Here is a 54,167-nt window from a genome sequence, read left to right on the forward strand (position 1 = left end):
CCCAAGATCACCGTGCTGATCGGCGGCAGCTTCGGCGCGGGCAATTACGGTATGGCGGGGCGCGCATACGGCCCGCGCTTCCTCTTCACCTGGCCCAACAGCCGGATTTCGGTCATGGGCGGCGAACAGGCGGCCAGCGTGCTGGCGACCGTCCACCGCGATGCCGACCAATGGACCGAAGACGAAGTCGAAGCCTTCAAGGCCCCGATCCGGCAAAAATACGAAGACGAAGGCAATCCCTGGCATGCGACGGCGCGCCTCTGGGATGATGGCATCATCGATCCGGCGCAGACGCGCGATGTGTTGGGCCTGGCGTTCGCCGCGACGCTGGAAGCCGAGATACCCGAGCGGCCGGCGTTCGGCGTGTTCAGGATGTGATGTAGATGACTCTAGTACCGGACCAGATGACAGTCGACACCATAATAAACTGGTGGGACTTAGTGCCTGCTGCGATCGGCGCAATCGTCGGAGCATTTGCCGGTGGCGTACCAGCATATCTTATCGCTAAGCGCCAATCGAATGAGACCCTCAAACGCGATGCTGAAGAGAGATTGCGGCACGACAAGATCAACGCGAACAGAGTTTTTTCGAAGCTTTTGCAGATGAGCAATGAGCTTTTGGACCTTCGTCGAATGATTGAGGACATGCTTGAGCGCCCAGTGGATCCGGAGGATCGTTTTCCAAATCAACGACGGGTGTCGGTCATCGTCGGGACAGAAATAACTCCTGTCGAATTTGATGCTGCCGAACTACAAATATTTGTGTCAGAACGACATGTCGAACTTATAAACGAGATCGACCTTCTCCGGCGACGCAGAAACGCACTTTTCGTGCAGCTCAATGAATTTCGAGAGCGAAAAATCGCGCATTCGCAGCTTATTGCGACGTCCCAAGAATTGGTCGTCGACGATAGCGGTAGTACGGTCGCGAGAGTTACTAAGGCGGATCATGCGAGGATGCAGTTTGAGGAGGCTCAGATCGAAGCGCTGATCACGCCGCTAATCGCGATGGTTAGAGAGGAATCTAAGAACTGCGTTATTGTGAGCGAAGCGTTCAATCGCGCCGTGAGCGAGATATTCGACCAGGGAGTTCAGGCAATCGCTACTGAAGAAGCTCGCGAATATCTGAAAACAATCGGCGAGGAACTGCCCGATCTTTCTGATTCAGCAGAAAAGCCATGATCACCTCCCTCCTCATAGCAAATCGCGGCGAAATCGCCTGCCGGATCATTCGCACCGCGCGCAAGCTCGGCATCCACACGGTCGCCGTCTATTCGGACGCCGACGCCAAGGCGCTCCATGTGCGCGAGGCGGATGAGGCGGTGCATATCGGGCCGTCGCCGGCGGCCGAAAGCTATCTGGTCGGCGAGAAGATTATCGCGGCGGCGAAAGAGACCGGAGCTGAGGCGATCCACCCGGGGTACGGCTTTCTTTCCGAAAATGCGGATTTCGCGCAGGCGGTGATCGACGCCGGTCTGATCTGGGTCGGGCCGAAGCCTGAGAGCATCCGCGCCATGGGCCTCAAGGATGCGGCGAAGACGCTGATGGACGAGGCGGGCGTGCCGACCACGCCCGGCTATCTCGGCGAGAACCAGGACGTCGATTTCCTTGCCGAACAGGCGGAAGCGATCGGCTATCCGGTGCTGATCAAGGCCGTCGCGGGCGGGGGCGGCAAGGGGATGCGCAAAGTCGAGGCCGCCGAGGATTTCTCCGACGCGCTGCAATCCTGCCGCCGCGAGGCCAAGGCCGCGTTCGGCAACGATATCGTGCTGCTCGAAAAATGGATCGAGAGCCCGCGCCATATCGAGGTACAGGTGTTCGGCGATAGCCATGGCAATGTCGTCCACCTGTTCGAGCGCGATTGCTCGCTCCAGCGCCGCCACCAGAAGGTGATCGAGGAAGCCCCAGCGCCGGGCATGGACGAAGCGACGCGCGAGGAAGTCTGCGCTGCCGCTGTCCGTGCGGCCAAGGCGGTCGATTATGAGGGCGCGGGTACGATCGAATTCATCGCCGACGCCTCGGACGGCCTGCGCGCCGACCGCATCTGGTTCATGGAAATGAACACGCGGCTGCAGGTCGAGCATCCGGTGACTGAAATGATCACGGGGCAGGATCTGGTCGAATGGCAGCTGCACGTCGCAAGCGGTGAGGAGCTGCCTTGCAAACAGGAAGAGTTATCGATCAGCGGTCATGCGATCGAAGCGCGGCTCTACGCCGAGAATCCCGCGACTGGCTTCCTGCCGTCAACCGGGCGTCTGGAGACTTTCGACCTGGGCTATGCGAACGAAATGTACCGCGTCGACAGTGGCGTGATGGCCGGGGATATCGTGTCGCCGCACTATGATCCGATGCTCGCCAAGCTGATCTACCAAGGTGACACGCGCGCGGAAGCGATCGAAGGGCTGGCGCACAATCTCGCCGGAATCATGATCTGGCCCGTGACAACCAATGCCGGCTTTATTCATGCCTGCCTTAAGAGCGACACGTTCCGTGACGCGGATCTCGATACCGGTTTCATCGGCAGGAACGAGGAAGCCCTGACTCAGCCGCCCGAACTCGATGACAAAACATTGGGCGAAGTTGCCGACCGCTTGCTGCTCCGTCAGGCGCATGAGCTGCCGATCGACGGCGACTGGCCGTTCTGCGATATGCGCGGCTTCAGACTCAATCGCGAGCCGGCGGACAGCGTAACCGTCTATGTCGACAAAGAGGCTCGCAAGGCGCCTCTGTCTGCCTTTTCGGTCGAGCGCGGCTATACGACCCGTGCGCACGAACAGGCGGACGGCAGTTTCCTTTTCTCCCAAGCCGGCCATATCCGCCGTCTGGCAACTGCGCCCGTCGCCGGTTTCGGCACCGGCGGCTTGGCGTCCGACGGTGCGATCCTGTCGCCCATGCCGGGCAAGATCATTGCGGTCGGCGTTGCAGAGGGCGACACCGTCACCAAAGGCGACAAGCTCGTCACGCTTGAGGCGATGAAGATGGAGCACAGCCTGACCGCGCCGTTCGACGGGACGGTGGCGGAGCTCAATGCCGAAACCGGCGGGCAGGTTTCCGAAGGCACGCTGCTCGTGCAGATCGCGGCCAACGACGGTTGACCTTTGCGTCAACCCGGCGGAAGCTGGGCGGGACGAGAGGAGACCCCATGGCCGACTACCAGACAATCCTGACCGATCTTTCGGACGGCATTTTCACGATCACGCTCAACCGTCCCGACCGGATGAACGCCTTTACCGAGCGGATGATGCACGAGATGATCGCCGCGTTCGACGAGGCCGATGCGGACGACGATGTCCGCGCGGTGATCGTGACGGGCGAGGGCGACCGGGCCTTTTGCGCGGGCGCGGACCTGCAGGCCGGCGCCGATACCTTCAATTACGATAAACGCCTCGACCGCGATACGCCGATGCAGGAAGACGGGACGGTCGATTGGAACCATCGCGGCGCGCGCGATGGCGGCGGGCAGCTGACCTTGCGCATCTTCAACTGCAAGAAGCCGGTGATCGGCGCGATCAACGGCGCGGCGGTCGGCGTCGGTTCGACGATGACGCTGCCGATGGATGTGCGGCTGGCGGCCGATACGGCGCGGTTCGGCTTCGTCTTTGCGCGGCGCGGAATCGTGCCCGAAGCGGCGTCGAGCTGGTTCCTGCCGCGCCTGGTCGGGATCAGCCAGGCGCTCGAATGGTGCTATTCGGGCAAGGTGTTCGGCGCGGAGGAAGCGCATCAGGGCGGGCTCGTCCGCGGCGTCTATTCGCCCGGCGCGCTGATCCCGGCGGCCCGCGCGCTCGCGAAAGAAATGACGGACGAGAGCGCGCCCGTGTCGATCGCGATGACGCGTCAGATGCTGTGGCGGATGCTGGGCGCGGATCACCCCATCGAAGCGCACCGGATGGACAGCCGCGCGATCTGGTATCGCGGACGGCAGGAGGACGCGAAGGAAGGCGTGGTGTCGTTCCTCGAAAAACGCCCGGCCAACTATCCGAACAAGGTGAGTTCGGACATGCCGGATCTCCACCAATGGTTCGACGACCCGGAGTTTTAATCCGGCTCCATATTTTCAAGTCATCGGAAATAGATCCGTTAGCCCTGAGCTTGTCGAAGGGCGTTTCTCCGCCGATAGTCGTGCTTCGACAGGCTCAGCACTAACGGTATTTGGAACAGGAGACTCTTAGCATGAGCGCACCCCAATTCGATTTCACGGCCAAGAATGTCATGGTGTTCGGCGGCACCAGCGGGATCAATCTCGGCATTGCCAAAGGCTTCGCCGCTGCCGGCGCGCGGCTCGGCGTCGCCAGTCGGTCGCAGGACAAGGTGGACGCGGCGGTCGCCCAGCTCGGCAACGATCATGGGTCGGCGCTCGGCTTCTCGCTCGACGTGCGCGATGCCGAGGCGGTGCAGAAGGCGGTTCACGATTTCGTCGCCGAGCGCGGCAAGATCGATGTGCTGGTCTCCGGCGCGGCCGGGAATTTCCTCGCGCCGGCGGCCGGGCTCAGCCCGAACGGCTTCAAATCCGTCATCGATATCGACCTGCTCGGCACCTTCAACGTTATGCGCGCGGGCTATGAGAGTCTCAGAAAACCCGGCGCATCGGTGATCAACATCTCCGCGCCACAGGCCTGGATCGCGATGCCGTTTCAGGTCCACGCTTGCGCGGCGAAAGCCGGGATCGATCAGGTCACCCGGACACTCGCGATGGAATGGGGGCCAGAGGGCGTGCGCGTCAATTCGATCGCGCCGGGACCGATTGGCGGGACGGAAGGGATGGAGCGGCTCGCGCCGACCGAAGAAGCCGCCGAGCATTCCAAGAAAGCCGTGCCGCTCGGGCGCTGGGGCGAGATCGAGGAGATCGCGAATATGGCGATGTTCCTATCGTCGGACATGGCCGGCTATGTGTCGGGCGCGGTGATCCCCGTCGACGGCGCATCCTCCTGCGGCCGCTCGATTGGCGGGTGAACCTACTCCGTCGACTTGGCGCGGTATACACGCATTAGCCTGACGCGCTTGCCGGGCAGCCCACGGTGGGACCAACCTTCTGCCTAGATCGTTTCGCCCGCCGCCTTGGCGCGTTCGACGACCGTGCGCTCGGCCTCGGGCACCGTGCGGATGGCGATGAGCAATAGCAGCGCCCCAATGGGCACGGCGACCAGCAGGCTCAGCACGCCGGTGGTCAGGCTACCGGTGGCCGTCGAGACTTGGCCGGCCAGGTAGGGGCCGAGCGCGAGGCCGATCAACGTTGTCGACAGGAAGAAGGTAGCCGTGGCGGTGCCGCGCATCCGGGGCAGAACGAGATCCTGCGTCGTCGCGGCGGCCGCGCCGAGCGCGGTGCTGGCGAACAGGCTAATGACGAAGCTCAGCACGTAGAAGACGATCAGGCTCGACGTCGTAAACGCGATGATCAGCGGGATGACGGGTGCCAGCAACCCGAACAGCACGACATAGATGCGGCCTGCCGCGCTACGCTGCCGCAGCCAGTCGGCCATCCGGCCGCCCAATATCACACCGAGAAAGCCCGCGGCTGCGGCCGGGCCGCCGACCAGCAGGCCGACCATGCTGGGCGATTCGCCAAGTTCGCGCATCGCATAGGGCGCGGTCCAGAATCCGACGGCATAGGCGACGAAAGCGACCGTGCCATAGCCGAGGATCGTCGTCATGAACGCCGGGCTGCCCCAGATCAGCGCGAAGGCCGGCGGATCGTTCCGGCGCAGGCTCACCGCCCAAGAGAAGATTGCATAATAGCCGACGCCGATGGCGATCCACTGCGGCAAGTTGCCGGTGATGGCTACCATGAAATAAGCGATAATCGCGGCGACCAGCGCAGCGCCGATATTGATCATCAGTGCGCGCGGGCCACGCTGGGCGGCGGCGATCAGCGTGAATGGCGGGATGATGGCATAGAGCTCGCGGAAGAAACCGCGGAACGGGTTCGGCGGCGGTGGAGTAGGCAGGCCCTCTGCCTCGCCCCGCAGGGGTTCGCGCAGCGTGTAGACCAGTATCGCGAGCAGCAGGCCCGGCAGGCCAACGATGAGGAACGCGGCCTGCCAGCCGGCAAGGCCGAGCGGTGCATCGACCGGATAGGCGGCGTTCCAGCGCTCGACGATCAGGCCGCCGATCAGCAGCGACACGCCGCCGCCGAGATACAGCCCCGACGAATAAATGGCGAGCGCGGTCGCGCGCATCTTTTTCGGGAAATAGTCGGAGATCAACGAATAGGCGGATGGGCTGGCGCTGGCTTCGCCGACGCCGACGCCGATCCGGGCGATCGACAGCACCGTGAAACTCTTCGCAAAGCCTGACAGGGCGGTCATCGCCGACCAGAGCGCGAGCCCGGCCGTCATCAGTTTCACCCGGTGCCAGCTATCGGCAAGTTTGCCGAGCGGGATGCCAAACAGACCGTAAAATACGGCAAAGGCTGTCCCGTAGAGAAAACCCAATGCGGCGTCGTCGATCCCCAGATCGGCTTTGATGTCCTCGGCAAGGATCGCGAGGATCTGCCGGTCGATGAAATTCAGGATGTAGATCACGACAAGGACGGAGAGCACATACCAGGCATAGGGCGAGGCTTTTTCGGGGTCCTGCTGCGGGGTCGCGTCGGGCGCAGGACCTTCCGTGTCGGCGCCCTCGCGCCCGTCAACCGTATCCGTCATGAAGCAATCCCACTCTCAGATTTTTCTTTTTGGTGTAACAGCGTGAGCGGTGTTGGCAAAAGCTTTATGAGGATTTCTGCGCGATGACCGGTTCCGTCCTGTTCGTCTGTCTCGGCAATATATGCCGCTCGCCCATGGCCGAGGGGGCAATGCGCGCAGTTGCGGCGGACCGCGGTCTTACGCTCGAAATCGATTCCGCCGGAACGGGCGGCTGGCATGTCGGCAATCCGCCGGACGGCCGGGCGCGGGCGGTCGCGCTCGCCAACGGCGTCGATATCTCGGCGCAGCGCGCCCGCCAGATCGCTGCGGCGGATTTCGAGCGCTTCGCCCATATCGTTGCGATGGATCGCTCGGTTCTGCGCGATTTGAAAGCATTGCGACCAGACGGCGCTTCGGCACGCCTGTCGCTGTTCCTCGATCATGTCGAAGGCCGAGAGGGGGAGGATGTCGCCGATCCCTATTATGGCGAGGATGAAGACTTCGCCATCGCATGGGCGGATGTACATCGCGGAGCGACGGCTGTTCTTCGCGTGGTCGCGGTCGGTTAACTGCCCGTGCGGAGTAGATAGCGGGCAATGCTTTCATAATGCGCGCCGGCCCGGCCGAGGCTGCTCTCGAACAGATCGAAATGCTCGACCGCGAAGGGCGGGCTGGTCAGCCCGGCATGATGTTCCAGAAACCCGTCGATCGGTCCTGTCGAGGCGTTTAAACGGGCGATCGTTATGTGCGGCAGGAAGGTGCGATGTTCGGGCTCTAGGCCAATTTGCCGAAATCGGCTCTCGACACTGTCCCGCAGCTTCTTGAGCGGCTCGGATGCGGCGATACCGGCCCATAGCGCGGAAGGACGGCCTTTGCGCTCGAAAAAGCCGATGCCGTCGAGCCGTATCTCGAACGCTGGGGATTCGACCGCATCGAGCGCCATCGCGATATCCTCGGCCCGGTGCCGGTCGACTTCGCCGATAAAGCGCAAGGTGAGGTGGAGTTGCCCGTCATCCTGCCAGCGGGCACCCCGGATGCCCTGCATCATTGCCAATAGCTGTTCGCGGATCGGGCGGGGCGGGCGGATGGCGACGAACAGCCTGTGCATCGCCGCCGATGATAGAGGTTTTCTATCCAGACGATAGGGGCGAATTGCCTTGAAAAAACGCCGGCGATCACCGATATTGTCGAGAAATCGGCGATTTTCCGCCGATCTCATTGGGAGAAGAATTCAAATGGCTAATTGGTCCGACCAGAATGCCGGCCTTCAGGGCCAAGCCCGTGGCCGGCTCGATAGCGGAGCCCGGGATGTCGCATTCGACGCCGGTCTCCGGTCCTACATGCTCAAAGTCTATAATTACATGGCTTCGGGCATCCTGCTTACCGGTATTGTGGCGATGGCGTTTGCGATGGGAGGCGATCAATCGCCTGCCTACCAGATTCTCATGCAAGGTGGCTTGCTGAGCTGGGTCATCATGCTTTCGCCGCTGGCTTTCATCCTCGTGATGAGCTTCGGTCTCAACCGCCTGTCGACGGGCGCGCTCCAGGCCTGTTTCTGGGCCTTCGCGGTCGTGATGGGTCTCTCGCTGTCGACGATCTTCCTGCGCTACACGGGAACGTCGATCGCACAGACCTTCTTCGCCACGTCGGCGGCTTTCGTCAGCCTCAGCCTCTGGGGTTACACGACCAAGAAGGATCTGAGCGGCTGGGGAACGTTCCTCATCATGGGCGTTGTCGGCCTGCTCGTGGCGATGATCATCAACATCTTCCTGCAGTCGACGGCGATGGCCTATGTCATCAGCGGTATCGGCGTGCTCGTGTTCGCCGGCCTCACCGCCTATGACACGCAGAAGATCAAGTCGATGTACGCGCATGTCGCGGGCACGGACATGATGGGCAAGACGGTCATCATGGGCGCGCTTAACCTCTATCTCGACTTCATCAACATGTTCCTGTTCCTGCTGCAGTTCATGGGCAGCCGCGAATAGGCGCAGAGAATTCGAAACGAGAAAGGCCCGGCGGGGGAACCTGCCGGGCCTTTTTTGTGAGCCTCTGCCGGTTCTAAAATTCGAACGTCAGTCCGATCGAACCCGACGTCGCCTCTCCGAACCGCAATCCGGCCGTCCGGGAAACGAAGAGATCGAGGAAGACCGCCTGCGACAGGCTAAAACTCGCGCTGGCTCCATATTCGAACCAGCCGTCTCCGTCATCTCCTCCGGCGACCGGCCGCGCGGCATTGGCCGCCGATCCGGCCGCGCCGATCCGTGTCGTGGACGCGGCGTTCGATGTGGCGACAAAGGCCGCATACAGCCCCAGGCTGTGCTGGAATTCTTCGCCGAGCGCATATTGCAGCGTACCGCCGCCCGATCCCGTTACGCCCGATTCCTCGACCCGCCGCGCGGCGATCTCGCCGGACGGGCCGGCGAGTGCCTGGACCGTATCGATTTCGCTGTAATCAAGCGCGGCGAACGGCGCGAGGAACCATGGGCCGCCAAGCGGAATCTGATAGGTGACTGCCGCGCCGGTCGCCCAGCTGCTGCCGTCGGCCTCGAATTGGAGGAGAGTACCGTTCGGGCCCCGGACGTCCACGGTATCGAAATCCCGGTCGCCAAGAGCAACATAGGCGTCGATGGCCAACGCATCGGTTTCGTAGCCGATGCCGACGATCGCCTGACGGGTCGTTGCGGGTATCGTGTCGCCGATGGCCGGCGCCGGGCCGTCATATCCGACCAGCACGCCGCCAAGGCTGACATAGACGTCGCCGAAACTGTGGCGCAGCGTTGCGGAAACATAAGGCTGCTCCTGATCCCCGGCGAATGCCGTAATGCCGCCGGTGATATCGAAGCGCCAATCCGGTTCGTGATCGGTTTGCGCATGGGCGGCGTGAGAAATCGTTGCGAGCATCAGCGCTGCACACGGCGTTACAAAGCGCATGGTTCTCCCCTTTTTCGGCGTCGACATGCTCCATTAACGTCGCGTCGGATAAAAACCTTCGGTTCCGGCGAAGGAAAAGAGCCGCTCGTGCGTTGAAAGGGGGACGACGAGGCGCAGTGTTGAAATATGACCCGAGCCGAATGACGCCGGATTCGGAACCGGCGACTGCAGCTCCCGACGGAGCCGAGCCGACCGATCATGCGCTCATGGCGCGCGTGCGGGATGGCGACGCTGTGGCGTTCGGCGCGCTGGTCGAGCGGCATACGCCTCTCATTTATCGTGTCGCCTGTCGCCTGCTGGGCGATGGCCACGAAGCGGAGGATGTCGTGCAGGAAACCTTCACGCGGCTTTGGAAGAATGCGCCGCAATGGCATCCGAGCGGCGGCGGGCTTGGCGCCTGGTTGCGCCGGGTCGGCATGAACCTGTGCTTCGACCGGCTGCGTAAGACCAAGCGGATCGCGCCCGAAGCGCTGCCCGAAGCGCCGGACGATGGTCCGGCGGCCGACGAAACTATGGTATCGGACGAGATCGGGAAGACAGTGGACAAGTGCCTCCGCGAACTGCCCGAACGCCAGGCGGCGGCGCTCGTGCTGAGCTATTATGAAGGCCTGTCCAATATCGAGTCGGCCGAAACACTGGAAATGAACGTGAAAGCGCTGGAATCGCTGCTCGTGCGGGCGCGCAGAAAGATGCGCGAGCTGCTCGAACGCGAGGGCGTTCTCGCCGCCGATGTGGAGCAGTTGACATGACCGCAGAACCACAGCCGATCGATCGCGCGCTTGATGCGGCGCTGGCGAAATCACGCAATCCGGCGGTGCCGGCCGATCTCGCGAGCCGCGTGACCGCGCAGGCGACCGCGCAGCCGCAGCGGCGCATCGGCGGCTTGTTCCAGGCCCGGCGGACGCGTCGTCCCGCGCGCAAGCGCCGGGTGCGGCGGCCGATAGTTTTCGGAACGATCGGCGGCGGCCTGCTCGCGGCGAGCGCGGTTGCAGCGGCGCTGGTCAGCGATGGCACGTTCGAACTTGCCCGGATCACAAAGCCCGTCGTCGAGCTTTTCGTGCCCGAAGCGCCGCGAGAGACGGTACAGGCGCCGGTTGCGCCTGCCGCGCCCGAACGCACCGCGGCCGCTACCGAGCGCGATGCGCCCGTGGCCGAACGCGTCGGTGCAGGGCAACGCCCGGGCTGGCGGATGCGCCAGGTCCGGCGGGCGATGATCGTCCGGCAACGGCTCGAACGCTTGCGCCAGGCGCGGACTGAGGGGACGCCCGTCCCGGAACGCCTCCTGCCCCGCCGTGTGGTGCGCATTCCCGAGATTCGGACAGCGACGCCAGAACAGCGCGCGCGGGTCCGGGTGCGGATAGAATCCCTGACGCCGGAGCAGCGCCAGCGGCTCCGCGAGCGGCGCGCCGCAACCGTACCGGCCGTGCGCGACCGTATTGTCGAACGGCGCCAGAACCGCCTCGGCGAGCGGCTGCGCGAGCGCGGCGTCGATATGCCAGCACCGGTGCAGCGCCCGAGTACGGTTGTGCCGGACGCACTGGATCGGCCCGCGGCAACCCGGCCTCTGCCGAGCGCGCCAACTGCTTCCGAAAGCCCCGGAGAACCCAATGCACGGCGATCGATGATCATCGAAAACGCCCGGCCGGGACCGGAGCCTGCGCCGCTCGATCAGGTTCGTCCCAACCTTCCGGCAGCGGATACGCCGGCGGCGACCAGCGCCCGGCGGGCGGCCGTCCAGCAGCGAATTCGCGCGGCCCGGGCGGCGGAACGCGCCCGCGCGGCGCAGCGGCGCAATGGCGCGCAGCGCCCTGCGCGCCCGCGCGTTCCACCGCGCCGTCGTTAGCCGCGAAGGGAATCCGATCCTCCCGCGTTAAACCGGACGAGACAGCGAAAAACCCTGTCGCGTATCCAGTAAGGGAGACTAGAGATGAAGCCCGTTTTTCTGACGACCGTCACCATGGCCATACTGCTGCCCGGGGCCGCGCTTGCCGAACCCGAAACGCGGACGATCACGATCGACACGCCGCGCGTCGAAGGCGAACGCGTTGTGACACGGGATCGCGAGGCCGGCTCGCGCACCGTGGACGCCACGCTCACGCGTAAGGAAGACGGCGCCGTCGCGACCCGCAACCGGGAATCGCAGCGGACCGACACCGGGCGTGTTTTCTCCGGTTCCACGACCCGCTTCAACGGGGATACGCGCAGCTTCGAAGGCGAGCGCGTGCGCGACGGCAACCGCTACACGACCACCGGATCCGGTATCGGTTTCAACAGTAATGAATACACCTATGACGCGCGCGGCCGGCGCACGCCGAACGGTTTCGACCGTCAGCAGCGGGTGCGCAATGCGGATGGCGAAGTCGTAGCAGGCCGCAATGTCCGGGTGCGCGAGCGCGGCAATACGCGCGTGCGCCGCGCGACAGTCGGCAATCGCGATGGAGTTCGGCGGACGACCACGACACGGCGTACGGTCAACCGCCGATCGCGCGGGGGTCGGTAGACCCGGCATAGCGCCGGAATGCGACTCCAGCTGGCCCGCTCTCCCCAACGATGCCCGTGGGAGAGCGGGCTTTTTTTGTGCGGCAAGTTTGCCGCAAAAATAACGCGGGCGCGAAGGGAAAGCGCCGCCCGCGCGTTAGACGGGTAGAGCGGCCGGAACCCCATATTGCCGCTCGAGGCCGATCCCCCCACGGCCTTCAAGACCCTGTGCAAGGCGTGCCAAGACGTTTCCGGCATGTCGGTGTGCGACCCGGTCCGCTCTCTCGCAGCCTCCTGGAGAGAGCGGACTTTGTCGTTGCTAGCTCGCCGCCGGCTGTTCCGGCATCAACGCCGCGTCGATGGCCTTGGCGCTCTTATATGCATCGCGTTCGCGCAGCCGCGCGGCATAGGCTTCGAAGGCGGGCGTTTTGGGCAATGTATCGAACTGTATGCCCCAATCGATCTGCGAGCCGACATAGACGTCCGCCGCCGTAAACCGGTCGCCGCATATATAGTCCCGTCCCGTCACCGCGGTGCCGAGCGTGGCGACGGCGGTATCGTAGTTTCCGTAACCGGCCATCGCCTCCTGCTCGCTGTCCGGTGTGAACCCGAATGTCCGGTTGATGATCGCCTGTTCGACCGGGCCGGAGGCGAAGAACATCCAGCGATAATAGTCGGCGCGCTCCGCATCGTCTTGCGGCGCCAGTTCGGCTTCCGGAAAAGCCTCGGCGAGATAGGCGCAGATCGCCGCGCATTCGGTCACCACCTTGCCGTTGTGCTTAATGGCCGGAACTTTGCCCATCGGGTTGATCGCCAGATACTCGTCACCCTTCATCGTCGTGCCATAGTCGAGCAGCACCTGTTCGTAGGGGACGCCGACTTCCTCGAGCATCCAGCGCACGATCTGCCCGCGCGACATCGGATTGGTGTAAAATGTCAGTCCGGCCATTTTTGCTTCCCTCCATAACCGCTCTGTCCGGCGGCGAGCATAGGCCAGCCCGCGCCGTACATAAATGACTGGCGGAGAATTACTGGCCGGGCTGTTCGGTTTCGTCGGTGGCGCGTTCGGGCCGCTCGCCGATGCGTTCCAACTCGTCCAGCCGACGGCGCGTTTCCTCGCCCGGTTCCACCGAGACCCGGTCGCCGTCGAAGGTGATGCGCGCATCGCCGATCCCGGCGTCGATCGCTATGCTGCCATCCGGCTCGATCGAGATTTCCGGCTTGTCGAGCGCCGGCTCTTCTTCGGGCGCCGGCGCCGCGCGGCGCGGGGCGGGGCGGGGAACTGCGCCCGGTATGGCTTCGCCCATGAATGCGCGCCAGATGCGGGCGGGCGCGCCGCCGCCGCTGGCATTGCCGAGCGGCGTGTTGTCGTCATTGCCGATCCACACGCCGACGACGAGATCGCCGGCAAAGCCGACGAACACGGCGTCGCGGGTGTCCTGCGTGGTGCCGGTCTTGCCGAAGGCGGCGATATTCAGCCGCGCCGCCGTACCCGTGCCTTGAGCGATCACCGCTTCCAGCATTTCGAGCAGCTGGTCGCGGTGGCGGCTGCCGATCACCGGCCGCGTATCGAGCAGCCATTCGAAGAAACCGCGCCGGCCGCGCTCGAGGCCGTGCGGTTCGACCGGCACTTCGCCATTGGCGACCGCCGCATAGGCGGTGACGAGTTCGATTAGCGTCATCTCGCCGCTGCCGAGTGCGACGCTGGCATTGGCCGGGAATTCGCGTTCTACGCCCAGCGTGCGCGCGGCTTCGGCGATCGCTTCGCTGCCGAGCTGCTGGTAAAGGCGCACGGCGACGACATTGCTCGAATGGGCGAAGGCCTCGCGCAGCGTGATCTCGCCGCGATAGCGTTCGCCGGCATTCACCGGCCGATAATCGCCGGTCTCGATCGGGCTGTCGTCGACGATGCTGTCGGGCGTCATTCCGCTTTGCAGCGCGGCGAGATAGACGAACAGCTTGAAGGTCGAACCCGGCTGCCGCTCGGCCTGGGTGGCGCGGTTGAACGGCGATGTCGCATAATCGCGGCCGCCGACCATGGCGACGACTTCGCCATCGGTGCGCATGGCAACGAGCGCGACCTGCGCGCCGGGCGGGGCGCCGCTGCGCGTCACGCGCTCGGCGAGCGTCTGCAGCTCCCAGTCCAGCGTCGTCGCGACTTCAATCGTCTCATAGCCCGAGCCGTAGGCCGCCCGCGCTTCCTCGATTACCCATTCGGCGAAATGGCTACCGCGCGGCATCGGCGGGGGCGGGCGATGGTCGACCGTCGCGAGCGGAACATCGCGCGCCTCTTCGGGCGCGAGATAGCCGGCATCGACCATCGCGGCGATGACGACACGCTGGCGTTCCTGTGCGCCCTCCAGATTGGTGGTCGGAGCCAGCCGCGACGGCGCCCGTACCAGCCCGGCCAGCATCGTCGCCTGGCTGAGCGTCAGGTTTTCCGGATGCCGATAGAAATAGTGGAGGGACGCGGCGCGCAGCCCATAGACATTGTCGCCGAAATAGGCGTTGGAGAGATAGCGTTCGAGGATCTCGTCCTTGGTCAGCCAGATCTCCAGCCAGAAGGCGATCGGCACCTCCTGCACCTTGCGGAACAGCGTCTGGTCGGAGCTCAGATAGGTGAGCTTGGCGAGCTGTTGTGTGATCGTGCTACCGCCATGGCGGGCATCGGAGGTGAGGTTGGTCCATAGCGCCCGGGCGATGCCGCGCGGGTCGATGCCCCAATGATCGTCGAACCGCCGGTCTTCGATGGAGAGGAAGGCCTCGCGCACATAGGGCGGCAGCTCGGACATGACGACCGGCCGGTCCATGACGGGACCCATGCGCGCGATCGGGTTGCCGTTCGACGCCGTCAGCACCATTGGCGGCGGCACGAGCGGTTCGGCCGTGCGCGATATCGGAACGAAGGCAATCAGCCAGAGCAGCAGCAGCGCGAACAGGCCGAGCGCGATGCGAAAGCCCCATTTGAGGATGATCCAGCGCTTTTTGCGCCGCGGCGGCGCGTCGTCGCTTTCCGGATAGTCGGGCTCCGGCGGGTAATCGCGATGGTCGTACCGCTCGTAATCGTCCTCATAATCCGGCTCGCGCGCATATTCGGTGTGGCCTGGATAGTCGGGATCGACGGGCCGAAAGGGATCGCTTTCAGGTTGGCGGCGAGGATCGCTGCGATAATAGGGGTCGAACGCCGGGTCGTCGGCATAGGGACCGATCAGCCGGGAATGGCGGTCTTCATAGCTTCTGCGCCGGAACGGGTCGTCGGAATCGGCCATAGTGTATTAGTCGTATACTACACAGAAAGGCATTATGCCAGCCGTGCTGCCCCAGATCGCGACCCAAGGGAAGATGTAGCGGTAGAATGTGAAGCTGGGCTGTACAGGCGCAGCCCTGTGATATCAGCGCTCAATCGCCCGCCAGCGCCGCCTCTATTTTTGCGATGTCGATCTTCTGCATTTCCATCATGGCTGCGAACGCGCGCTTTGCGGCGGCGGGATCGGGATGGGAGAGCGCCTCGGTCAGCACACGCGGCGTAATCTGCCAGCTCAGCCCCCATTTGTCCTTGCACCAGCCGCACATGCTCTCCGCGCCGCCGTTGGAAACGATCGCGTTCCAATAGCGGTCCGTCTCCTCCTGATCGTCCGTCGCGACCTGAAAGGAAAAGGCCTCGCTATGTTGGAACGTCGATCCGCCATTGAGACCGAGACAGGGAATGCCGAGCACGGTGAAATCGACGGTGATGACATCGCCTTGCTCGCCTGCCGGATAGTCGCCGGGCGCGCGCGTCACCCGTCCGATTGCGCTGTCCGGGAACGTCTCGGCGTAGAAACGCGCCGCTTCCTCGGCATCGCCGTCATACCAGAGGCAGATGGTGTTTTTCGCGGTCATGACTGAGCCACCTAAAGCCGCTTGCCGACGAGGGCGAAGGGTGCGCCTTGCGGGTCCATCGCGTTGATCGTGTACTCGTCGCCCGGAATTTCCATCGGCTCGGTAAAGACCTGGCCGCCCTTGTCCTTCACCGTGACGAGCGCGGCGTCGATATCAGGCACACGGAAATAGAAGGTCCAGGCCGGTATCGGCATCTGTTCGGGCTTCTGCATGACGCCGCCCAGCCCATAGCCATGACCGAGCATATGATATTTGCCCATTGGCGGCATATCCATTTCCTCGACCTTCTCCCAGCCGAACTGCTCGCTGTAAAAGGCGATCGCGGCTTCCGGATCGGACGAGAGCAGCTCGTTCCACGCACAATGCCCGACCTTGGGTTCGGTGGCGGCGAAGCTGTGGCTTTCCTCGTCCGAAGCGCCGCGCATGATGTAGAAGAAGGCGCCCTGCGGATCGTTGACCATGGCGAAACGGCCGACATCGGGAATGTCGGTGGGCGGGATATGCACGGCGCCGCCGGCCGCCTTGATCGCCTCGGCGCTCTTGTCGACATCGTCGACGGCGATATAGCCGAGCCAGGCCGGCACGGCGCCATTCGCGCGCATCTCGTCGGTCAGCGCCATCATTCCGCCGACCTGCGTGTCGTTCATCGAAAAGAGGTAATAGGGCATGTCCGGCTGGCCTTCGGACGTTTCCCAGGTCCAGCCGAGTACCGCGCTGTAGAAATCCTTGGCCGCATCGGCGTCCGAGGTCGTCAGCTCATACCAGATGAAGTCGCCATGTTTGTTGGGCATCGAATCTCTCCTCAGGAAACGGGTTCGGGGGCGTTCCGCGCAAAGGCCGCCATCTGGTCGGCCAGCGCTTTTTCGAAACCGGGCCGTGCGAGGCAGCGGTCGCGATAGGCGGCGAGGGCAGGGCGGCTTCCAACGAGATCTGTGTCTCCGGCCTCGCGCAGTACGGTCGCCATGGCGATATCGGCGACGGTAAAATCGCCGACCAGATAGTGTTTGTCGCCCAGTGCATCGGCCAGCCGGTCGAAGCGCGCGCCGATCGTCTCCAACAGGCTCGGCCGGCGCAGCTCCGCCCATTCCTCGCCCTTCGCGAAGATATCGACGGTCGCCAGTTCGAACATCCAGGGCTCGATGCTGTTGAAAGCCGCGAACAGCCAGCTGATTGTGCTCGCGCGGCCCTGCGGATCGCGCGGCATCAGCCGCTCGTCCTTCCCGGCGAGATGCAGCAGGATCGCGCCGCTCTCGAACAGATGGACGCCGTCATCGTCGAGCGCGGGAACCTGGCCCCAGGGCTGTTCGGCGAAATAGCTTTCAGGCTTCGGATCGCTCTCGATCAACTGTTCGGCATAGTCGAGGCCGATCTCGTGGCAGGCCCAGCGCGGCCGGAGATCGCGGACATAGCCCTGGGCGAATTCCGGCACCCATTTGAAGGCGGTGATGGTGATCGTCATCGCGGGGCTCCTATTTTTCGAGCGAAACGAGGGGTGTGAAACCACCGAAGATCATCCGCGCTCCATCGAAGGGAATCGGATTCTTCTCCTGATCCATGCGCGGATCATCGTTCTCCGGATCCATCATCTTGGCCATTGCCGCTTCACGCGTCGCCTTGTCGGGCCATTCGACAAAGGAGAAAACGATGCTCTCATCGTCCTTTGCGTTTACTGCGCGACGGAAATCGGTGACCTTGCCGTCCGGCACATCGTCTTCCCAGCACTCGACGATCCGCGTCGCGCCCCATTCCATGAACATGCCATCGGCCATTTCCGCATGGTCGATGAACTTTTGCTTGTTCGCCGTCGGCACGGCGATCACGAATCCGTCGATATAGCTCATCTGCTCTCTCCCTTAGCGTTGTTCCTTTGCATTTTCGGGTCAGGCTGCCGGTTTCAGATCAAGCAGCGCACGCTCGCTGCCATCCATCGCGAAGGGTACAGAACTGTGATTGTGCGTTATCAGCCAGTCCTCTCCTTCGCGCCGCAGACAGGTCTTGGTACGATACCAGAGATCAATTTTCTCGCCGCCGACCTTGGTGCCTGTCATGTGAAGCAAGCCATGCGCACACGCCATATCGGCGCTGACGAATATCTCGGTGTCGTGTGGCTCGGTTTCTATCGGCCCATCCCAAGTCGCGAACCATTCTTCAAATTCGGCCGGTTCGAGCGCCTCCGCGTTACGCCGGGCAAGCGGCGGGGCAAGGTCAAAACTGACAAAGTCATCAGCATGACAGGCGATCGCCGCCGCTGCGTCCTTGTTGTGGATTGCATGGCCCAGGGTTTCGAGCCGGGCCATTATGGCGGCCTTTTCTTCCGTCATTGCGCCATCTCCTCGCAAAGCGCAGCCAGTTGATCGGCGACCTTCGACCAGCCGTCCGCGAATCCCATTTCCTCGTGCCGCTTCTTGCCGTCTTCGGTCCAGTGGCGGGCCCGGCCGGTGTAACGCGTGCCGCCATCCTCCGGCTCGATTTCCCAAAAGCCGATCATGAACGGCTCTTGCGGCACGAGATCGGCGGTTATCGCATCGGTCGAAACGAAGCGACGGCCCGGCGACACTTCGAGGAAAATGCCCTCGCTGGGGAACTCCTCGCCATCCGGTCCCTTCATGACCATCGCGCTGCGCCCGCCCGGGCGAAAGTCCCACGCGATGATTTCCATCCGCCAGGGTTCCGGGCACCACCATTCTTCCATCCGTTCGGTCATGACCTTCCAGACAGTTGCGGGCGGCGCGGCCATGTGGCGGGATATCGACAGTTCGATCAGATCTTCGGCGCTCATCGTGCTCTCCTGGCGACTCGCTATTGGATTATGATGACAGAGTGGTTATAAAAAACAACTATGAAGTTAGAAAAAGGAACCAAAAGCGATGAATCGAGCCGAAAGCGCTGGTATAACGATGCGTGCGGCACGGCCTTCGCGCTCGATCTGATCGGCGAACGCTGGTCGATCCTCATCCTGCGGGAGCTGATGTTCGGGCCGCGGCGGTTCTCCGAATTGCGCGCCGGGCTACCGGGGATCAGCGCCAATATCCTGACGCAAAGGCTGGAGCGACTCGAAGCAAACCGTATCGTCGCGAAGCACAAACTTCCGCCGCCCGCGTCCGTGCAGGTCTATGAGCTGACCGAATGGGGCTATGAGGCCGAGCCGTTCGTGCAGATGCTCGGCCGCTGGGCGACGCGGCACCCCGAGCACGATCCCGGTCTGCCGCTCAGTGCTGCCTCAATCATGATGTCGTTCCGCACGATGATCGATGCCGAACGAGCCGGGGATATGAATGCGCGGTTCGGTTTCCGGCTCGGCGACGACACGTTCGTCGCGCATGTCCGCGACGGCGATATAGATGTCGAGCGCGGCGACCCCGACAATGCCGATGTCCGCATGACGGGCGCGCCGACGATGCTGGCGGCGGTCGTCTATGGCGGCGAAGCGCTTGGCGCGCTCGAGGCGAATGGCCTGCTCACCGTCGAGGGCGATCGCGCGCTGTTCGAGCGCTTCGTCACCCTGTTCGTTTTGCCGGAAAAACTCTCCGAACAGGGCTAGATACAGTTTGGGCGAGCGGCCCGAAGAACCGCTCGCCCGAACTGGCTTTCAAGATGGCTTGGCCTTAGCTTTCCTTGGCCGCCTTCTTTTTCTTCTTCTTCGGCGGCTTGCGCTTGGGCGGGGCCGGGGTGAGTTGGAAGTCGAGCGCGTCGTCCTTCACCGTCACATCCACTTCGCCGCCATTGACGAGCTTGCCGAACAACAGCTCTTCGGCGAGCGGCTGCTTGACCTTCTCCTGGATCAGCCGTCCCATCGGGCGGGCGCCGTAAAGCTTGTCATAGCCGCGCTCGGTCAGCCAGGTCTTCGCCTCGTCGTCGAGCTTGATATGCACCTCGCGGTCGGCGAGCTGCAGTTCGAGTTCGAGGATGAACTTGTCGACGACCCGCGCGACTACGGCCGGCGGCAGATAGCCGAACGGCACGATCGCATCGAGGCGGTTGCGGAATTCGGGGGTGAACATCTTCTTCACCGCCTCCTCGCTCGCATCTTCCTTCGAGATATCGCCGAAGCCGATGCCCTCGCTGGCCATATCGGCGGCGCCCGCATTGGTCGTCATGATCAGAATGACGTTGCGGAAATCGACCGTCTTGCCGTGATGATCGGTGAGCTTGCCGTTATCCATGACCTGCAACAGCACGTTGAAGAGATCCGGATGGGCTTTCTCTATCTCGTCGAGCAGCAGCACGCAATGCGGATGCTGGTCGACGGCATCGGTCAAGAGGCCGCCCTGATCGTAACCGACATAGCCCGGAGGCGCGCCAATGAGACGGCTCACGCTGTGCCGCTCCATATATTCGCTCATGTCGAACCGCTCGAGCGGGATACCCATGATCGAAGAGAGCTGGCGCGCGACCTCGGTCTTGCCGACACCAGTCGGGCCGGTGAACAGATAGTTGCCGATCGGCTTGTGCGGTTCGCGCAGGCCGGCGCGGCTGAGCTTGATCGCCGACGACAGCGTCTCGATGGCGAGGTCCTGACCGAAGACAACGCGCTTGAGATCGGTATCCAGCGATTCCAGCGCCTGCTTGTCATCGGTTGACACTTGCTTGGGCGGGATGCGCGCCATCATCGAGATGACCTGCTCGATTTCGTTCGGCGTAATCATCTTGCGGCGCTTGGACGGCGCGACGAGCATCTGGCTTGCGCCCGTCTCGTCGATCACGTCGATCGCCTTGTCGGGCAGCTTGCGGTCGTTGATGTAGCGCGAGGAGAGTTCCACCGCCGCCTTGATCGCATCCGCCGTATATTTGACGTTGTGGTGCTCTTCGTAGTGCGGACGCAGGCCCTGGAGGATCTTGATCGTATCCTCGACCGTCGGTTCGTTAATGTCGATCTTCTGGAAGCGCCGGAGCAGCGCCCGGTCCTTCTCGAAATGGTTGCGGAACTCCTTGTAGGTCGTCGAACCGATGCAGCGGATCGCGCCGCTCGACAGCGCCGGCTTCAGGAGATTCGACGCGTCCATCGCGCCGCCGGATGTCGCGCCGGCCCCGATGACCGTGTGGATCTCGTCGATGAACAGGATCGCGTCCGGCTTCTTCTCGAGCTCGGCGACCACGGCCTTGAGCCGTTCCTCGAAATCGCCGCGATAGCGCGTGCCCGCGAGCAATGCGCCCATGTCGAGCGCATAGATTACCGCCGGCTGCAGCACGTCCGGCACGTCTTCCTCAACGATGCGGCGTGCGAGGCCCTCGGCGATTGCCGTCTTCCCGACGCCGGGTTCGCCGACATAGAGCGGATTGTTCTTGGAGCGGCGGCAGAGAATTTGCACGGTCCGGTCGACTTCGGTCGTCCGGCCGATCAGCGGATCGATCTTGCCGGCTTCGGCCTTCTCGTTGAGATTGACGCAGAACTGCTTGAGCGCGCTTTCGGTCTTCTTCTTGCCGCCGGTTTTCTGCTCGGGTTGCTCTTCCTCCTCGGTGCCGCTGATTTCGCGGCTTTCGCTGATCGCTTCGCCCTTGCCGACGCCGTGCGAGATATAGCTGACCGCGTCGAGCCGGCTCATATCCTGTTGCTGGAGGAAATAGACGGCATAGCTTTCGCGTTCCGAGAAAAGCGCGACCAGCACGTTCGCGCCCGTCACTTCGTCGCGGCCCGACGACTGTACGTGCAGAATTGCGCGCTGGACAACGCGCTGGAAACCGCTGGTCGGGGAGGGGTCCGTCGCCCCGTCGATGCGCAGCGCCTCGAGCTCGTTATCCAGATAGACGGCGACGGCTTCCTGCAGTTCGGAAATCTCGACCCCGCACGCGGTCATTACCTGAGCGGCATGATCGTCGTCCGTCAGGGCGAGCAGCAGATGTTCGAGCGTCGCATATTCATGTTTGCGGTTCGCGGCTTCCGCGAGCGCATTATGCAGCGTCTGTTCCAGTTCACGAGCAAAAGAGGGCATTAGTTAACTCCTTGCCGGTCTCTACACAGCTGAGACACGGTAGATGCTATATGGGAATGGTTAACGAAAAAGTTAACAAAAGGAATATTTTCAGTGGTGAAAGGCCCGGAATTCGCCGGTTCGCGTGCGATTTCCGCCGCCCGCATCATCGCTTGAAAAGCTCGTCAGCGGCCTTGCGGTGCGTCACCGCGCCATCGATTTTCGCTTTTACCCGAGCGATTTCGCCCTCGAGCGCCTCGACGCGCGCCTTCAGCTCTTCCACCGAGAGCGGGTCGAGATCTTCCTTGCAGAGCAACGTCAGCGGATCGCCGGGCTTTTTCGCAAAGAGTTCGTCCAAATCCATGACTTAGGGTTAGAGCCTATGGCTTACGCAGGCGCGGCGCCCAAATGGCGAACAGATCGGGCCGAAAGGCGCGCCGCGCAGGCTGGCTGCCTGCGCAAGCGATTTTCGGTTCGAGATGGAAGCCATTTGGACGTCCCTTTGGGATTTGACCGAAATGGCCCATTGCCGCGTCCGAAAGCCTTGAAATATTGACATATTCCTGCGTCTTTCATCCTTGCACTGAGCCATTTCGCCTCAAACCTCGCCGGCGTAAGCCATAGGCTCTAACCCTAACGTTGACCCTCGACCCCCGGCTGTCAATATGGCAGCGCGGTTTTCGCGTGCAGAACAGGGGGATAAGCATGGCGGCGCTGCCCAGCGAAATGACGGCGATCGATATGGACGCGCCTGGCGGACCGGAGGTGCTGAAAGCCGTTACGCGGCCGGTGCCGGAACCGGCTGCGGGCGAGGTGCTTGTCAAAGTGGCGGCCGCCGGCGTCAACCGGCCGGACATCGTGCAGCGCAAGGGTTTCTATCCGCCGCCGCCCGGCGCGCCTTCGATTCCCGGGCTCGAAATAGCGGGCACCGTGGTCGCGCTCGGCGAGGATGTCGACGACGCGGTGATGGGGCAGGAGGTCTGCGCGCTCGTCGCCGGCGGCGGCTATGCCGAATATTGCGCGGCGCCCGTCGTACAGTGCCTGCCGGTGCCGGACGGTTTGCCGCTCCAGGAGGCAGCGGCGTTGCCCGAAACGCTGTTCACGGTCTGGCACAACCTGTTCGAACGCGCCTATGCGCGCGAAGGCGAGACGGCGCTCGTGCACGGCGGCACCAGCGGCATCGGTTCGATGGCGATCATGCTCGGCAAGCTGTTCGGCCTGACCGTGATCGTGACCTGCGGCAGCGACGAGAAATGCGATGCCGCGCTGGAAATCGGCGCGGCCCATGCGATCAACTACAAGAGCCAGGATTTCGTCGAAGAGGTGAAGCGGATTACCGAGGGCGCCGGCGTAGAAATCGTCATAGACATGGTTGCCGGCGATTATGTCGCGCGCAACCTGCAATGCCTCAAGGAAGACGGGCGCCACGTCACGATCGCCGTGCAGGGCGGGCTCGAAGCGACGATCAACATGGCGCAGGTGATGAGCCGGCGGCTGACGCTGACCGGATCGACGCTCCGGGCGCGCAGCGTGGAGTTCAAGGGCCTGCTTGCCGACGAGATCGAGAAGACGGCTTGGCCCTATGTGGTCGACGGCAAGCTGCGGCCGGTCATGGACCAGAGCTTTCCGCTCGCCGAGGCCGCCGCGGCGCACGAACGGATGGAAGCGGGCGCGCATATCGGCAAGATCGTGCTGACCGTGTGATGGCGGAGGCCCTCATTCTCCACGAAGACGCGCGCAGCGGCAATTGCTACAAGATCAGACTGACGGCCGCGCATCTCGGCATTCCGCTGGAGCGCCGGGCCTATGACATCATGAACGGCGAAACGCGGACGCCCGAATTTCTCGCGACCGTCAATGCGAACGGCAAGATCCCGGTGCTCCAGATCGGCGACCGGTTCATGCCGGAAAGCAATGCCGCCTGCCATTGGCTGGCGCATGGGAGTGCGCTGATCCCGGCGGGCCGGTTCGACCATGCCGATATGCTGCGCTGGATGTTCTGGGAGCAGCACCGGCATGAGCCGGCCGTCGCCGAGATGCGGTTTCTCTATCTCTATGTCGGGCGGGACAATCTCTCCGACGAGCAACGCGCCTCGATCCCGGCAAAGGTCGCGATCGGCGAGGCCGCGCTGACCTTGATGGACGAGCATCTGCGCGGCCAGGATTTCCTCGTGCAATCGGGCTTCAGCCTCGCCGACATAGCGCTCTACGCCTATACGCATGTCGCCGAAGAGGGCGATTTCGACCTGTCCCGCTGGCCCGCGCTCGGCCGCTGGCTGGGGCGCGTGGCGGCCCTGCCGAACCATATTCCCATGGATTCCTGAGGTCGCGTGACTGCCGGCCACTGCGCTGCCGCCTTATAACAACATGACAGAACGAAGACAGTACGTCGCTTAGCTGTAACAGAGAATCGGCATAGGCTCGGAGGCGGAGCAACCGAGAGGGTATGTCATGGATGCACCGCAGGATTATCTGAAAGACGCAGCGATATTCAATCTGGCGGACAAGCGTCTGTCGGGTCCCGAGGCCGATCGGGAGCGCAAGAAGTACCGGACGATCTGGGTGTCCGACATCCATCTCGGCACCAAGGGCTGCAATGCCGAAATGCTGATCGACTTCCTCGACAGCACGGACAGCGACACCATGTATCTCGTCGGCGACATTATCGACGGCTGGCGGATGAAGAAGAAATTCTACTGGCCGCCCGAACATAATGACGTGATCTGGCGCGTGCTGAAACGCGCGCGGCGCGGCACGCGGATCGTCTATATTCCCGGCAATCACGACGAGATGTTCCGCCAGTTCACCGGGCTCAACTTCGGTAGGGTCGAGATCAGGCGAAAGGCCATCCACGAGACCGCCGACGGCAGGCGCCTGCTGGTTCTGCATGGTGACGAGTTCGACGCGATCATGCTCTCGCACCGCTGGCTCGCCTATCTGGGCGATATCGCCTACACGACGGTGATGGCGCTCAACCGCTGGGTCAATGCGGCCCGCAACCTGCTCGGACTGCCATACTGGTCGCTCTCGAAGCATGCCAAGCACAAGGTCAAGAACGCGGTCGAGTTCATCTCGAAGTTCGAGGAAATCGTTGCCGAGGAAGCGGGCAAGCGGGGTGTCGACGGCGTGGTCTGCGGCCATATCCACACCGCCGAAATCCGCGATATCGAGGGCGTCGAATATTATAATGACGGCGACTGGGTCGAGGGCTGCACGGCGCTGGTCGAGCATTTCGACGGGCGGATGGAAATCCTTCACTGGGCCGACGAAATGGCGGCGCGCGATGCCGAGGACGAACCGATGCCGGCCGCGGCATAGCGGACGCCGATGGGAGAAGTCTTATGCGGATAGCGATCGTGACCGACGCCTGGAGCCCGCAAGTGAATGGCGTTGTCCGTACATTGCAGTCGGTGCGACAGGAGCTGGAAAAGATGGGTCACGAGGTCGCCGTCTTTTCGCCCGACCAGTTTCCGTCGGTCCCGCTGCCCACCTATTCGGAGATCAAGCTCGCGCTGGTCACCGCAGAGCGTCTCGGCAACGCGCTCGCCGCATGCGCGCCGGATGCCGTCCACATCTCGACCGAAGGCCCGCTCGGCTATGCGGCACGGCGATGGTGCCGGCGCAACGGCTATCCGTTCACGACGGCCTATCATACGCAATTCCCAGACTATGTATCGAAGCGGACGGGCGTGCCGACGCGCTGGATATGGCCGCTGATGCGCCGCTTCCACGCGCCGGCGAGCGCCGTGATGACCGCCACGGATTCGATCCGGCGGGAGCTGCGCGCGAACGGTATCGATCATGTCGTGCCATGGGGCAGGGGCGTCGATCTCGACGCTTTTTCGCCCGACGCGCCGCCGCATCCGGCCTTTGTCGGTCTGCCCCGGCCGATCATGCTCTATGTCGGGCGTGTCGCGGTCGAGAAGAATATCGAGGCGTTTCTGCGGTCCAGCCGGCCCGGCTCCAAGGTGATCGTCGGCGATGGTCCGGCGCGAGCCGCCTTGGAAAGCCGGTATCCGGGTGCGCATTTCCTGGGCGCGCTCTCGGGCGAACCGTTGGCCGGCGCCTATTCGGGCGCAGATGTGTTCGTTTTCCCGAGCAAGACGGACACGTTTGGTTTGGTAATGATCGAGGCGCTGGCCTCGGGAACGCCGGTCGCCGCCTATCCGGTCACCGGACCGATCGATGTCGTGAACGATACGGTTGCCTGCCTCGACGCCGATCTCGATCGCGCTATCGCCGGCGCGCTGACCCGCGATCGCGCAGCCTGCGCCGCCTATGCAGGGCAGTTCACCTGGGAACGCAGCGCGCAGGAGTTTCTCGACGCCTTGGTCCCTATCTCGAGCCAGTTCGACAAGGCGGCCTGATCCTCACGCGCGCATCGCCGCTCTTGCCCTGACGGCGTTCCCCGCCTAAATACAACCACACAGTCGGCCGTCCCGCGAGGGGCGGCCCTTTTAATTTCTGGAGTTCATCATGGCCCATCCCCTGATGCCGCATGCCACCGCGAGCTGGCTGGTCGACAATACCGCGCTGTCCTTCGAACAGATCGCCGAATTTTGCGGTCTGCACATCCTCGAAGTGCAGGCGATCGCCGACGATACCGCTGCGACCAAGCTGACCGGCCGCGATCCCGTGGCCGCGCACGAAGTGACGATGGAAGAGATCGAGAAAGCCCAGGCCGACCCCGATTACCGGATGGAAATGCTCAAAGGGCCGGAGCAGGTGCGCCGTACGAAAGGCCCGCGCTACACACCGGTGTCGAAGCGGCAGGACAAGCCTGACGGCATCGCCTGGCTGCTGCGCAATCATCCCGAAATTTCCGACGCGCAGATCGGCAAGCTGATCGGCACGACGCGCAACACGATCAACGCGATCCGCGATCGCACCCACTGGAACATTGCCGAGATCGTCCCGAAGGACCCGGTGACGCTCGGCCTGTGTTCGCAGCGCGAACTCGACGCGGTCGTCGCCAAGGCGGCGAAGAAGGCCGGCATCGAAGCGCCGAAGGACGAGACGATCGAAGGCGATCGCGAGGCGTTGATTGCAGAACTGCGAAACGAGCGCCGGGTTGCGGCGGCCGAAGCCGAAGCCGCGCTGGCTGCCGAGGCCGCGGAAGCAGCGGGCGAAGAAGCGCCTGCAGAGGCCGAAAGCGAGTCCGGCTCGGGTTGGCCGGAAATGCCTGCCGAGGACGCACCGGCCAAGCCGCTGCCCGAAGGCGCCGAGGAACTGTTCAAGAAGAAAGACGACTAGGTTCGGCGTTTTATTCGCTGATTGTGATCCGGTCGTTTCGTACCGGAAACTGACCGTCGATCGTCAGCCATAGCGGCTCCCCGCTCAACGGCGCTGCCTCCGGCGATCCGCGTTGCACGTGAAGGTGCAGATGCGGCCCATTTGTGTTGCCCGAATTGCCGACGCGCCCGATCTGCTCGCCAGCGCTGACGCGGTCTCCCGCTGAAACCTCTACGGAGCCCGGCGCCATGTGCGCGAGGACGACGACCCAGGGGCCACAGGCGATATGGACGTAATTGCCGGCCATATGCGCGCGGTCCATCTCGGGCACCGGCATGTCGGGCGCACCGTCGAATGTGCGCACGACTGCGCCGTCGCACGGCGCGAGAACGCGGCGCCCATAGATGCTGTATCGCTCGGGCGCCTTTGGCGCGATGCCGGTTGCTGGAAATCCGAATGAGTCGATCCCGATGATATCGACGGCATAAGTCTGTCCGCGATAGTCGGGCGCGCGTTCGGGGGGCAGCGGTATGAGATGCGCGTTGATCGCCATCGTGGTGCCGCCATTGGCGACGAGATATCGGCCCGGTTCGAGCGGTGAAGCGAGGTCGACTGTATCGCCCGGCGCCTGCCGCCCGGCTATCACCGGTTGCAGCATCGTCCCGACTGCCGCGATGGCGGCGACCGACACGGCAATCTCAGCCAGCATACGCCACCGCGACGGAGGTTTGGCGGAGCGTGAGCCACGACGGCTTGCGATCAGCGTCGCGATTCCGAGCAACACACCGAGTATTAGCGGCGTCCACCAGGGGAGGAACAGCCAGAGCCCTGCCAGTGCGAGCAGCACGAGCGCGAGGCCGATCGCCGCGAACCTCAGGAACAGCCCGATTGACGAGGCCGAGGGCGTGGCCGCGTGCAACACGATCAGCAGCAGGGGCAAACCCAGCTGAAAAAGGAAGATTTGAAGGATAAGATTGTCCACGAACATTATCCCGATTGAGCAGCGACGCCGGCCGCCTTATTGTCCATCGAAAGGCAACATTATCAAATGCTGCCGCAGCCTTAATGATCGACGTCAAACTTTACTGACACGGATGTAAGTAGCTTGATTTGTAATAGCGCGTTGGTATAGCTCCGCCATGGTTCAGATTCCCGATATCTGGCGCGAAGACTTTCGGCATCCCGGCAGCTGGGACAAGAGCTTTGCGCCGCTCACCGTGCCGCAGATGTTCGCCGATAGCGCGGCGAAACATCCTGACGCCTATCTCGCCGATTTCATGGGACGGAAATACAGCTATGCCGATGTCCGGCTTGGCGTGAACCGCGTCGCGCGCGGCCTGCAGAAGCTTGGCATCAAGAAGGGCGACCGGGTGGGTCTCTTCCTGCCGAATGTGCCGCATTATCTCGCCGGCTATTATGGCGCGATGAAGATGGGTGCGACGGTCGTCAATTTCTCGCCGCTCTACACGGTCGACGAGCTCACGCATCAGGTTGAGGATTCAGGCACGAAACTTTTGCTGACGCTGTCCGCGAAGGCGTTACTCCCGACCGCGCTCGAAGTGCTCGACAAGAGCTCGCTCGAGAAACTCGTCGTCGGCACGGTCGTCGAGGCGCTGCCGCTCGCCAAATCGCTGATGTTCCGCGTGTTCAAGGGCGGCGAATCCGTCGATATTCCGAAGCGCCGCGACGTCATTCCGTTCAGCGAGCTCGTCGACAATAAGGGCGATTGCGGCCGTGTGCCGATCGATCCGCGCAAGGATATCGCGCTCATCCAGTATACGGGCGGCACGACCGGCGTGCCCAAGGGCGCGATGCTCACCCATCAGAATATCACGGCCAACGCCCGCCAGATTCAAGCGCTCGATCCCGAGCCGGAGGCGGAAGACCGGATTATGGGCGTGCTGCCCTTCTTCCATGTTTTTGCGAACGCGACTGTGCTCAACCGGACCGTGTTGCGCGGCGGCGAGATCATCATGCTGCCGCGCTGGAATGCGGCGCAGGCGCTGAAGGCGATCGAACGGACGAAAGCGACGGCGCTTCCGGGCGTGCCGACCATGTATACGGCGCTGCTCGATCATCCGCAGACCGCGAAGACCGATTTCTCCTCGCTGCGCGTCTGTATCTCGGGCGGCGCGCCGCTGCCCGCGGAAACCAAGGCGAAGTTCGAAGATCTGACCGGCGCCAAGCTCGTCGAAGGCTATGGGCTCACGGAAAGCTCCGGCGTCGTATCCTGCAATCCCTATGACGGCGAGAACAAGACGGGCTCGATCGGCCAGCCCGCGCCGGCGACCATCGTCAAACTTGTCGACAAGGAAAATCCGAACGAGCCGGCCCCGGAAGGCGAGCCGGGAGAGATCGTGATCGCGGGCCCGCAGATCATGTACGGCTATTGGAACCGGCCCGATGCGGACGACCAGATACTGCATGACGGGTTCCTGCGCACCGGCGATGTCGGGACCATCGACGAGGATGGCTATATCTTCATCGTCGACCGGCTGAAGGACATGATTGCCGTCTCCGGCTTCAAGGTCTTCCCGAGCCAGTTGGAAGACATCCTCTACAAGAATCCGGCCGTGAAAGAGGCGCTCGTGATCGGCATTCCCGATACCTATACCGGCGAGAAACCCAAGGCGTTCGTCGCTCTGAGTGGAGACGCGACCGTTACGGGCGAGGAACTCACGGCCTGGCTCAATCCGCAGCTCGGCAAGCATGAGCAGGTGACAGAAGTCGTCGTGCGGGACGAACTACCCAAGACGATGATCGGCAAGCTGGACCGCAAGGCCCTGCGCGAGGAAGAGGGCGTCTAGCCGCGCTGCGCCATCAGGCGCTTGTGCGTCGATTCCACTTCGCGAAAAGCCGCGAAAACAGAGCGCTCCGGGGCAGTCTTGCCTTCGCGGCCGAGCGCGTAGAGCTGGCTGTAGAACCAGTATTGCGTGGCGAATCCGTCTATCGCCTTGAGCATCTGCAAGCGTTTGAGAAAGCCGAGCCAGTCGGGGATCAGCGCGAGTTCATCTTCGGGCGTCGGTAGCTTCTCCGCGCCCTCAAAGAGCCGGTTGGCGGCGTCTGGTGTGTGGCAGAAGGGACGGCCGATACCGATCACATCGGCGGCGCCGCTTTCCAGCGCATAGTCCATTGCCTCCCGGCTCCGGAAACCGCCCGTCACCATGAGCGGGATCGAGACCTTCTCCTGCATTGCCAGCGCGAAATCGACGAAATAGGCTTCGCGCCGCGCCGTCGAGGGCGCGACATTCTGTTTCTCTTCGGATTCCATGCCTTCGATGCCGAGTAGCTTGGGCTGTTCGTAATTGCCGCCCGAAATCTCGAGCAGGTCGATTCCGGCGTCCGCAAGCCATTCGGCGACCTGCAGGCTGTCCTCGAACTGGAAACCGCCGCGCTGGAAATCGGCGCTGTTGAGCTTCACCGAGATCGGGAAATCCGCGCCGACCGCATCGCGCACAGCCGCCACCGTTTCCATCAGGAAGCGCGCGCGATTCTCGAGCGATCCGCCATAGTCGTCCTCGCGCTGATTGGCGCGGGGCGACAGGAAAGAGGAGAGGAGATAGCCATGCGCCGCATGGATTTGCACGCCGGTAAACCCCGCGTCGCGGACCGCCCTGGCGGCGATGGCGAAGCGATCCCGTATCTCGGCGATCTCGGGGACCGTCAGTGCGACCGGCTCGCCGAACTGGCCGCCTGGCAGGCCGAGCTTGACCGCCGATGGCGCTTTCGGATGCGGGTTGACCATGGCCTGGGTCTGGCGGCCGCCATGGCTGAGCTGCGCCCAGAAATGATTGCCGTTTCGCGTCGCCGCCTTGGCCCAGTCATTGAGCCGCGTCATCAGATCGGCGCTCGGTTCGCCATGGATGACGACATTGCCCGGGCGCTCCAGATGATCGCGATCGATCTGGATATTGCCCGACAGCAGCATTCCCGCGCCGCCGTCCGACCAGATGCCGTAGAGCCGTTCGAGCGCTTCGGTCGGCAGCCCGTCCGGGCTCGCCAGCCCTTCGGTCATCGCGGCCTTGGCGATCCGGTTCGGCAGCGTCGCGCCGCAGGGCAGGGTGAGCGGAGAGGTAAGTGCGGCTTCACTCATTCGGGCAGCATCACATTTTTGAGGTTCATGAATTCATGCAGTCCGTGCGAACCCAGTTCGCGGCCATGGCCCGACCGCTTGACGCCGCCGAATGGCGCATAGGGGTCGGAGGCGAGCATCTGGTTGATCGCGGTCATGCCGGCCTCGATATCGCGGATAAAGCGTTCCTTTTCGCTCTCGTCAGTCGTCCAGACGCTTGACCCGAGTCCGAAGGGAATATCGTTTGCGACCTCGATCGCCTCGTCGAGATCCTTGACCTTGAACACCATGGCGACCGGCCCGAAAAACTCTTCGCGCGCGACCGGCGCGTCCTCGGGAATGTCGGTCAGGATCGCGGGGGTCATCCAGGCGCCGGGCTTGTCCGGGATATCGCCGCCGTAGATCTTGTTCGCGCCCGACTGGACGGCCTTTTCGAGCTGCTCGGCGATATCGTTCCGTGCATCCTCGCTCGACAGCGGGCCCATCTCGGTATCCTCGTCGCTCGGATCGCCGATCTTGATCGTCTTCACGCCCTCGACGAAGATTTCCATGAACTCGTCATAGACGTCTTCGTGCACGACCATCCGTTTGCCGCAGATGCAGCTTTGCCCGGCATTTTGCAGCCGCGCCGTGACCGCCGTCTCGGCCGCCTTTTTGACGTCCGCGCTTGGCATCACGATGAACGGGTCCGACCCGCCCAGCTCAAGCACCACCTTCTTCAAGTTATGCCCGGCAGCTTCGGCGACCTTGATGCCCGCGCCCTCGCTGCCGGTGATGGTCACGGCGACGATCCGGTCGTCTGCAATGATGCCGGCGACTTTGGACGCGCTGATATGCATATTCTGGAAGAGACCCTCGGGCCCGCCGGCATCGGTTACGATCTCCTCAAGCGCGGCTCCGCATCCGGGCGTCGAGCTTGCATGTTTGAGGAGCCCCACATTGCCGGCCATAATCGTCGGCGCCAGGAAACGGACGACCTGCCAGAAGGGATAGTTCCACGGCATCACGGCGAGCACCGGCCCCTGTGGCAGCCAGCGGGACACCGACCGGCCGTTGACGAGTTCGCGCTCGATGGGATTGAGCATGTGCGGCCCGTTTTCGGCGTAGAAGCGGAACGCCTTTGCGCACTTTTCGATCTCGGCCCGCGCCTGTTTGACAGGTTTGCCCATTTCCTTGGTGATGATCGCGGCGAGCTCGTCGCGCCGCTGCTCATATTGGTTGGCGATCTTGGTCAGGAGGTCGGTGCGCGTGTGATAGTCTGTGTTGCGCCAGTGCCGGTAGGTCGCTGCCGCGCGCGCGACCTTTTCTTCGATCTGCTCGTCGCTGAGCGCGGGAAAGGTTTCGCCTTCTTCGCCTGTGGCCGGATTGACTTGCGTGGGCATCTTTCCCTCCCTGATTGCTGACCGGCGACCGCTGAGCCTGTCGAATCGCGTATAGCGTGCGGCTCTCGCTTGACCATAGCTCGGTCGCTCGCCCATAGCGACCGCATGACAGACGAAAGCGCCACCGATATCGGCTCCCTTTCCTTCGAGGCTGCTCTCGAAGAGCTCGAGGCGATCGTTCGCAAGCTCGAAGCGGGCGAGGCGCCGCTCGACGAATCGATCGATCTGTACACCCGCGGCGACAAGCTGCGCGCGCAATGCGAGGCGCGGCTGAAGGCCGCAAAGGCGCGGATCGACAAGATCCAGCTCGATTCAGACGGCAAGCCGGCGGGCGTCGAACCGCTCGATCCAGCCTAGCCGATGCCGGTCGTTTCCCTCGGACTGAAGCCGGCGCTCGAACGCATGGCGAAGGATGTCGACATCCTGTTCGACACCTGGCTGCCGGTGCCCAATGATTCGCGCGCCAAGCTCTACGAAGCGATGCGCTATGCGGGGATCGGCGGCGGCAAGCGTTTGCGGCCGATGCTCGTCGTCGCGGCGTCCGAAGTCTTCAATGTCGATCGCGACAGTGCGATGCGCGCCGGCTTCGCGGTCGAATGCATCCATGTCTATTCGCTGATCCATGACGATCTGCCGTGCATGGACGATGACGATATGCGCCGCGGAAAGCCGACCGTGCACAAACAGTTCGACGAGGCGACGGCGGTGCTGGCCGGGGACTGCCTGCTCGCTTTGGCCTTCGAGATATTGGGCGACGAAGCGACGCATTCCGATCCGTTCGTCCGCGCCGAACTGATGGCGGCGCTTGCCCAGGCGAGCGGCCCCTCGGGGATGGGCGGCGGCCAGATGATGGATCTCGAGGCCGAGCACCGGCAGCTCGACCTGCCAGCCGTGACCCGGCTGCAGCGTCTGAAAACCGGCGCGCTGATGGGCTTCTGCCTCGAAGCGGCCTGCATCATGGGCCACATCCCGCCCGAAAACCGCACGCATCTGCGCGGCTATGCGCGCGATCTCGGTCTTGCTTTCCAGATCGCCGACGATCTGCTCGACGTCGAAGGCGACGAAGCGGTCACGGGCAAGCGCGTCGGCAAGGATGCGGACGCCGGCAAGGCGACGTTTGTGTCGCTGCTTGGCGTCGAGCGGGCGCGGCAACAGGCCGAGATGCTCGTCGACCAAGCGATCGATCATTTGCGCGATTATGGCGAAGAGGCGGACATGCTCCGCGCCATCGCGCGCTTTTCCATCGAAAGGACGCATTGATGGGCGCCAACAGGGTAGGGGTGTATCCGGGGACGTTCGATCCGATAACGCTCGGGCATATGGACATCATCCGGCGCGGCGCGAAGCTCGTCGACACGCTGATTATCGGCGTCACGACCAATCCCAGCAAATCGCCTATGTTCACGGACGATGAGCGTCTGGAGATGGTGAAGCGCGAGGTGGCGGCGTGCGACGGCGATATCCGTGTCGTGCATTTCAACTCGCTGCTCATGGACTTTGCCGAACGCGAGGGCGCGACGGTCATCGTGCGCGGCCTGCGCGCCGTGGCCGATTTCGAATATGAGTTCCAGATGGCGGGCATGAACCAGCAGTTGAACGACGATATCGAGACGCTGTTCCTGATGGCCGATGTCGCGCTGCAGCCGATCGCATCGCGGCTCGTGAAGGAGATCGCCATGTATGGCGGCGATATCCACAAATTCGTGACCCCGGCGGTCGAGGCCGACATGAAGGCGCGCGTCGACAAAATCGGGCGGAAGGGCGATTAACGGGCAATCGTTCATCCTCCTTTCAGCCGGAAGCTGATTGGGCTAAAGCACTGAAAAATTGATTGGCCGCGCGATCAAAATCGTGGCGAACGAAGTGTACGAGGATAGTATGCGTTTGAAGATATTCCTGTTTTCCCTGATGGCGTTGACCATGGGCAGTGCGGCGCACGCCCAGGACGATGACAGTGGCATCACCAATGTGAGCGCGACGTCGAATATCAGCTATGCGTCGGGCAGGACGCCGGAAGCCGATCCGGAAAATACCCTGCTGCTCGATCTTTCGACCGGCGGACGGGTGACGATCCGGCTGCGGCCCGATGCCGCGCCCAATCATGTCGAACGGGTCAAGACGCTGGCCCGCCAGGGCTTTTACAACGGCGTGATCTTTCACCGCGTGATCGACGGCTTCATGGCGCAGACGGGCGATCCGACCGGTACGGGGCAGGGCGGTTCGCAGCTTCCCGATCTCAACGCCGAGTTCACGACGTTGCCGCATGTGCGCGGTACCGTTTCGATGGCGCGCGCGACCGATCCCAACAGCGCCAACAGCCAGTTCTACATCATGTTCATGCCCAATCTCGGGCTCGATCGGAACTACACCGCGTTCGGCCGGGTGACCGACGGCATGGAATATGTCGACGCGATTCCGCGCGGCGAACCGCCGGCAAACCCGGCGCGCATCATCCGTGCATCGATCGCTGCCGATAACGTACCGCCGCCGACGGCGGCCGAGATCGCCGCGATGACGCAGCCCGCCGCGAACGACCAGGCGGCCGCGCTCGAAGCGGCGCTCGGCGACCTGTCGGGCGAGACGCCGCAATAACGGCCCGGTGCGCGTCGATCTTTTCGATTTCGCGCTCCCCGAAGACCGCATAGCGCTCCGCCCGGCCAGTCCGCGGGACAGCGCGCGGATGCTGGTTCTGGAGGGAGACGCGACGCATGACCGGCTGGCCCGCGACCTGCCGGACTGTCTGCGACCGGGCGATATTCTCGTCTTCAACGATACCAAGGTAATCCCGGCCCAGCTCGAGGGCAGGCGCGGCGAGGCGAAGATCGGCGCGACGCTGCATAAGCGCGAGGGATTGCGGCAATGGCGCGCCTTTATCCGCAACGCGAAACGCGTGCGCGAGGGCGACCGGATCGCGTTCGGCGGCGGTGTCGCCGCGACCGCGTCGGACCGCGGCAATGACGGCAGCTTCCTGCTCAGTTTCGAGGGCGACGAGCCGGTCGAGCTGCTGCTCGAACGGGCGGGCACGATGCCGCTGCCGCCCTATATCGCCGGCAAGCGCCCGACCGACGAGCGCGACGCCGAAGACTATCAGACGATGTTCGCGAAGGAGAAGGGGGCCGTCGCCGCGCCGACTGCCGCACTCCATTTCACGCCCGACCTGATCGAACGCCTCGAAGCGGCCGGGATCGGCCATGTCACACTGACGCTGCATGTCGGGGCCGGCACATTTCTGCCCGTGAAGGCCGAGGACAGCGACGATCACGAAATGCATTCGGAATGGGGCCGGATCGACGCGGCTACGGCGAAGCGCCTCAACGATGTGCGCGCGGCGGGCGGGCGCATCATCTCCGTCGGCACGACGAGCCTGCGCCTGCTCGAAAGTGCCGCCGATGACGACCGCGTGATCCATCCGTTCGAAGGCGACACCGATATCTTCATAACCCCCGGCTATCGCTTCAGGGCGATCGATGGGCTGATGACCAATTTCCATCTCCCGCGCTCGACATTGTTCATGCTCGTCAGCGCGCTGATGGGCCGCGAACGGATGCTCGCGGCGTACGAACATGCGATTGCCGAGCAATATCGATTCTACAGCTATGGCGATGCGAGCCTGTTGTTGCCGCATGGTGACCCGGCGACATCGCTCGCACCGGCATGACCCGCGCCGCGAAAGCCGGGACCTTCTATTTTCTGTGTGTGTTCGCAGCGGGTTTCGTACTCGGAACGATTCGCGTTCTCATGCTCGTTCCAGCGATTGGCGAGTGGCCGGCGAATCTCATCGAGCTTCCCATCATCCTGACGGTCTGCTGGTTGGCCTGCGGATGGGCGATCCGGCGCTACGCCGTAGACCCGGCCGTTGCGCCGCGCGCGACGATGGGCGCGATTGCGTTCGGCCTGCTGATGCTGGCCGAACTGGCGCTCGCCACGCTGCTGCTTGGTGAATCGATCGGCGAATACGGTGCGCGCCTCATCGCGCCGCTCGGCCTGCTGGGGCTCGCCGGTCAATTCTGTTTCGCGCTTTTTCCGCTCTGGCGCTTGCGCTAACGACTGTCGGGCTTCCTTCCGCTAGTCGAGAATCCATGTCCGAAACCCGCTTCGCCTTTTCGATTGCCGCAACCGACGGTGCCGCGCGCACCGGCGCAATCCGGATGAAGCGTGGTGAAATCCGCACGCCCGCCTTCATGCCCGTCGGCACGGCCGCGACGGTGAAGGCGATGAAGCCGGCCGATGTGCGCGCGGCGGGCGCGGATATCATTCTCGGCAACACCTATCACCTGATGCTGCGCCCGGGCGCCGAGCGGATCGCGAAGCTGGGCGGGCTGCACGAATTCATGGGCTGGGACCGGCCGATCCTCACCGATAGCGGCGGCTATCAGGTGATGAGCCTGTCCGATCTCACCAAGGTCAGCGAAGAAGGCGTCGCCTTTGCCAGCCATCTGGACGGATCGCGGCACATGTTGAGCCCGGAACGCTCGATGGAAATCCAGACCTTGCTGGGTGCGGATATCGTGATGGCGTTCGACCAGCTCGTGAAGACGACCGACACGCCGGAAGCGCAGGCCGAAGCCATGGAGCGCTCGATGCGCTGGGCGAAACGCTCGCGCGACGCGTTTGACGATCTCGGCAATGAAGGCGCACTGTTTGGCATTCAGCAGGGCGGGCTGGACGAGGCGCTGCGCAAGCGATCCGCCGATGCGCTGCGCGATATCGGATTCGACGGCTATGCGGTCGGCGGGCTGGCGGTCGGCGAGGGGCAGGAGGCGATGTTCGGCTGTCTCGATTTCGCGCCCGGCCAGTTCCCCGAGGATAAGCCGCGCTATCTGATGGGTGTCGGCAAGCCAGACGATCTGGTGGGCGCGGTGGCGCGGGGCATCGACATGTTCGATTGCGTCCTGCCGACGCGCAGCGGCAGAACCGGACAGGCGTTCACCGCCGATGGCCCGATCAACATCAGGAATGCGCGCTTCGCCGAGGATACGGGGCCGCTCGATCCCGACTGCGACTGCCCGGTCTGCCGCCAATGGTCACGCGCCTATATCCATCATCTCGTCCGCTCGGGCGAAATTCTTGGCGCGATGCTGATGACCGAGCATAATATCTTTTTCTATCAGTCGCTTATGGCGAAGATGCGGGCCGCGATTACGGAGGGCCGGTTCTCGGCTTTCGCGAGCGACTTTGTCGACCGCTGTACACAGGAGAATTAGACGATGGCGCTTGTCGAAATCGAACGCTGCGATGGCTATGCGGTGCTGACGCTCAACCGGCCCGAGGCGATGAACGCGCTGTCAGCGGCCTTGCGGAGCGAATTGGCGCGCAAGGTGCTCGATATGGAGGCCGATCCCGACATTCGGGTGCTGATCCTGACCGGAGCCGGAGAGCGCGCCTTTACCGCCGGGCTCGACCTGAAAGAGCTCGGCTCGGGCGAATCCAGCATCGGCGAGGCGGTCGATGTCGAGGATCCGGTCACTGCGCTCGGCCGTTTTTCCGGCCCGGTGATCGGCGCGATCAACGGGGTGGCGATTACCGGCGGGTTCGAACTGGCGCTCGCCTGCGACGTGTTGATCGCAAGCGAAAATGCGCGCTTCGCCGATACCCATGCGCGGGTCGGCATCATGCCCGGCTGGGGGTTGAGCCAGAAGCTGAGCCGCGCCGTCGGCATTTCGCGGGCCAAGGAATTGTCGCTGACCGGCAATTTCATTTCGGCCGAACAGGCCGAGCGCTGGGGCCTCGTCAATCGCGTGGTGCCGGCCGAGGAACTGCTGCCCCAAGCGCGCCAGCTTGCCGAAGATATGCTCTCGGTCGAGCCCGATATGCTCGTGAATTACCGGAAACTGATCGACGACGGGTTCGCTGCGGCGTTCGGCGAGGGCCTTTCGCTGGAGCAGGAGCGCGCTGCGGCCAATGCCGGGGTCTCCGCCGAAGAGATCGAAGCCCGGCGCGCCGCGGTACAGGCGCGCGGCCGCGGGCAGGGCTGACCGCTACTCGGCGGCGATCGCTTCGGGTTCTTCCGACTGGCTGGGGCCCAGCGACATCGCACCGGCCTTGGCGAACACCATCGCTTCGTCGGCAATCGGCGCCTCGCGGATCTCTTTCACATCCTTGCGGTAATTCTGCAGGTTCCGCCAGACGCCACGATCGCCCTGCGCCGGCAGCTTGTCTTCCGCGCGCTTGAAATAGCCGGACGAAAAATCGACCCAGGGCAACCGCTCGATCTGCTCGTCCTGCGGCAGGCGCGGCACGACGATATCGACGTCATTCTCGTCCATATAATTGAGCAGCCGCGCGACATATTCGCAGGTCAGGTCCGCGCGCAGCGTCCAAGACGCGTTGGTATAGCCGAAGGAAAAGGCCATGTTCGGCACATCGTCGAACATCATGGCCTTGTAGGTGACCTTGTCGCCGAAATTCACCGGCTGACCGTCCACAGTGAGTTGCGCCCCGCCGGCCATCTGCAGGTCCAGTCCTGTCGCCGTGACAACGATATCCGCCTCCAGTTCCTCGCCGGACTCAAGCAAGATGCCGGTTTCTGTAAAGCGGTCGATATGCCCGGTCGCAACCGAAGCCTGGCCGTCCCGGATCACGCGGAAGAAATCGCTGTCGGGCACGAGGCAGAGCCGCTGCTCCCACGGATTGTAGCGCGGCGTGAAATGCGTCTCGATATCGTAGTCCGGGCCGAGTTCCTCCTCGACCTTGTTGAGCAGGAAATCGCGGACCTTCTCAGGCTTGTTGCGCGCACGCCGGAAAATGAAGTGCTGGAGGAGTGTATTGCGCCAGCGGATCAGCTTGTAGGCCATCTTGCTCGGCAGCCATTTGCGCAGCCTGTTGGCCATCGCATCCTCCGACGGACGCGACACCATATAGGTCGGCGACCGCTGGAGCATGGTGACGTGTTCAGGCGGGCCTTCTCCATCGATCATTGCAGGGACGAGCGTTACCGCAGTCGCGCCCGATCCGATGACCACGACCTTCTTGCCCGCATAGTCGAGGTCCTGCGGCCAGTGCTGAGGATGGACGACGGTGCCTTTGTAATTCTCGAAGCCTTCCCAGTCCGGCGTATAGCCGGCGTCGTAGTTATAATAGCCTGTGCACATGAAGAGGAAGTCGCAGCTGATCCAGACCGTCTCGCCGTCGCGCTCCGCTTCGACCCGCCATTTCGCCTCTTCGGACGACCATTCGGCGCCGTTTACATGATGCCTGAAGCGGATTTTCTCGTAGAGATCATTCTCGCTCGCTGTTTCGTCCAGATAGTCGAGAATTGACGGGCCGTCGGCGATGGCCTTTTGCGCCGTCCAGGGTTTGAAGTCGTAGCCGAGCGTGAACATGTCCGAATCCGAGCGGATGCCCGGATAGCGGAACAGGTCCCAGGTTCCGCCAATATTCTCGCGGCCCTCTAGGATGACGAACTTTTTATCGGGGCAATCGCGCTGCAGATAATAGCCGGCGCCGATGCCGGAAATGCCCGCGCCGACAATCAGGACGTCAAAATGTTCGGGTGCGTCTTCGCGCGCCATGAGCAAGCCTCCGCAATTTCCGTTTCAATGTAGAACGGATTGACGTTAACGGCAAGTTGGCGCGATCGGGGCGCGCTCGCTGGTTCCTAGTTGCCCAGCTTCACGTTGAGAAAGTCCGGCATCGGGCCGTTCCATTCCTCGTCGTCGGCATCGCTCTTTTTTGCGTTCGCCGGTGCGGGTTTGGCAGCCTGTTTCTTGGGCTGCGCCTTTTTCGTTTTGGGTGCGCTCTTTTGGCCGTCTTCGCTCGTCGCTTTCCGCCGCGATTTGCGTTTCGGCTTTTCCGGCGCGTCTTCGCCGGCGGTTTCCGGTTTCGAGCGGCTTTGCGGCGGACTTTTGTCGCCACGGGCGATCGTCTGCCCGGTCAGCTTCTCGATATTCTCGATCGCTTCCGCGTCGGCCGGGGTGACGAGCGTAATCGCCGTCCCCTCAGCCCCGGCGCGGCCCGTGCGGCCGATGCGATGGACATAATCGTCGGGATGCCAGGGCGCGTCGAAATTGAACACATGGCTGACGCCCTTGATGTCGAGCCCGCGCGCCGCGACATCCGATGCGACGAGAATATTGATCTCGCCGGACTTGAAGAGATCGAGTTCGCGCATCCGTTCCGGCTGGCTCATATCGCCGTGTATCTGGCCAGCGCGAAAGCCATCCTTCTTCAACTGTCCCTGCAGGTCGCGGACTGTCGTCTTGCGATTGGCGAAGATGATCGCGGTGCTGACATCTTCCGAGCGTAGCAGCTTTTTCAGCGTCGTCTTTTTCGAACGCGCGCTGGTTTCGACGATTCGCTGATCGATATTCGTCGCTGCGGTTGCCGGGCGGGCAACCTCAATATGTTTGGGATTGCTGAGAAACTTGTCCGAAAGTTTCTTGATCGGCGGCGGCATGGTTGCCGAAAAGAGCAGCGTCTGCCGGTTCGTCGGCAGCTTCTGGCAGATGCTCTCGATGTCCGGGATAAAGCCCATGTCGAGCATGCGGTCCGCCTCGTCGATCACGAGCAGGCTGCAGCCGGAAAGCAGGATCTTGCCGCGATCGAACAGGTCCATCAGCCGGCCCGGCGTGGCGATCAACACGTCCACGCCTTTTTCGAGCGCCTTGATCTGGTCGCCCATCTGCACGCCGCCGATCAGCAGCGCCATTTCGAGCGACTGGTATTTGCCATATTTCTCGAAATTCTCGGCGACCTGCGCGGCGAGCTCGCGGGTCGGTTCCAGGATCAGCGACCGCGGCATCAGCGCGCGGCGGCGGCCGGAACTCAAGATGTCGATCATAGGCAGCACGAAGCTTGCCGTTTTTCCGGTTCCGGTCTGCGCGATGCCGACCAGGTCCTTCATCATCAGGACGGGGGGAATGGCCTCCGCCTGGATCGGGGTCGGCTCGGTATAGCCCGCGTCGTCGACGGCGCGCAGTAATTCGTCGGAAAGGCCGAGATCGGCAAACTTCATGTAATATCCGAATTGGTTGGCTGTGCGCGGTCTCTATGCGTCGCGCTTGTGCGGCTGGCGATTGGGCGTTGGGGGCTCAAAAGTCAAGAGAAAGCGGGCGCTTCGTGGGGCAGCCGGCTGCCACTAATTGCCCGATCGCGGCTCGAGTATGTGGAATCCCGAAATCGCGCACTCGTTTCCGGCGCGCGAGACGATAGTGTCGCGCGACGCGCAAATTTGCCCGTCGTCTCCGGGCACCATGTAAAAGGCCGAATAATAGCCGAGCGCAACGCATTCGGAATCGAGCCGCGCGCGGATCAGCCGCCGGTCATGGGTCAGCAGATCGACGACGCCGGGCCGCGTAAAGCGGGCGCGGGCGATTGCGGAGACCGGCTGGCAGCTCGCAGCCTCCCGCTCGCGCCAGACGATGCCGGATGGCGCGCGGCGGCGCGGGCGCAGTGTACGGCGCGTGGGTATCCGGATGATGATCCGCTGTTCGACGGTCTGCATCGCGAATTGCAGCGACACCGCCGGCACCGGTCCGGCAGAAGCGCTCAACATCAGCAGTGCAGGTCCCAAGATCGCCACGGAGCATCCTATCCTTAGTGCGCCCGTTTCGCCCCTTGCCGTTTAACCGGACATGAATTGGCCGCGGCAACTATTCCCGTTATCGTTCAGGCGATGACCGACGACGAGATTCTCGAGAAGTTGCGCGCGGCTGTGGCGCCGAAGGCCGTGGCCACGGATGCGGACGCGCTGGCGCCGTGGCTCACCGACTGGCGCGGCCGGGTAACCGGCAGCGCTATCGCACTGGTCTCGCCAAAGAGTCGCGAAGAGGTGCAAGCTGTCGTGCGGATCGCCGGCGAGCAGGGCGTCGCGATCGTGCCGCAAGGCGGCAATACCGGCATGGTGGCGGGCGGCGTGCCGCGTCCCGAAGACCGGGCGATCCTGCTTTCCTTGCGCAAGATGGATGCAATCCGCGCGGTCGACCCCGGCGACAACAGTCTCACGGCCGAGGCGGGGGTTATCCTGAGCCGCGTGCACGAGGCCGCCGCCGAACATGGTCGCCGCTTTCCGCTATCGCTCGGCGCCAAGGACAGCGCGACGATCGGCGGCCTGATCGCCACCAATGCGGGCGGGACGCAGGTTCTGCGCTTTGGGCCGATGCGCGCGTTGACGCTGGGAATCGAAGCGGTGCTCCCCGATGGCAGCCTGTTCGAAGGGCTGTCGACGCTCCGCAAGGATAATCGCGGCTACGATCTGCGCCAGTTGCTGGCCGGGGCCGAGGGGACATTGGGCGTGGTAACCGCTGCCAGCCTGAAGCTCGTACCCGCGGCGCCATATCGAGAGGTCGCCTGGCTCGGCCTCGATTCCGCGCCCGACGCCCTGTCGGCGCTGCGCGCGCTCGAAGCAAGTCTGGGCGATGCCGTGGAAAGTTTCGAACTGGTGCCGGACGCAGCCCTCGCGCTGGTATTGCAGCATATCGCCGACACGCGGGCGCCGCTGGAAAAGGCGTGTCGATGGAATGTGCTGGTCGAATTGCGCGCGGCAAGCGATCCGGGGGGTCTGCGCGCCCGCTTCGAAACGGCGCTTGCGGACCTGCTGGAAGCCGGCACAATCGCGGATGCCGCCATTGCCGAGAGCGAAGCGCAGGCCGAAGCCCTCTGGAAGCTGCGGGAGACGATCGCCGAGGCCGAACGGATCGACGGTGTCGCGGCGAAACATGACGTGTCAGTGCCGGTTTCAGCGATGCCGGGCTTTGTCGAGCGCGCGACAGAGGCGGTCGAGCGCAAATTTGCCGGTGCGCGGGTCGTCGCATTCGGTCATCTCGGCGACGGCAACGTCCATTTCAACGTACGCGCGCCTGCAGGCAGCGATGATCAGGCCTGGTTCGCCGATACGGGCGAGAGCGTGAACCGGTTCGTCCACGATCTGGTGCATGAAACGGGCGGTTCGCTGTCCGCCGAGCACGGCATCGGGCAGCTCAAGATCGACGAATTCGAAAGGCTTGCCGATCCGGCCCGGCTGGCCGCCTTGCGCGCGATCAAGCAGGCGCTCGATCCGCACAATATTATGAACCCGGGCAAGCTCATACCGCTTGCTAAACCTGCCGAGAAACCATAGAGGGCAGGGCAATCCGAGCGGCCCCGATAGCGGCCGCCCAACATATCTCGTCCATAGGAGACTTTCGATGGCCAGCGCTGCCCCGCAGCAGAATTTCCCGCTATTGTACAACGACGTCGTTCCGCTCTCGAGCCAGCAGCACGCGGACTACAAGCTGCAGGTACGGCCGAAGATGCCGTTCCTTGCCGACACGCACGCGGTGCCGGTGACGATCGACGAATTCGTAATGGTCCAGCGCCACATGCCGATCGTCTTCTCGTCCGGCGACAATCCAGTGCCGCTGGCGCTGATGGGCCTCAATCAGGGTGTAAACGTATTCCTCAACGAAGAGGGCGAGCTGGCCGGCAACCCGGTCTACATGCCGGCTTATGCGCGCCGCTATCCGTTCCTCCTCGCCAAGCTGCGCGAAGACTCCGAGGAATTGTCGCTCTGCTTCGATCCGACGACCGATATCGTGGGCGAATATGACGAAGGCGAAGCGCTGTTCGATGGCGCCGAAGCGACGGACACGACCAAAAGCCTGTTGCAGTTTTGCGAGCAGGTCGAAACGTCCGGCCATCGTACGGTCGCTTTCGTGAACGAGCTCGTACAAGCGGAATTGCTGATGGAGGGCGAGGTCGCGATCGACACGCCGAATTCGGACAAGCCGTTCGTCTATCGCGGTTTCCAGATGGTGAACGAAGAGAAGCTCAAGGAAATCCGTGGCGACCAGGCGCGTAAATGGGTGCAGAACGGCATGATGGCGCTGGTCTATGCGCACATGATGTCGCTGCAGCTTGTCCGCGATATCTTCGCGATGCAGCTTCAGCAGGGCAAAGTTCCGCCGCAGCCCGACGCCAACGTGCCCCAGGGTATGGAGCAGAGCTAAGGAAATCCGCGGCTTTCGCAGGCCGCACGGTTCCGCTGCTTGAAACCCTTACCGAGGGTTAATATCTTAGCGGGGCACATCGCTGCGTGCCCCCCTTTCGCAGCTTTGTGTGGGCGCATCTTTGATGCGTCCCCTCCCTGAACCTGGCCGCCTCGCGCATTCCGCGCGGGGCGGTTTTTTCATTCCGCAGCGAGCGATTGTGGCGGAGCGAGCGCTTCTTCGGCCAAGCCATCGGCAATCGCCCGCACGGCCGCACCGATCCGTTCGAAACCGGGGCCCGGCCGGTCATGCGCCGCATCGAGATAGAGCGAACGGCAGATTTCGAGCTGCAGGGCGTGAATATCGCGCTCTGGTTTGCCGTGCCGGCCCAGAATATGGCCGCCGGCATAAGGCGTGTTGAGCGTCGTTCGGAAACCTTCCCGCCGCGCCGTGTCGACCGCGCGCGCCGGAAAGGCTGGCGCCGCGCTCCGCCCGTTTCTGTCGCCGATAACGATCTGCGCCGGTGCCGAGCCGCGTGCCGGCCGCAACGGCGGCATCGAGTGGCAATCCAAGAGAATCGCGACCCCGAACCGCCGGCGCGCCGCATCCAGCGTGTCGGACAATAGCGCATGATAAGGGCGATGCGCCTGCTTGATGCGCGTCGAGAGGTCGGATTGGGCGATGGGATGGCGGTAGATATTCCCGTGCGCGGCCATCCGGCGCGGGACGAGGCCGAGCCCGCCGCGGACCTTCGCCGTCAGCTCGACGGCAGTCCGGGCCGGGCGCGGCGTCACCATGGCGCGATCGACCTCGCGTTCCGAGCGATTGAGGTCGATAAAGGCGCGCGCCACATTGCCGATAATTACCGTGAAGCCGTGTTCGGCAAGCGGCGCAACCAAGCCGTCGACATGCCGGTCTTCCAGCGATTGGAGCACGTTTTGCCCGAGCCGCGTCTGGTCGAGCAGGTGTTCCGGATAATGGCGCCCGGCATGGGGGACCGAGAGGATGACGGGAGATTCAACAGTTTCCGGACCGAGCCGGACGACATAATCGGTCGAAGAACCGCTATTTTCCATCATCTTCGGCCTATTGTCCGCGCGCGCCAAAGGCAAGCCGGATAAAATCGCGCCGAGGCTGGAAATTTTTAAGGCCTATCGCCTATAGTGCGCCCGGAACACGCCAGGGGGTTGGCGTACAGACAGGTGATGGGACACATGATCCGTATCCTTTTGGCAGAGGACGACGCGTCGATGCGCGAATATCTGAAGCGCGCGCTCGAGCGGACCGGCTATGCGGTCGATGCGGCGGATTCGGGCCTTTCGGCGATGCCTTTGCTCGAGAAAGAGAAATACGATCTGCTGCTGACCGACATCGTCATGCCGGGCATGGACGGCATCGAACTCGCGCAGGAAGCCGCGAAGATCGCGCCCGATATGCGCGTCATGTTTATCACCGGTTTCGCTGCCGTCGCGCTGAAGAACGGCAAGACGCCGCCTAATGCGAAGGTGCTGTCCAAGCCCTTCCATCTGCGCGATCTGGTCCTCGAAGTAGACCGGATGTTCGAAGTCGGTGACGCATCCGGCCTCTAAGAAATCAGCAGTTGCGCAAGGCGGGCCGCTCCACTAGATAGCCCGTTCGCGTGGGCGCGTAGCTCAGTGGTAGAGCACTGTGTTGACATCGCAGGGGTCGCTGGTTCAATCCCAGCCGTGCCCACCATTTTCCCCTTATTGTCAACGAGATAGGCCATTGCGCATTATTCCGGCGAGTCCTGGTCCGGCGCATAGTCGAGCAAATCCCCCGGCGCGCATTCGAGCACCCGGCAGATCTTGTTCAGCGTGTCGAGCTTTACGCCTTTGACGCTGCCGGACTTGAGCTTGGACAGGTTCGCCTCGGTAATCCCGATCGCCTGCGCCAGTTCCTTCGATTTCATTTTCCGGCGCGCCAGCATGACGTCGAGCGTGATGATTATCGCCATGCGTCACACATAGTCTTCGGTTTCCTTCTTATACGCATAGCCCTGTTCGACAATGTGCGACGCCACGTAGATGATGGCCGAGGAAAACAGCATCGCTGCATGGGTGACGGAGAAGCCGAGATGCGTCCAGAGCGGCGCATCGTCGAAATAGCCCATGGCCCAGCGCATCACGCCGCTCAGTAGAAAAGCGGACAGGACGGCAAGCGCAGAATACACCGCATAGGCGCGCAGCCGCCGGACGGTCTCGAGGCCGACGAACTGGCCGGCCAGAAAATTGCGGAACATGGCGAACAGGTGCCAGGACGCGTAAGACCAGAAGAAAAGCACGGGAAGCGAGGCGAGAAGCCCGTAAACGCGGCGCTCGGGCAAGGGCACGTCCTCGAACAGGACGATGAAGTTCCGGCCGAGCGCGTCGTTGCCGAGCCGCTCAACGCCGAAACCCCAGAACAGGATCACGCCTGCCAGTGCGAGGGCGGCGATGAGCGGGATCAGAACGAGGAAGATCCGGCTCGCCAACCGGATTCGGTTCGGTGCTATTGACATCCGCGCTACCTTGCCTCCAAAGGAAATAAATTATCGTAAAATGATAATAAATTGTTGTCATTGATATTGGCGGACAGGCGTGGTGCATGCAAGTCCGTTTGTGTCGGACGGCTTGTTGGGGAAGAAAATCATGGACGTCGGTGTCGTCAGCTATCCGCTCAGCGCGCTGCTCTGGAATGCTGTTTTTCTGATATTCGGCGGCATCGCGGCCCTTTTCACACGCCCGCATTTCAACATCCGCTGGTTCGCGGTTGGCATCCTTCTGTTCAACCTGAACGTCGCGCTCGTTCTCGATTTTTTTGGGCTCAATGCAATGCTGCTCGGCCTGGCGGGTGATCCGGAGCTACAGTTCAACTGGGTTGGCAAGATTCTGGCGCTTACGGCCTCACTGGCGATCCTCGCTTTCGGCTTAGTCGATCGGCGTGAAGCGGGAATCACGTTCAAACAGGCGGAAAAGGCGCATATAGGCTGGATCGCTTTCGCCATCCTGTGCGTCATCGACATCGTCATCGCTGTCATGATCGAAACCCCGCCGCTCGACGGCGAAGCGATCGCCTATCAGCTCACCATGCCGAGCATCGAGGAAGAGATTTTCTATCGCGGGATCCTGCTCTTTTGCCTCGTCAAGGCATTCGGCGACGGACCACGTATTGCGGCATCCAATTTCGGCTGGGCCGCGCTGATCGGATCGCTGATGTTCGGCGCTGTGCACAGTCTTTTCTGGGCAGGCGGAGAGCCCGTTTTTGCCCTCGAGATCTTTCTGATTACAGGATCGCTCGGGCTCTTGCTGACATGGCTGCGCCTGAACACGGGCAGCATCCTAGCCGCGGTGCTGTTGCACAGCGTCATCAACACGGTCTGGCGACTGATCTGAGGGACAAAAAAGTTGGCCATCATGGTGTCCGGCCGGGTCGCATAAAACCGGATGAACCATGATGGCCTTGGCGATGGTCGCTTTGGAGTGTCGCTACCGCCGAAAACAGCTATCGGCGATTCTCGCGATTCGCTTTGTGATGCAAGTCACACAATCTCGAAAAGACCGGCCGCGCCCATGCCCCCGGCCGTGCACATCGACACGACGACATAGCGCACGCCGCGTCGGCGGCCTTCGATCAGCGCATGGCCGACAAGGCGGCTGCCGGTCATGCCGAAGGGGTGGCCGATCGCGATCGCGCCGCCATCGACGTTGAAGATGTCGGGATCAATGCCGAGCGTATCGCGGCAATAGAGGCACTGGCTGGCGAACGCCTCGTTGATTTCGAACAAGCCGATCTCGTCCATAGAGACTCCGGTACGTTCCAGTAGCTTGGGGATCGCGAAGACCGGGCCGATGCCCATCTCTTCCGGATCGCATCCTGCCACCTGAAATCCGCGATAGATGCCGAGAATATCCTTGCCTTCCGCTTCCGCCGTGGCGCGATCCATAAGGATCTGCGCCGAAGCGCCGTCGGAGAGCTGGCTCGCATTGCCGGCGGTAATATGCTGGCCTTCCTTGATGACCGCGCCGTCCGACCAGACGGTCTTGAGCCCGGCCAGCGCTTCGGCCGTTGTGCCGGGGCGCAACCCTTCGTCGCGGTTGAGCGTGACCGTTTCCATGCCCGCCTTGCTGCCGTCCTTCTCGTAAAGCTGTTTTTCGACCGTGATCGGCACGATCTCGGCATCAAGCCGTCCGGCCTCGGTGGCCGCTACGGCGCGCTGCTGGCTCATCGCGCCGAATTCGTCCTGCGCCTCGCGGCTGATGCCATAGCGTTCGGCGACGATCTCGGCCGTCTCGATCATCGGCATATAGGCGTGCGGCACATGTTCGATCACGGACTGGTTTACGTAGCGCGGCGCATCTTTGGTGACGGTATGCGTGATGCTTTCCATGCCGCCTGCCATGGCGACGTCCATCTCGTCGCAGATGATCGCCCGGGCGGCGAGGGCGACGGCGGTCAGCCCCGATCCGCATTTGCGATCGAGCGTGAAGGCGGGGACGGTGTTGGGCAGGCCCGCCGCGAACAGCGTCATGCGCCCCAGATTGCCGCCTTGGGTCCCCCATTGGTTGCCCGCGCCGAAGAAGAAATCGTCGATCCGCTCGGGATTGATATCCGCGCGTTCGATCGCGGCGTTGACGACATGCGCGCCGAGCACCGGGGCTTCAGTGGCGTTGAATGCGCCGCGATAGGCCTTGCCGATTGGCGTGCGGGCGGTCGAGACGATAGCGGCTTCGCGCATGGCAGTTCTCCTTGTCGCACGCTCCTAGGCCATGACGTTTCGAAAAGCACGAGTATTGACCGCACCGGATGCGCGGCTAGAGGCAATGCGGCAAGGAAGGGGACACGATGATCAGCACGATCGGCCTGATAGGCGCATTGGCGCTGCTCATCTGGATGACGGTGCGCGGGGTGAATATCCTCATCGCCGGCCCCGTCGCCGCCGCCATCGTCGCCGCAACCAGTGGCATAGCCTGGCTGCCGCCGCTCGCCGAAGCGGACGCGCCCGATTTCGCGACCAGCTATATGGCCGGATTCACGCGCTTTTTCGCCGACTGGTTCTTCATGTTCCTGCTGGGCGCGATTTTCGGCGAAGTGATGGGCGCGTCCGGCGCCGCGGCCAGCGTCGCGCACTGGATCATCGAGAAGATCGGGATCAAGCATGCGGTGCTCGCGGTCGTCGCGGCCTGCGCATTGCTGACCTATGGCGGGGTGAGCGTCTTCATCGTCGCTTTCTCCGTCTATTCGCTGGCGGTCGGGCTGTTTCGGGAGGCCGATCTGCCGCGCCGCTTCATCCCGGCCGCCCTGTGTTTCGGGTCGGTCACCTTCACCATGACGAGCGCGGGCTCGCCGGAAATTCAGAACCTGATCCCGATGCAATATCTGGGCACGACGGCTTATGCGGCCTGGGAGGTCAGCCTTGTCGTCGCGATCCTGATGGCGGTGCTCGGCTTTGTCTGGCTGCAATGGATGGTAAAGCGGGCGGTGGCGCGCGGCGAGCGGTTCGAGGGTCGCGATACAGACGATGTGATCGAGGAAGACCGGGTACTGCCCAACCCTCTGCTCTGCGTTCTGCCGCTCGTCGCCGTGCTCGGGGTCTTCATGATCTTCCAGTATCCCCAGCGCCTCGGCCCGCTCTCCGCGATCATGCCGGCGGAATCGCTGGACAAATGGGCGCTGGTCGCGGCGCTCGGCGCGGGGACGATCATCGCGCTGCTGGTCGGTTTCAACAGCAAGAAGAAGATGCCTGAAGCCTTCTCCAAGGGCGCGACGGGCGCCGTCGTGGCTATCACCAATACCTGCGCCGTGGTCGGCTTCGGCGCCGTGGCGGCGCTTTCGCCGGCGTTTCAGGAAGCGCTGGTGCTCGTCCAGAACCTGCCCGGCGACCCGCTGATCGGCGCGGCCATTGCGGTGACGGTGATCGCCGGGCTGACGGGTTCGGCTTCGGGCGGGCAGACCATCGCGCTGCCGCTGATCGCGCCCCATTATCTCGATGCCGGGGCGAGCGCAGACGAGCTCCACCGCACGGTCGCCATCGCCTCGGGCGCGCTCGATAGCCTGCCGCACAACGGTTATGTCGTGACGACGATCCGCGCGATCTGCGGCGAGACCCATGCGGCGGCCTATGGCGCGGTCGGCGCGCTGACCGTGATCGTGCCGCTGATCGGTCTGATTGTCGCCCTGGCGCTGTTCGCCATTTTCTAGGCCTAGCCTATTTTGAAAAGGGTTCGTTTTCGGGTTGCGGTATCGGCGGCTCCGGTATCGCAGGGCCCCAATAATCGGGATTGGCCAACTCTTCGCGGTAGCGTTCGAGCGTATTGCGCGTCGCGGCGAGTTGATCCGTGCAGCCGCGGGCCTCGAGCGCCGCTTCGATCCCGCTCAGCTTCTCGATGACCTGCCGGATAAAGGCGGGGCGTTCCAGCGACGGATCTATCCCCTCGAACGGATCGATATCGAGTTGGTGGAAATTGAGTATGACTGGCTCCGCCCGCGGCGAAGCGGGATCGGTCGCAAACTCGATCCGGAAGCGGTCGCCGGACGCGATATCTAGGTCGACCGGCCAACCCTGAAGCCAGCCACGATCGTTGACCAGGCTGCCCATATCCGCATCGTAACGGAAGATCGACCGGGTGCCGTCACGCAAGCGCGTGAAAGTCACCGTCTGCAAGTCCTCGAACTGATAGGCGCGCAACTGCGTTTCGAGCAGGCCTTCGAAGGCGTAGCAGATGTCGGAAGACTGGTTCAGATCGACCCGCCACAGATAGGCGAAGGGACGCAGGATATCGGGCGGAGGCGGTCCGATCTCCATGCGGGCGACCGCGACGCGCGGGGTTTCGGTCTGGCGGCCCAGCAGCCAGAAGAAATTGTCGGCCAGGCTCGGCAAATCCGCGACGACGAAGCGTCCCGGTCCGGCGAAACGCTGTGTGCCGGCATTGGTGAGGAGCGTGATCCGGTCGCCGGCGACCAGGTCCAGCACGGTCTCCACCGGTATGCGCAGGCCTTGCGGATATTCGCGCGCAATCTCGCCCGAGGATCGCGTGACGAGGAATTCGGCGTGGGCAGGGGACACAGTCCCGTACGCCAATGCCAGCGCGATCCCCGTGCCCCAAAAGCCGATCCGCATGATTTCCCCTCCACACAGACATGTACCGCACCGCCGTCTGCCACGAAAGACGGCACTATCCGCCGGCGAAAAACTCATATCTTCTTAACCATGTTTGCGATAGAATCCGTTGGCTATGGGGACGGTCATCGACTTTGAAACCGGTGCGGTCGCGCAATTGCAGCGCCGCGTGGCGCAGGCCGAAGAGGATAATCGCGATCTGCTCGCCTTCGCGCGCGGCCATTCGGGCGCGACCGCGGCAATCCACAAGTCGGTCCTGGCCGCGATCGAGGCGGACGGACTCGATCATCTTCTGCATATCGTCACCCAGCAATGGCCCGACATGCTCGGCGTCGATGCGGTGAGCCTTGCGCTCTATGTCGGCGACAAGGGTATCCGCGCCGACATTTCCGGCATGCAATTCGTCGAGCGCCGCCTGATCGAAAAGGCGGCCGCCGATATCGATGGCGTCGTACTGCGCGATTGCGAAAAGGGGCACCCGTTGATGGGTCCCGCGGCAGAATTCGTTCGCGCTGAGGCGCTTGTCCGGATCAATAACGACGCACCGCTGCCATCGGGCCTTTTGGCGCTCGGGCAGCGCGAAAGCCAGAATATGGAAACGCACGAGGGCGCGGAGCTGCTGGGTTTTCTCGGCGACAGCCTCGCGCGACTATTGGGCCGGTGGCTGCTGCCCTGACACCCGACGATCATCCGGCGACCGTGCTGGCCGAAGACTGGGCGGCACATCTCGGGCGCGACCGCCGCCGCTCTCCGCACACGATCCGCGCCTATACGGCGTCCGCGCATCGCCTGGTCGCCTTTCTCGGCAAGCATCGCGGCGAAGCGGTGACGGGCCATATGTTGCGCGAATTGGACGTCGCCGATCTGCGCGCGTTTCTCGCGGATCGCCGACAGGGCGGGCTGACCAACCGGTCGACGGCACGTGAACTTTCGGCGCTGCGCGGTTTCCTCGCTTTCGCTGCCGAAAGGGCAGGGGAGCAGGCCGATATTCCGCGTATCAAGGGGCCCAAACTCAAGCCCGGCGTGCCGCGCCCGGTCTCGCCCGACGAGGCCGTGGCACTCGCCGAAGATGTGGCGGCGCAGGCCGATGAGCCCTGGATCGCCGCGCGCGACTGGGCGGTGCTGTTGCTGCTCTATGGCGCGGGACTGCGTGTTGGCGAAGCGCTCGGATTGACCGGGGCTGTGCTGCCGCTCGGCGAAACGTTGTCGGTGACCGGCAAGCGCAACAAGACACGCGTCGTGCCGCTGCTCGGCAAGGTCCGCGAAGCGATCGAAAACTATGTGAAGCTCTGTCCCTATGCGATTGGCCCGGATGATCCACTCTTCCGCGGTGCGCGCGGCGGGCCGCTGGGCAGCGATATCGTGCGCCGGGCGGTGCGCGGGGCGCGGGCGCGGCTCGGGCTTTCGGGCCGGACGACGCCGCACGCATTGCGCCACAGTTTCGCGACCCATCTGCTGGCGCGCGGCGCGGATCTGCGCTCGCTGCAGGAGCTGCTTGGCCATGCGAGCCTCAGTTCGACACAGATCTACACGTCCGTCGATGCCGCGCATCTGCTTGACGTATACCGCAACGCCCATCCCCGGGCCTGAGCAAACGGAGCAGCAATGCCGACGGTAACGGTGACGTCCATTTTCAATGCCTCGGCGGATCGCGTCTGGGATGAGGTGCGAAGCACGAGATTACTGCAATACATCGTGCGTGGACGTGTCGTGTTCGATCCGATCGACCCGCCGCAATTTCCAGTGGAATGGTCCGAGGGCGATTACAAGGTCGCAATGCGCGGTTTCGGTTTCGTGCCGCTTGGTTCCCAGATTATCGGCATCGAGTTCCCGCAGCAGGACGGCGATACACGCATTCTTCAGGACAATGGCGGCGGCCCGTTGTTTCGTGCATGGGATCACTGGATTTTCGTCGAACCGCTCGATGATGGCCGTACCAAATATACGGATCGTGTCGAATTCGACGCGGGCATATTGAACGGCGTCGTTAAACTGGTTGTTCGCGATTTTTTTGGGCACCGCCAACGGCGCTGGAAAAAGCTGATCGCCAATGATTTCCGCTACTAGAGTTTGTTCTCGATCGCGTCCCAGATCTTGGCGCCCGTATCCGTGCCGTTGAATGCGTCGATGGAGACGATGCCGGTCGGCGAGGTCACGTTGATCTCGGTCAGATAGCCGCCGATCACGTCGATACCGACGAAGAGCAGGCCTCGCTTTTTGAGTTCCGGCCCCAGCGCTTCGCAGATTTCCAGCTCGCGCGGCGTAAGTTCGGACGCCGCACCCGATCCGCCGACTGCGAAGTTGGAGCGGATCTCGCCCTCTTTGGGCAACCGGTTGACCCCGCCGGTCGGTTCGCCGTCGACGAGGATGATCCGCTTGTCGCCCTGGCTGACGTCCGGGAGGAAGGCCTGGACCATGAACGGCTCGACCCAGACCTGGCCGAACAGCTCGGTGAGCGCGGGGAGATTGCCGTCATCGGGGTCGAGCTTGAAAACCGCCGTGCCCGCATTGCCGTAGATCGGTTTGACGACGATCTCGCCATGTTCGCGCTGGAAGGCGCGGACATCTTCGAGGCTGCGGGTGATCAGCGTCGGCGGCATGAATTCCGCGAAATCGAGAACGAAGATTTTCTCCGGCGC

At 63.2% G+C, this 54,167-nt stretch carries 58 protein-coding genes and 1 tRNA gene (1 of these 59 running past the window's edge); 34 read left to right on the forward strand and 25 right to left on the reverse strand.

Features of this window, described 5'->3' with window-relative positions; genetic code table 11:
* The 5 genes from ACTS1Z_RS04440 to ACTS1Z_RS04460 all read left to right on the forward strand — a co-directional run.
* Positions 1-378, forward strand: a 378-nt coding sequence (locus ACTS1Z_RS04440) for a carboxyl transferase domain-containing protein (protein ID WP_442623234.1), incomplete at its 5' end; no start/stop codon positions are given.
* Positions 379-383: 5 nt separating this feature from the next.
* The gene (locus ACTS1Z_RS04445) at positions 384-1,181 is read left to right on the forward strand and encodes a hypothetical protein (RefSeq protein WP_442623235.1); all 798 of its coding nucleotides are present in this window, start codon (positions 384-386) and stop codon (positions 1,179-1,181) included.
* Positions 1,178-3,094, forward strand: a complete 1,917-nt coding sequence (locus ACTS1Z_RS04450) for an ATP-binding protein (protein ID WP_442623236.1) — start codon at positions 1,178-1,180, stop codon at positions 3,092-3,094. Before ACTS1Z_RS04445 ends, ACTS1Z_RS04450 begins: the two co-directional genes overlap by 4 nt.
* Before the next feature lie 47 nt (positions 3,095-3,141).
* Positions 3,142-4,038 carry a crotonase/enoyl-CoA hydratase family protein gene (locus ACTS1Z_RS04455; protein ID WP_442623237.1) on the forward strand — a complete coding sequence of 299 codons (897 nt, stop codon included), beginning with the start codon at positions 3,142-3,144 and terminating at the stop codon, positions 4,036-4,038.
* A 131-nt stretch (positions 4,039-4,169) separates the two neighbouring features.
* Entirely contained in the window at positions 4,170-4,949 is a 780-nt protein-coding gene (locus ACTS1Z_RS04460) for an SDR family oxidoreductase (protein ID WP_442623238.1), read from the forward strand.
* Positions 4,950-5,032: 83 nt separating this feature from the next.
* Here the strand turns inward: ACTS1Z_RS04460 and ACTS1Z_RS04465 are convergent, their stop codons facing one another.
* Positions 5,033-6,640, reverse strand: coding sequence for a spinster family MFS transporter (locus ACTS1Z_RS04465; protein WP_442623239.1), 1,608 nt, complete (start codon positions 6,638-6,640; stop codon positions 5,033-5,035).
* Between the two features lie 83 nt (positions 6,641-6,723).
* On the opposite strand from ACTS1Z_RS04465, the gene ACTS1Z_RS04470 reads away from it, so the two are divergent.
* Positions 6,724-7,188, forward strand: a complete 465-nt coding sequence (locus ACTS1Z_RS04470) for a low molecular weight protein-tyrosine-phosphatase (protein WP_442623240.1) — start codon at positions 6,724-6,726, stop codon at positions 7,186-7,188.
* Here the strand turns inward: ACTS1Z_RS04470 and thpR are convergent.
* Positions 7,185-7,727, reverse strand: coding sequence for an RNA 2',3'-cyclic phosphodiesterase (gene thpR, locus ACTS1Z_RS04475; protein ID WP_442623241.1), 543 nt, complete (start codon positions 7,725-7,727; stop codon positions 7,185-7,187). The genes ACTS1Z_RS04470 and thpR overlap by 4 nt on opposite strands.
* A gap of 127 nt (positions 7,728-7,854) precedes the next feature.
* Here thpR and ACTS1Z_RS04480 point away from each other — a divergent pair, with 127 nt between their 5' ends.
* Positions 7,855-8,607: a Bax inhibitor-1/YccA family protein gene (locus ACTS1Z_RS04480; protein ID WP_442623242.1), complete on the forward strand. Its 753-nt coding sequence runs from the start codon at positions 7,855-7,857 to the stop codon at positions 8,605-8,607.
* A gap of 73 nt (positions 8,608-8,680) precedes the next feature.
* On the opposite strand, the gene ACTS1Z_RS04485 is transcribed toward ACTS1Z_RS04480, so the two are convergent.
* A complete protein-coding gene (locus ACTS1Z_RS04485; RefSeq protein ID WP_442623243.1) occupies positions 8,681-9,553 on the reverse strand; it encodes an autotransporter outer membrane beta-barrel domain-containing protein in 873 nt (290 codons plus the stop codon).
* A gap of 140 nt (positions 9,554-9,693) precedes the next feature.
* On the opposite strand from ACTS1Z_RS04485, the gene ACTS1Z_RS04490 reads away from it, so the two are divergent.
* The 3 genes from ACTS1Z_RS04490 to ACTS1Z_RS04500 all read left to right on the forward strand — a co-directional run bounded on the left by ACTS1Z_RS04490 (position 9,694) and on the right by ACTS1Z_RS04500 (position 12,053).
* On the forward strand, positions 9,694-10,302 hold the full coding sequence (locus ACTS1Z_RS04490) for an RNA polymerase sigma factor (protein WP_442623244.1): 609 nt from the start codon (positions 9,694-9,696) through the stop codon (positions 10,300-10,302).
* Complete coding sequence (locus ACTS1Z_RS04495; protein WP_442623245.1) at positions 10,299-11,396, forward strand: hypothetical protein; 1,098 nt, start codon at positions 10,299-10,301, stop codon at positions 11,394-11,396. The genes ACTS1Z_RS04490 and ACTS1Z_RS04495 overlap by 4 nt, the downstream gene beginning before the upstream one ends.
* Before the next feature lie 84 nt (positions 11,397-11,480).
* Positions 11,481-12,053 (forward strand): hypothetical protein, encoded by a 573-nt coding sequence (locus ACTS1Z_RS04500; protein ID WP_442623246.1) that lies wholly within the window; start codon positions 11,481-11,483, stop codon positions 12,051-12,053.
* A gap of 297 nt (positions 12,054-12,350) precedes the next feature.
* Here ACTS1Z_RS04500 and ACTS1Z_RS04505 read toward each other — a convergent pair whose 3' ends face one another.
* The 8 genes from ACTS1Z_RS04505 to ACTS1Z_RS04540 form a co-directional block, all read right to left on the reverse strand.
* Entirely contained in the window at positions 12,351-12,980 is a 630-nt protein-coding gene (locus tag ACTS1Z_RS04505; protein ID WP_442623247.1) for a glutathione S-transferase family protein, read from the reverse strand.
* 79 nt (positions 12,981-13,059) lie between these two features.
* On the reverse strand, positions 13,060-15,300 hold the full coding sequence (locus tag ACTS1Z_RS04510) for a transglycosylase domain-containing protein (RefSeq protein ID WP_442623248.1): 2,241 nt from the start codon (positions 15,298-15,300) through the stop codon (positions 13,060-13,062).
* Between the two features lie 130 nt (positions 15,301-15,430).
* A complete protein-coding gene (locus ACTS1Z_RS04515) occupies positions 15,431-15,913 on the reverse strand; it encodes a VOC family protein (RefSeq protein ID WP_442623249.1) in 483 nt (160 codons plus the stop codon).
* Between the two features lie 11 nt (positions 15,914-15,924).
* Complete coding sequence (locus ACTS1Z_RS04520) at positions 15,925-16,704, reverse strand: VOC family protein (RefSeq protein ID WP_442623250.1); 780 nt, start codon at positions 16,702-16,704, stop codon at positions 15,925-15,927.
* 11 nt (positions 16,705-16,715) lie between these two features.
* A complete protein-coding gene (locus tag ACTS1Z_RS04525) occupies positions 16,716-17,372 on the reverse strand; it encodes a glutathione S-transferase family protein (protein WP_442623251.1) in 657 nt (218 codons plus the stop codon).
* Positions 17,373-17,382: 10 nt separating this feature from the next.
* Complete coding sequence (locus ACTS1Z_RS04530) at positions 17,383-17,754, reverse strand: DUF1428 domain-containing protein (RefSeq protein ID WP_442623252.1); 372 nt, start codon at positions 17,752-17,754, stop codon at positions 17,383-17,385.
* 39 nt (positions 17,755-17,793) lie between these two features.
* Positions 17,794-18,210, reverse strand: a complete 417-nt coding sequence (locus ACTS1Z_RS04535; protein ID WP_442623253.1) for a YybH family protein — start codon at positions 18,208-18,210, stop codon at positions 17,794-17,796.
* Positions 18,211-18,230: 20 nt separating this feature from the next.
* A complete protein-coding gene (locus ACTS1Z_RS04540) occupies positions 18,231-18,692 on the reverse strand; it encodes an SRPBCC family protein (RefSeq protein WP_442623254.1) in 462 nt (153 codons plus the stop codon).
* A 60-nt stretch (positions 18,693-18,752) separates the two neighbouring features.
* Here ACTS1Z_RS04540 and ACTS1Z_RS04545 point away from each other — a divergent pair, with 60 nt between their 5' ends.
* A complete protein-coding gene (locus tag ACTS1Z_RS04545; protein WP_442623255.1) occupies positions 18,753-19,454 on the forward strand; it encodes a winged helix-turn-helix transcriptional regulator in 702 nt (233 codons plus the stop codon).
* A 64-nt stretch (positions 19,455-19,518) separates the two neighbouring features.
* On the opposite strand, the gene clpA is transcribed toward ACTS1Z_RS04545, so the two are convergent.
* Positions 19,519-21,843, reverse strand: coding sequence for an ATP-dependent Clp protease ATP-binding subunit ClpA (clpA, locus tag ACTS1Z_RS04550; RefSeq protein WP_442623256.1), 2,325 nt, complete (start codon positions 21,841-21,843; stop codon positions 19,519-19,521).
* Positions 21,844-21,988: 145 nt separating this feature from the next.
* Positions 21,989-22,186 (reverse strand): DUF1192 domain-containing protein, encoded by a 198-nt coding sequence (locus ACTS1Z_RS04555; RefSeq protein WP_442623257.1) that lies wholly within the window; start codon positions 22,184-22,186, stop codon positions 21,989-21,991.
* Positions 22,187-22,527: 341 nt separating this feature from the next.
* Between ACTS1Z_RS04555 and ACTS1Z_RS04560 the strand changes: the two genes are divergently transcribed.
* From ACTS1Z_RS04560 to ACTS1Z_RS04580, 5 genes are all read left to right on the forward strand, one after another.
* Positions 22,528-23,526, forward strand: a complete 999-nt coding sequence (locus ACTS1Z_RS04560) for an NAD(P)H-quinone oxidoreductase (protein ID WP_442623258.1) — start codon at positions 22,528-22,530, stop codon at positions 23,524-23,526.
* Positions 23,526-24,146: a glutathione S-transferase family protein gene (locus ACTS1Z_RS04565; protein ID WP_442623259.1), complete on the forward strand. Its 621-nt coding sequence runs from the start codon at positions 23,526-23,528 to the stop codon at positions 24,144-24,146. Before ACTS1Z_RS04560 ends, ACTS1Z_RS04565 begins: the two co-directional genes overlap by 1 nt.
* A 127-nt stretch (positions 24,147-24,273) precedes the next feature.
* Entirely contained in the window at positions 24,274-25,140 is an 867-nt protein-coding gene (locus tag ACTS1Z_RS04570; protein WP_442623260.1) for a UDP-2,3-diacylglucosamine diphosphatase, read from the forward strand.
* 23 nt (positions 25,141-25,163) lie between these two features.
* Entirely contained in the window at positions 25,164-26,189 is a 1,026-nt protein-coding gene (locus tag ACTS1Z_RS04575; protein ID WP_442623261.1) for a glycosyltransferase family 4 protein, read from the forward strand.
* 124 nt (positions 26,190-26,313) lie between these two features.
* Positions 26,314-27,075 carry a cell cycle transcriptional regulator TrcR gene (locus ACTS1Z_RS04580; RefSeq protein WP_442623308.1) on the forward strand — a complete coding sequence of 254 codons (762 nt, stop codon included), beginning with the start codon at positions 26,314-26,316 and terminating at the stop codon, positions 27,073-27,075.
* A gap of 10 nt (positions 27,076-27,085) precedes the next feature.
* Here ACTS1Z_RS04580 and ACTS1Z_RS04585 read toward each other — a convergent pair whose 3' ends face one another.
* Positions 27,086-28,036, reverse strand: a complete 951-nt coding sequence (locus ACTS1Z_RS04585) for a M23 family metallopeptidase (RefSeq protein ID WP_442623262.1) — start codon at positions 28,034-28,036, stop codon at positions 27,086-27,088.
* 157 nt (positions 28,037-28,193) lie between these two features.
* Here ACTS1Z_RS04585 and ACTS1Z_RS04590 point away from each other — a divergent pair, with 157 nt between their 5' ends.
* Complete coding sequence (locus ACTS1Z_RS04590) at positions 28,194-29,861, forward strand: long-chain-fatty-acid--CoA ligase (protein ID WP_442623263.1); 1,668 nt, start codon at positions 28,194-28,196, stop codon at positions 29,859-29,861.
* Here the strand turns inward: ACTS1Z_RS04590 and ACTS1Z_RS04595 are convergent.
* Together ACTS1Z_RS04595 and ACTS1Z_RS04600 are read right to left on the reverse strand one after the other, a co-directional pair.
* The gene (locus ACTS1Z_RS04595; protein ID WP_442623264.1) at positions 29,858-31,147 is read right to left on the reverse strand and encodes an NADH:flavin oxidoreductase/NADH oxidase family protein; all 1,290 of its coding nucleotides are present in this window, start codon (positions 31,145-31,147) and stop codon (positions 29,858-29,860) included. The genes ACTS1Z_RS04590 and ACTS1Z_RS04595 overlap by 4 nt on opposite strands.
* Positions 31,144-32,508, reverse strand: a complete 1,365-nt coding sequence (locus tag ACTS1Z_RS04600; RefSeq protein WP_442623265.1) for an NAD-dependent succinate-semialdehyde dehydrogenase — start codon at positions 32,506-32,508, stop codon at positions 31,144-31,146. Before ACTS1Z_RS04600 ends, ACTS1Z_RS04595 begins: the two co-directional genes overlap by 4 nt.
* A 105-nt stretch (positions 32,509-32,613) precedes the next feature.
* Between ACTS1Z_RS04600 and ACTS1Z_RS04605 the strand changes: the two genes are divergently transcribed.
* The 8 genes from ACTS1Z_RS04605 (at position 32,614) to ACTS1Z_RS04640 (ending at position 38,483) form a co-directional block, all read left to right on the forward strand.
* Complete coding sequence (locus ACTS1Z_RS04605) at positions 32,614-32,865, forward strand: exodeoxyribonuclease VII small subunit (RefSeq protein ID WP_442623266.1); 252 nt, start codon at positions 32,614-32,616, stop codon at positions 32,863-32,865.
* 3 nt (positions 32,866-32,868) lie between these two features.
* Positions 32,869-33,768 carry a polyprenyl synthetase family protein gene (locus ACTS1Z_RS04610; protein WP_442623267.1) on the forward strand — a complete coding sequence of 300 codons (900 nt, stop codon included), beginning with the start codon at positions 32,869-32,871 and terminating at the stop codon, positions 33,766-33,768.
* Positions 33,768-34,277, forward strand: a complete 510-nt coding sequence (coaD, locus tag ACTS1Z_RS04615) for a pantetheine-phosphate adenylyltransferase (RefSeq protein ID WP_442623268.1) — start codon at positions 33,768-33,770, stop codon at positions 34,275-34,277. The genes ACTS1Z_RS04610 and coaD overlap by 1 nt, the downstream gene beginning before the upstream one ends.
* A gap of 109 nt (positions 34,278-34,386) precedes the next feature.
* Complete coding sequence (locus ACTS1Z_RS04620; protein ID WP_442623269.1) at positions 34,387-35,100, forward strand: peptidylprolyl isomerase; 714 nt, start codon at positions 34,387-34,389, stop codon at positions 35,098-35,100.
* 7 nt (positions 35,101-35,107) lie between these two features.
* Entirely contained in the window at positions 35,108-36,166 is a 1,059-nt protein-coding gene (gene queA, locus ACTS1Z_RS04625) for a tRNA preQ1(34) S-adenosylmethionine ribosyltransferase-isomerase QueA (RefSeq protein ID WP_442623270.1), read from the forward strand.
* Complete coding sequence (locus tag ACTS1Z_RS04630) at positions 36,163-36,552, forward strand: hypothetical protein (protein WP_442623271.1); 390 nt, start codon at positions 36,163-36,165, stop codon at positions 36,550-36,552. The genes queA and ACTS1Z_RS04630 overlap by 4 nt, the downstream gene beginning before the upstream one ends.
* Positions 36,553-36,587: 35 nt before the next feature.
* On the forward strand, positions 36,588-37,712 hold the full coding sequence (gene tgt, locus ACTS1Z_RS04635) for a tRNA guanosine(34) transglycosylase Tgt (protein WP_442623272.1): 1,125 nt from the start codon (positions 36,588-36,590) through the stop codon (positions 37,710-37,712).
* Between the two features lie 3 nt (positions 37,713-37,715).
* Positions 37,716-38,483 carry an enoyl-CoA hydratase gene (locus ACTS1Z_RS04640; RefSeq protein WP_442623273.1) on the forward strand — a complete coding sequence of 256 codons (768 nt, stop codon included), beginning with the start codon at positions 37,716-37,718 and terminating at the stop codon, positions 38,481-38,483.
* A 3-nt stretch (positions 38,484-38,486) separates the two neighbouring features.
* Here ACTS1Z_RS04640 and ACTS1Z_RS04645 read toward each other — a convergent pair whose 3' ends face one another.
* From ACTS1Z_RS04645 to ACTS1Z_RS04655, 3 genes are all read right to left on the reverse strand, one after another.
* The gene (locus ACTS1Z_RS04645; RefSeq protein WP_442623274.1) at positions 38,487-40,019 is read right to left on the reverse strand and encodes a flavin-containing monooxygenase; all 1,533 of its coding nucleotides are present in this window, start codon (positions 40,017-40,019) and stop codon (positions 38,487-38,489) included.
* Positions 40,020-40,105: 86 nt separating this feature from the next.
* The gene (locus ACTS1Z_RS04650) at positions 40,106-41,461 is read right to left on the reverse strand and encodes a DEAD/DEAH box helicase (protein ID WP_442623275.1); all 1,356 of its coding nucleotides are present in this window, start codon (positions 41,459-41,461) and stop codon (positions 40,106-40,108) included.
* A 123-nt stretch (positions 41,462-41,584) separates the two neighbouring features.
* Positions 41,585-42,028 (reverse strand): hypothetical protein, encoded by a 444-nt coding sequence (locus tag ACTS1Z_RS04655; protein WP_442623276.1) that lies wholly within the window; start codon positions 42,026-42,028, stop codon positions 41,585-41,587.
* 93 nt (positions 42,029-42,121) lie between these two features.
* Here ACTS1Z_RS04655 and ACTS1Z_RS04660 point away from each other — a divergent pair, with 93 nt between their 5' ends.
* Positions 42,122-43,564 carry an FAD-binding oxidoreductase gene (locus ACTS1Z_RS04660; RefSeq protein ID WP_442623309.1) on the forward strand — a complete coding sequence of 481 codons (1,443 nt, stop codon included), beginning with the start codon at positions 42,122-42,124 and terminating at the stop codon, positions 43,562-43,564.
* Between the two features lie 67 nt (positions 43,565-43,631).
* The gene (locus ACTS1Z_RS04665) at positions 43,632-44,432 is read left to right on the forward strand and encodes a SapC family protein (protein WP_442623277.1); all 801 of its coding nucleotides are present in this window, start codon (positions 43,632-43,634) and stop codon (positions 44,430-44,432) included.
* Positions 44,433-44,611: 179 nt separating this feature from the next.
* On the opposite strand, the gene ACTS1Z_RS04670 is transcribed toward ACTS1Z_RS04665, so the two are convergent.
* Positions 44,612-45,490, reverse strand: coding sequence for an N-formylglutamate amidohydrolase (locus ACTS1Z_RS04670; RefSeq protein WP_442623278.1), 879 nt, complete (start codon positions 45,488-45,490; stop codon positions 44,612-44,614).
* A 135-nt stretch (positions 45,491-45,625) separates the two neighbouring features.
* Here ACTS1Z_RS04670 and cpdR point away from each other — a divergent pair, with 135 nt between their 5' ends.
* Positions 45,626-46,000, forward strand: coding sequence for a cell cycle two-component system response regulator CpdR (gene cpdR / locus ACTS1Z_RS04675; protein WP_442623279.1), 375 nt, complete (start codon positions 45,626-45,628; stop codon positions 45,998-46,000).
* 52 nt (positions 46,001-46,052) lie between these two features.
* Positions 46,053-46,127: transfer RNA gene (locus ACTS1Z_RS04680), tRNA-Val, on the forward strand.
* A gap of 37 nt (positions 46,128-46,164) precedes the next feature.
* Here the strand turns inward: ACTS1Z_RS04680 and ACTS1Z_RS04685 are convergent.
* Positions 46,165-46,386: a helix-turn-helix domain-containing protein gene (locus tag ACTS1Z_RS04685; RefSeq protein ID WP_442623280.1), complete on the reverse strand. Its 222-nt coding sequence runs from the start codon at positions 46,384-46,386 to the stop codon at positions 46,165-46,167.
* Positions 46,387-46,389: 3 nt separating this feature from the next.
* On the reverse strand, positions 46,390-46,929 hold the full coding sequence (locus ACTS1Z_RS04690) for a hypothetical protein (protein ID WP_442623281.1): 540 nt from the start codon (positions 46,927-46,929) through the stop codon (positions 46,390-46,392).
* Between the two features lie 130 nt (positions 46,930-47,059).
* Between ACTS1Z_RS04690 and ACTS1Z_RS04695 the strand changes: the two genes are divergently transcribed.
* Positions 47,060-47,803, forward strand: coding sequence for a CPBP family glutamic-type intramembrane protease (locus ACTS1Z_RS04695; protein WP_442623282.1), 744 nt, complete (start codon positions 47,060-47,062; stop codon positions 47,801-47,803).
* A gap of 146 nt (positions 47,804-47,949) precedes the next feature.
* On the opposite strand, the gene ACTS1Z_RS04700 is transcribed toward ACTS1Z_RS04695, so the two are convergent.
* Positions 47,950-49,146, reverse strand: coding sequence for a thiolase family protein (locus ACTS1Z_RS04700; protein ID WP_442623283.1), 1,197 nt, complete (start codon positions 49,144-49,146; stop codon positions 47,950-47,952).
* A gap of 107 nt (positions 49,147-49,253) precedes the next feature.
* Between ACTS1Z_RS04700 and ACTS1Z_RS04705 the strand changes: the two genes are divergently transcribed.
* The gene (locus ACTS1Z_RS04705) at positions 49,254-50,609 is read left to right on the forward strand and encodes a GntP family permease (RefSeq protein WP_442623284.1); all 1,356 of its coding nucleotides are present in this window, start codon (positions 49,254-49,256) and stop codon (positions 50,607-50,609) included.
* Positions 50,610-50,616: 7 nt separating this feature from the next.
* Here ACTS1Z_RS04705 and ACTS1Z_RS04710 read toward each other — a convergent pair whose 3' ends face one another.
* Positions 50,617-51,528 (reverse strand): hypothetical protein, encoded by a 912-nt coding sequence (locus ACTS1Z_RS04710; protein WP_442623285.1) that lies wholly within the window; start codon positions 51,526-51,528, stop codon positions 50,617-50,619.
* A 115-nt stretch (positions 51,529-51,643) separates the two neighbouring features.
* On the opposite strand from ACTS1Z_RS04710, the gene ACTS1Z_RS04715 reads away from it, so the two are divergent.
* From ACTS1Z_RS04715 to ACTS1Z_RS04725, 3 genes are read left to right on the forward strand one after another with little or no spacing between them, the layout of a single operon-like run.
* Positions 51,644-52,204 (forward strand): DUF484 family protein, encoded by a 561-nt coding sequence (locus ACTS1Z_RS04715; RefSeq protein WP_442623286.1) that lies wholly within the window; start codon positions 51,644-51,646, stop codon positions 52,202-52,204.
* The gene (locus tag ACTS1Z_RS04720) at positions 52,189-53,118 is read left to right on the forward strand and encodes a tyrosine recombinase XerC (RefSeq protein ID WP_442623287.1); all 930 of its coding nucleotides are present in this window, start codon (positions 52,189-52,191) and stop codon (positions 53,116-53,118) included. The genes ACTS1Z_RS04715 and ACTS1Z_RS04720 overlap by 16 nt, the downstream gene beginning before the upstream one ends.
* A gap of 15 nt (positions 53,119-53,133) precedes the next feature.
* On the forward strand, positions 53,134-53,595 hold the full coding sequence (locus tag ACTS1Z_RS04725) for a hypothetical protein (protein WP_442623288.1): 462 nt from the start codon (positions 53,134-53,136) through the stop codon (positions 53,593-53,595).
* Here the strand turns inward: ACTS1Z_RS04725 and gshB are convergent.
* Positions 53,592-54,167, reverse strand: partial view of a glutathione synthase gene (gene gshB, locus ACTS1Z_RS04730; RefSeq protein WP_442623289.1) — the 3' portion only. The gene runs 369 nt beyond the window's last position; the window shows 576 of its 945 coding nt (coding positions 370-945); its start codon lies beyond the right edge, outside the window; it ends in the stop codon at positions 53,592-53,594. The genes ACTS1Z_RS04725 and gshB overlap by 4 nt on opposite strands.

Source organism: Parasphingopyxis sp. (assembly GCF_052168295.1).
In the GTDB taxonomy this organism is placed as follows: Bacteria; Pseudomonadota; Alphaproteobacteria; order Sphingomonadales; family Sphingomonadaceae; genus Parasphingopyxis.

What these genes read in the sequence shown, in the direction of transcription:
- ACTS1Z_RS04445 (WP_442623235.1), top strand. Translation starts at nt 384, where the DNA reads ATGACTCTAGTACCGGACCAGATGACAGTCGACACCATAATAAACTGG.
- ACTS1Z_RS04450 (WP_442623236.1), top strand. Translation starts at nt 1,178, where the DNA reads ATGATCACCTCCCTCCTCATAGCAAATCGCGGCGAAATCGCCTGCCGG.
- ACTS1Z_RS04455 (WP_442623237.1), top strand. Translation starts at nt 3,142, where the DNA reads ATGGCCGACTACCAGACAATCCTGACCGATCTTTCGGACGGCATTTTC.
- ACTS1Z_RS04460 (WP_442623238.1), top strand. Translation starts at nt 4,170, where the DNA reads ATGAGCGCACCCCAATTCGATTTCACGGCCAAGAATGTCATGGTGTTC.
- ACTS1Z_RS04465 (WP_442623239.1), bottom strand. Translation starts at nt 6,640, where the DNA reads ATGACGGATACGGTTGACGGGCGCGAGGGCGCCGACACGGAAGGTCCT.
- ACTS1Z_RS04470 (WP_442623240.1), top strand. Translation starts at nt 6,724, where the DNA reads ATGACCGGTTCCGTCCTGTTCGTCTGTCTCGGCAATATATGCCGCTCG.
- thpR (WP_442623241.1), bottom strand. Translation starts at nt 7,727, where the DNA reads ATGCACAGGCTGTTCGTCGCCATCCGCCCGCCCCGCCCGATCCGCGAA.
- ACTS1Z_RS04480 (WP_442623242.1), top strand. Translation starts at nt 7,855, where the DNA reads ATGGCTAATTGGTCCGACCAGAATGCCGGCCTTCAGGGCCAAGCCCGT.
- ACTS1Z_RS04485 (WP_442623243.1), bottom strand. Translation starts at nt 9,553, where the DNA reads ATGCGCTTTGTAACGCCGTGTGCAGCGCTGATGCTCGCAACGATTTCT.
- ACTS1Z_RS04490 (WP_442623244.1), top strand. Translation starts at nt 9,694, where the DNA reads ATGACGCCGGATTCGGAACCGGCGACTGCAGCTCCCGACGGAGCCGAG.
- ACTS1Z_RS04495 (WP_442623245.1), top strand. Translation starts at nt 10,299, where the DNA reads ATGACCGCAGAACCACAGCCGATCGATCGCGCGCTTGATGCGGCGCTG.
- ACTS1Z_RS04500 (WP_442623246.1), top strand. Translation starts at nt 11,481, where the DNA reads ATGAAGCCCGTTTTTCTGACGACCGTCACCATGGCCATACTGCTGCCC.
- ACTS1Z_RS04505 (WP_442623247.1), bottom strand. Translation starts at nt 12,980, where the DNA reads ATGGCCGGACTGACATTTTACACCAATCCGATGTCGCGCGGGCAGATC.
- ACTS1Z_RS04510 (WP_442623248.1), bottom strand. Translation starts at nt 15,300, where the DNA reads ATGGCCGATTCCGACGACCCGTTCCGGCGCAGAAGCTATGAAGACCGC.
- ACTS1Z_RS04515 (WP_442623249.1), bottom strand. Translation starts at nt 15,913, where the DNA reads ATGACCGCGAAAAACACCATCTGCCTCTGGTATGACGGCGATGCCGAG.
- ACTS1Z_RS04520 (WP_442623250.1), bottom strand. Translation starts at nt 16,704, where the DNA reads ATGCCCAACAAACATGGCGACTTCATCTGGTATGAGCTGACGACCTCG.
- ACTS1Z_RS04525 (WP_442623251.1), bottom strand. Translation starts at nt 17,372, where the DNA reads ATGACGATCACCATCACCGCCTTCAAATGGGTGCCGGAATTCGCCCAG.
- ACTS1Z_RS04530 (WP_442623252.1), bottom strand. Translation starts at nt 17,754, where the DNA reads ATGAGCTATATCGACGGATTCGTGATCGCCGTGCCGACGGCGAACAAG.
- ACTS1Z_RS04535 (WP_442623253.1), bottom strand. Translation starts at nt 18,210, where the DNA reads ATGGCCCGGCTCGAAACCCTGGGCCATGCAATCCACAACAAGGACGCA.
- ACTS1Z_RS04540 (WP_442623254.1), bottom strand. Translation starts at nt 18,692, where the DNA reads ATGAGCGCCGAAGATCTGATCGAACTGTCGATATCCCGCCACATGGCC.
- ACTS1Z_RS04545 (WP_442623255.1), top strand. Translation starts at nt 18,753, where the DNA reads ATGAAGTTAGAAAAAGGAACCAAAAGCGATGAATCGAGCCGAAAGCGC.
- clpA (WP_442623256.1), bottom strand. Translation starts at nt 21,843, where the DNA reads ATGCCCTCTTTTGCTCGTGAACTGGAACAGACGCTGCATAATGCGCTC.
- ACTS1Z_RS04555 (WP_442623257.1), bottom strand. Translation starts at nt 22,186, where the DNA reads ATGGATTTGGACGAACTCTTTGCGAAAAAGCCCGGCGATCCGCTGACG.
- ACTS1Z_RS04560 (WP_442623258.1), top strand. Translation starts at nt 22,528, where the DNA reads ATGGCGGCGCTGCCCAGCGAAATGACGGCGATCGATATGGACGCGCCT.
- ACTS1Z_RS04565 (WP_442623259.1), top strand. Translation starts at nt 23,526, where the DNA reads ATGGCGGAGGCCCTCATTCTCCACGAAGACGCGCGCAGCGGCAATTGC.
- ACTS1Z_RS04570 (WP_442623260.1), top strand. Translation starts at nt 24,274, where the DNA reads ATGGATGCACCGCAGGATTATCTGAAAGACGCAGCGATATTCAATCTG.
- ACTS1Z_RS04575 (WP_442623261.1), top strand. Translation starts at nt 25,164, where the DNA reads ATGCGGATAGCGATCGTGACCGACGCCTGGAGCCCGCAAGTGAATGGC.
- ACTS1Z_RS04580 (WP_442623308.1), top strand. Translation starts at nt 26,314, where the DNA reads ATGCCGCATGCCACCGCGAGCTGGCTGGTCGACAATACCGCGCTGTCC.
- ACTS1Z_RS04590 (WP_442623263.1), top strand. Translation starts at nt 28,194, where the DNA reads ATGGTTCAGATTCCCGATATCTGGCGCGAAGACTTTCGGCATCCCGGC.
- ACTS1Z_RS04595 (WP_442623264.1), bottom strand. Translation starts at nt 31,147, where the DNA reads ATGAGTGAAGCCGCACTTACCTCTCCGCTCACCCTGCCCTGCGGCGCG.
- ACTS1Z_RS04600 (WP_442623265.1), bottom strand. Translation starts at nt 32,508, where the DNA reads ATGCCCACGCAAGTCAATCCGGCCACAGGCGAAGAAGGCGAAACCTTT.
- ACTS1Z_RS04605 (WP_442623266.1), top strand. Translation starts at nt 32,614, where the DNA reads ATGACAGACGAAAGCGCCACCGATATCGGCTCCCTTTCCTTCGAGGCT.
- ACTS1Z_RS04610 (WP_442623267.1), top strand. Translation starts at nt 32,869, where the DNA reads ATGCCGGTCGTTTCCCTCGGACTGAAGCCGGCGCTCGAACGCATGGCG.
- coaD (WP_442623268.1), top strand. Translation starts at nt 33,768, where the DNA reads ATGGGCGCCAACAGGGTAGGGGTGTATCCGGGGACGTTCGATCCGATA.
- ACTS1Z_RS04620 (WP_442623269.1), top strand. Translation starts at nt 34,387, where the DNA reads ATGCGTTTGAAGATATTCCTGTTTTCCCTGATGGCGTTGACCATGGGC.
- ACTS1Z_RS04630 (WP_442623271.1), top strand. Translation starts at nt 36,163, where the DNA reads ATGACCCGCGCCGCGAAAGCCGGGACCTTCTATTTTCTGTGTGTGTTC.
- tgt (WP_442623272.1), top strand. Translation starts at nt 36,588, where the DNA reads ATGTCCGAAACCCGCTTCGCCTTTTCGATTGCCGCAACCGACGGTGCC.
- ACTS1Z_RS04640 (WP_442623273.1), top strand. Translation starts at nt 37,716, where the DNA reads ATGGCGCTTGTCGAAATCGAACGCTGCGATGGCTATGCGGTGCTGACG.
- ACTS1Z_RS04645 (WP_442623274.1), bottom strand. Translation starts at nt 40,019, where the DNA reads ATGGCGCGCGAAGACGCACCCGAACATTTTGACGTCCTGATTGTCGGC.
- ACTS1Z_RS04650 (WP_442623275.1), bottom strand. Translation starts at nt 41,461, where the DNA reads ATGAAGTTTGCCGATCTCGGCCTTTCCGACGAATTACTGCGCGCCGTC.
- ACTS1Z_RS04660 (WP_442623309.1), top strand. Translation starts at nt 42,122, where the DNA reads ATGACCGACGACGAGATTCTCGAGAAGTTGCGCGCGGCTGTGGCGCCG.
- ACTS1Z_RS04665 (WP_442623277.1), top strand. Translation starts at nt 43,632, where the DNA reads ATGGCCAGCGCTGCCCCGCAGCAGAATTTCCCGCTATTGTACAACGAC.
- ACTS1Z_RS04670 (WP_442623278.1), bottom strand. Translation starts at nt 45,490, where the DNA reads ATGATGGAAAATAGCGGTTCTTCGACCGATTATGTCGTCCGGCTCGGT.
- cpdR (WP_442623279.1), top strand. Translation starts at nt 45,626, where the DNA reads ATGATCCGTATCCTTTTGGCAGAGGACGACGCGTCGATGCGCGAATAT.
- ACTS1Z_RS04685 (WP_442623280.1), bottom strand. Translation starts at nt 46,386, where the DNA reads ATGGCGATAATCATCACGCTCGACGTCATGCTGGCGCGCCGGAAAATG.
- ACTS1Z_RS04690 (WP_442623281.1), bottom strand. Translation starts at nt 46,929, where the DNA reads ATGTCAATAGCACCGAACCGAATCCGGTTGGCGAGCCGGATCTTCCTC.
- ACTS1Z_RS04695 (WP_442623282.1), top strand. Translation starts at nt 47,060, where the DNA reads ATGGACGTCGGTGTCGTCAGCTATCCGCTCAGCGCGCTGCTCTGGAAT.
- ACTS1Z_RS04700 (WP_442623283.1), bottom strand. Translation starts at nt 49,146, where the DNA reads ATGCGCGAAGCCGCTATCGTCTCGACCGCCCGCACGCCAATCGGCAAG.
- ACTS1Z_RS04705 (WP_442623284.1), top strand. Translation starts at nt 49,254, where the DNA reads ATGATCAGCACGATCGGCCTGATAGGCGCATTGGCGCTGCTCATCTGG.
- ACTS1Z_RS04710 (WP_442623285.1), bottom strand. Translation starts at nt 51,528, where the DNA reads ATGCGGATCGGCTTTTGGGGCACGGGGATCGCGCTGGCATTGGCGTAC.
- ACTS1Z_RS04715 (WP_442623286.1), top strand. Translation starts at nt 51,644, where the DNA reads ATGGGGACGGTCATCGACTTTGAAACCGGTGCGGTCGCGCAATTGCAG.
- ACTS1Z_RS04725 (WP_442623288.1), top strand. Translation starts at nt 53,134, where the DNA reads ATGCCGACGGTAACGGTGACGTCCATTTTCAATGCCTCGGCGGATCGC.